This window comes from Methylobacterium adhaesivum, from assembly GCF_022179065.1.
In the GTDB taxonomy this organism is placed as follows: domain Bacteria; phylum Pseudomonadota; class Alphaproteobacteria; order Rhizobiales; family Beijerinckiaceae; genus Methylobacterium; species Methylobacterium adhaesivum.
Map to the genome: position 1 here is coordinate 54,438 of NZ_BPQD01000039.1, position 56,308 is coordinate 110,745.

At 69.2% G+C, this 56,308-nt stretch carries 53 protein-coding genes (2 of these 53 only partly in view); 29 read left to right on the forward strand and 24 right to left on the reverse strand.

Features of this window, described 5'->3' with window-relative positions; translation table 11 throughout:
* Nucleotides 1-293 carry the 5' end (the start) of a hypothetical protein gene (locus tag MFF01_RS19780; protein WP_238227962.1) on the reverse strand. Its footprint begins 979 nt before the window's first position, so 293 of the gene's 1,272 nt are visible here — the first part of the coding sequence; the start codon lies at nt 291-293; its stop codon lies beyond the left edge, outside the window.
* Nucleotides 294-531: 238 nt separating this feature from the next.
* The gene (gene cobF, locus MFF01_RS19785; protein WP_238227963.1) at nt 532-1,284 is read right to left on the reverse strand and encodes a precorrin-6A synthase (deacetylating); all 753 of its coding nucleotides are present in this window, start codon (nt 1,282-1,284) and stop codon (nt 532-534) included.
* A 99-nt stretch (nt 1,285-1,383) separates the two neighbouring features.
* Between cobF and MFF01_RS19790 the strand changes: the two genes are divergently transcribed.
* The 9 genes from MFF01_RS19790 (at nt 1,384) to trmFO (ending at nt 13,740) form a co-directional block, all read left to right on the forward strand.
* Nucleotides 1,384-1,782 (forward strand): hypothetical protein, encoded by a 399-nt coding sequence (locus tag MFF01_RS19790; protein ID WP_238227964.1) that lies wholly within the window; start codon nt 1,384-1,386, stop codon nt 1,780-1,782.
* 82 nt (nt 1,783-1,864) lie between these two features.
* Nucleotides 1,865-3,565, forward strand: a complete 1,701-nt coding sequence (locus tag MFF01_RS19795) for an efflux RND transporter periplasmic adaptor subunit (RefSeq protein ID WP_238227965.1) — start codon at nt 1,865-1,867, stop codon at nt 3,563-3,565.
* Between the two features lie 215 nt (nt 3,566-3,780).
* Nucleotides 3,781-6,909: an efflux RND transporter permease subunit gene (locus MFF01_RS19800; RefSeq protein ID WP_238227966.1), complete on the forward strand. Its 3,129-nt coding sequence runs from the start codon at nt 3,781-3,783 to the stop codon at nt 6,907-6,909.
* Nucleotides 6,910-6,924: 15 nt separating this feature from the next.
* The gene (gene copM, locus MFF01_RS19805) at nt 6,925-7,326 is read left to right on the forward strand and encodes a CopM family metallochaperone (protein WP_238227967.1); all 402 of its coding nucleotides are present in this window, start codon (nt 6,925-6,927) and stop codon (nt 7,324-7,326) included.
* 70 nt (nt 7,327-7,396) lie between these two features.
* On the forward strand, nt 7,397-7,915 hold the full coding sequence (locus tag MFF01_RS19810) for a (2Fe-2S)-binding protein (RefSeq protein ID WP_238227968.1): 519 nt from the start codon (nt 7,397-7,399) through the stop codon (nt 7,913-7,915).
* The gene (locus MFF01_RS19815) at nt 7,912-8,943 is read left to right on the forward strand and encodes an FAD binding domain-containing protein (RefSeq protein WP_238227969.1); all 1,032 of its coding nucleotides are present in this window, start codon (nt 7,912-7,914) and stop codon (nt 8,941-8,943) included. Before MFF01_RS19810 ends, MFF01_RS19815 begins: the two co-directional genes overlap by 4 nt.
* Before the next feature lie 2 nt (nt 8,944-8,945).
* Nucleotides 8,946-11,177, forward strand: a complete 2,232-nt coding sequence (locus tag MFF01_RS19820) for a xanthine dehydrogenase family protein molybdopterin-binding subunit (RefSeq protein WP_238227970.1) — start codon at nt 8,946-8,948, stop codon at nt 11,175-11,177.
* Nucleotides 11,178-11,289: 112 nt separating this feature from the next.
* Complete coding sequence (locus tag MFF01_RS19825; protein ID WP_238227971.1) at nt 11,290-12,264, forward strand: S1C family serine protease; 975 nt, start codon at nt 11,290-11,292, stop codon at nt 12,262-12,264.
* 45 nt (nt 12,265-12,309) lie between these two features.
* Entirely contained in the window at nt 12,310-13,740 is a 1,431-nt protein-coding gene (trmFO, locus tag MFF01_RS19830; RefSeq protein ID WP_238227972.1) for a methylenetetrahydrofolate--tRNA-(uracil(54)-C(5))-methyltransferase (FADH(2)-oxidizing) TrmFO, read from the forward strand.
* Between the two features lie 115 nt (nt 13,741-13,855).
* On the opposite strand, the gene MFF01_RS19835 is transcribed toward trmFO, so the two are convergent.
* Together MFF01_RS19835 and MFF01_RS19840 are read right to left on the reverse strand one after the other, a co-directional pair.
* Nucleotides 13,856-14,386 carry a GNAT family N-acetyltransferase gene (locus MFF01_RS19835; protein WP_238227973.1) on the reverse strand — a complete coding sequence of 177 codons (531 nt, stop codon included), beginning with the start codon at nt 14,384-14,386 and terminating at the stop codon, nt 13,856-13,858.
* A gap of 112 nt (nt 14,387-14,498) precedes the next feature.
* On the reverse strand, nt 14,499-16,193 hold the full coding sequence (locus MFF01_RS19840; protein ID WP_238228111.1) for an L-lactate permease: 1,695 nt from the start codon (nt 16,191-16,193) through the stop codon (nt 14,499-14,501).
* Nucleotides 16,194-16,486: 293 nt separating this feature from the next.
* Here MFF01_RS19840 and MFF01_RS19845 point away from each other — a divergent pair, with 293 nt between their 5' ends.
* Nucleotides 16,487-17,410 carry a manganese catalase family protein gene (locus tag MFF01_RS19845; protein WP_238227974.1) on the forward strand — a complete coding sequence of 308 codons (924 nt, stop codon included), beginning with the start codon at nt 16,487-16,489 and terminating at the stop codon, nt 17,408-17,410.
* A 62-nt stretch (nt 17,411-17,472) separates the two neighbouring features.
* On the opposite strand, the gene MFF01_RS19850 is transcribed toward MFF01_RS19845, so the two are convergent.
* The 6 genes from MFF01_RS19850 to yajC all read right to left on the reverse strand — a co-directional run bounded on the left by MFF01_RS19850 (nt 17,473) and on the right by yajC (nt 23,530).
* Nucleotides 17,473-18,864, reverse strand: coding sequence for an alginate export family protein (locus tag MFF01_RS19850; RefSeq protein ID WP_373319820.1), 1,392 nt, complete (start codon nt 18,862-18,864; stop codon nt 17,473-17,475).
* A 328-nt stretch (nt 18,865-19,192) separates the two neighbouring features.
* Nucleotides 19,193-20,074, reverse strand: a complete 882-nt coding sequence (locus MFF01_RS19855; RefSeq protein ID WP_238227975.1) for a phytoene/squalene synthase family protein — start codon at nt 20,072-20,074, stop codon at nt 19,193-19,195.
* Nucleotides 20,071-20,457, reverse strand: a complete 387-nt coding sequence (locus MFF01_RS19860; RefSeq protein ID WP_238227976.1) for an Mth938-like domain-containing protein — start codon at nt 20,455-20,457, stop codon at nt 20,071-20,073. The genes MFF01_RS19855 and MFF01_RS19860 overlap by 4 nt, the downstream gene beginning before the upstream one ends.
* A 2-nt stretch (nt 20,458-20,459) precedes the next feature.
* Nucleotides 20,460-21,407 carry a protein translocase subunit SecF gene (gene secF, locus MFF01_RS19865; RefSeq protein WP_238227977.1) on the reverse strand — a complete coding sequence of 316 codons (948 nt, stop codon included), beginning with the start codon at nt 21,405-21,407 and terminating at the stop codon, nt 20,460-20,462.
* A gap of 43 nt (nt 21,408-21,450) precedes the next feature.
* On the reverse strand, nt 21,451-23,058 hold the full coding sequence (gene secD / locus MFF01_RS19870; RefSeq protein ID WP_238227978.1) for a protein translocase subunit SecD: 1,608 nt from the start codon (nt 23,056-23,058) through the stop codon (nt 21,451-21,453).
* Nucleotides 23,059-23,194: 136 nt separating this feature from the next.
* Entirely contained in the window at nt 23,195-23,530 is a 336-nt protein-coding gene (yajC, locus tag MFF01_RS19875) for a preprotein translocase subunit YajC (protein ID WP_238227979.1), read from the reverse strand.
* 224 nt (nt 23,531-23,754) lie between these two features.
* Here yajC and MFF01_RS19880 point away from each other — a divergent pair, with 224 nt between their 5' ends.
* Complete coding sequence (locus MFF01_RS19880) at nt 23,755-24,636, forward strand: ATP-binding protein (protein ID WP_238227981.1); 882 nt, start codon at nt 23,755-23,757, stop codon at nt 24,634-24,636.
* 194 nt (nt 24,637-24,830) lie between these two features.
* A complete protein-coding gene (locus MFF01_RS19885; protein WP_238227983.1) occupies nt 24,831-26,456 on the forward strand; it encodes a hybrid sensor histidine kinase/response regulator in 1,626 nt (541 codons plus the stop codon).
* Between the two features lie 419 nt (nt 26,457-26,875).
* Here the strand turns inward: MFF01_RS19885 and MFF01_RS19890 are convergent, their stop codons facing one another.
* Nucleotides 26,876-28,111 carry an SIR2 family protein gene (locus tag MFF01_RS19890; RefSeq protein WP_238227986.1) on the reverse strand — a complete coding sequence of 412 codons (1,236 nt, stop codon included), beginning with the start codon at nt 28,109-28,111 and terminating at the stop codon, nt 26,876-26,878.
* A 493-nt stretch (nt 28,112-28,604) separates the two neighbouring features.
* Complete coding sequence (locus tag MFF01_RS19895; protein WP_238228113.1) at nt 28,605-29,012, reverse strand: DUF3597 domain-containing protein; 408 nt, start codon at nt 29,010-29,012, stop codon at nt 28,605-28,607.
* 326 nt (nt 29,013-29,338) lie between these two features.
* On the opposite strand from MFF01_RS19895, the gene MFF01_RS19900 reads away from it, so the two are divergent.
* From MFF01_RS19900 to MFF01_RS19920, 5 genes are all read left to right on the forward strand, one after another.
* The gene (locus MFF01_RS19900) at nt 29,339-30,352 is read left to right on the forward strand and encodes an ABC transporter substrate-binding protein (protein WP_373319821.1); all 1,014 of its coding nucleotides are present in this window, start codon (nt 29,339-29,341) and stop codon (nt 30,350-30,352) included.
* Nucleotides 30,353-30,358: 6 nt separating this feature from the next.
* Nucleotides 30,359-31,111 carry an ABC transporter permease gene (locus MFF01_RS19905; protein WP_238227988.1) on the forward strand — a complete coding sequence of 251 codons (753 nt, stop codon included), beginning with the start codon at nt 30,359-30,361 and terminating at the stop codon, nt 31,109-31,111.
* On the forward strand, nt 31,108-31,866 hold the full coding sequence (locus MFF01_RS19910) for an ABC transporter ATP-binding protein (RefSeq protein WP_238227990.1): 759 nt from the start codon (nt 31,108-31,110) through the stop codon (nt 31,864-31,866). Before MFF01_RS19905 ends, MFF01_RS19910 begins: the two co-directional genes overlap by 4 nt.
* Before the next feature lie 126 nt (nt 31,867-31,992).
* Entirely contained in the window at nt 31,993-32,205 is a 213-nt protein-coding gene (locus MFF01_RS19915; RefSeq protein ID WP_238227992.1) for a DUF2842 domain-containing protein, read from the forward strand.
* A gap of 92 nt (nt 32,206-32,297) precedes the next feature.
* The gene (locus tag MFF01_RS19920; RefSeq protein ID WP_238227994.1) at nt 32,298-32,672 is read left to right on the forward strand and encodes a hypothetical protein; all 375 of its coding nucleotides are present in this window, start codon (nt 32,298-32,300) and stop codon (nt 32,670-32,672) included.
* A gap of 50 nt (nt 32,673-32,722) precedes the next feature.
* Here MFF01_RS19920 and MFF01_RS19925 read toward each other — a convergent pair whose 3' ends face one another.
* A complete protein-coding gene (locus MFF01_RS19925; protein WP_238227995.1) occupies nt 32,723-33,772 on the reverse strand; it encodes a polysaccharide deacetylase family protein in 1,050 nt (349 codons plus the stop codon).
* A gap of 178 nt (nt 33,773-33,950) precedes the next feature.
* Here MFF01_RS19925 and MFF01_RS19930 point away from each other — a divergent pair, with 178 nt between their 5' ends.
* Entirely contained in the window at nt 33,951-35,132 is a 1,182-nt protein-coding gene (locus MFF01_RS19930) for a GNAT family N-acetyltransferase (protein ID WP_238227998.1), read from the forward strand.
* Nucleotides 35,133-35,186: 54 nt separating this feature from the next.
* Here the strand turns inward: MFF01_RS19930 and MFF01_RS19935 are convergent, their stop codons facing one another.
* On the reverse strand, nt 35,187-37,403 hold the full coding sequence (locus MFF01_RS19935; RefSeq protein WP_238228000.1) for a GumC family protein: 2,217 nt from the start codon (nt 37,401-37,403) through the stop codon (nt 35,187-35,189).
* Nucleotides 37,404-37,614: 211 nt separating this feature from the next.
* On the opposite strand from MFF01_RS19935, the gene MFF01_RS19940 reads away from it, so the two are divergent.
* The 4 genes from MFF01_RS19940 to MFF01_RS19955 all read left to right on the forward strand — a co-directional run bounded on the left by MFF01_RS19940 (nt 37,615) and on the right by MFF01_RS19955 (nt 42,575).
* The gene (locus MFF01_RS19940) at nt 37,615-38,187 is read left to right on the forward strand and encodes a polysaccharide biosynthesis/export family protein (RefSeq protein WP_238228001.1); all 573 of its coding nucleotides are present in this window, start codon (nt 37,615-37,617) and stop codon (nt 38,185-38,187) included.
* 302 nt (nt 38,188-38,489) lie between these two features.
* Complete coding sequence (locus MFF01_RS19945; RefSeq protein ID WP_238228002.1) at nt 38,490-39,677, forward strand: glycosyltransferase; 1,188 nt, start codon at nt 38,490-38,492, stop codon at nt 39,675-39,677.
* On the forward strand, nt 39,674-41,215 hold the full coding sequence (locus tag MFF01_RS19950) for an undecaprenyl-phosphate glucose phosphotransferase (protein ID WP_238228003.1): 1,542 nt from the start codon (nt 39,674-39,676) through the stop codon (nt 41,213-41,215). Before MFF01_RS19945 ends, MFF01_RS19950 begins: the two co-directional genes overlap by 4 nt.
* 64 nt (nt 41,216-41,279) lie before the next feature.
* Nucleotides 41,280-42,575 (forward strand): leucine-rich repeat-containing protein kinase family protein, encoded by a 1,296-nt coding sequence (locus MFF01_RS19955; RefSeq protein WP_238228004.1) that lies wholly within the window; start codon nt 41,280-41,282, stop codon nt 42,573-42,575.
* Nucleotides 42,576-42,636: 61 nt separating this feature from the next.
* On the opposite strand, the gene MFF01_RS19960 is transcribed toward MFF01_RS19955, so the two are convergent.
* From MFF01_RS19960 to pedA1, 9 genes are all read right to left on the reverse strand, one after another.
* The gene (locus tag MFF01_RS19960) at nt 42,637-42,996 is read right to left on the reverse strand and encodes a hypothetical protein (RefSeq protein ID WP_238228005.1); all 360 of its coding nucleotides are present in this window, start codon (nt 42,994-42,996) and stop codon (nt 42,637-42,639) included.
* A gap of 40 nt (nt 42,997-43,036) precedes the next feature.
* Nucleotides 43,037-43,435: a lanmodulin LanM gene (lanM, locus tag MFF01_RS19965; protein WP_238228006.1), complete on the reverse strand. Its 399-nt coding sequence runs from the start codon at nt 43,433-43,435 to the stop codon at nt 43,037-43,039.
* Nucleotides 43,436-43,680: 245 nt separating this feature from the next.
* Nucleotides 43,681-44,301 carry a hypothetical protein gene (locus MFF01_RS19970; RefSeq protein WP_238228007.1) on the reverse strand — a complete coding sequence of 207 codons (621 nt, stop codon included), beginning with the start codon at nt 44,299-44,301 and terminating at the stop codon, nt 43,681-43,683.
* Nucleotides 44,298-45,173 (reverse strand): lanthanide ABC transporter permease protein PedC, encoded by an 876-nt coding sequence (gene pedC / locus MFF01_RS19975; RefSeq protein WP_238228009.1) that lies wholly within the window; start codon nt 45,171-45,173, stop codon nt 44,298-44,300. Before pedC ends, MFF01_RS19970 begins: the two co-directional genes overlap by 4 nt.
* A complete protein-coding gene (pedB, locus tag MFF01_RS19980; RefSeq protein ID WP_373319822.1) occupies nt 45,170-45,928 on the reverse strand; it encodes a lanthanide ABC transporter ATP-binding protein PedB/LutE in 759 nt (252 codons plus the stop codon). The genes pedC and pedB overlap by 4 nt, the downstream gene beginning before the upstream one ends.
* Nucleotides 45,925-46,167 (reverse strand): hypothetical protein, encoded by a 243-nt coding sequence (locus tag MFF01_RS19985; RefSeq protein ID WP_238228011.1) that lies wholly within the window; start codon nt 46,165-46,167, stop codon nt 45,925-45,927. The genes pedB and MFF01_RS19985 overlap by 4 nt, the downstream gene beginning before the upstream one ends.
* An 11-nt stretch (nt 46,168-46,178) precedes the next feature.
* Nucleotides 46,179-46,613 carry a cupredoxin domain-containing protein gene (locus tag MFF01_RS19990; protein WP_373319823.1) on the reverse strand — a complete coding sequence of 145 codons (435 nt, stop codon included), beginning with the start codon at nt 46,611-46,613 and terminating at the stop codon, nt 46,179-46,181.
* 82 nt (nt 46,614-46,695) lie between these two features.
* Complete coding sequence (locus tag MFF01_RS19995; protein ID WP_238228013.1) at nt 46,696-47,697, reverse strand: YVTN family beta-propeller repeat protein; 1,002 nt, start codon at nt 47,695-47,697, stop codon at nt 46,696-46,698.
* 151 nt (nt 47,698-47,848) lie between these two features.
* Entirely contained in the window at nt 47,849-49,090 is a 1,242-nt protein-coding gene (gene pedA1, locus MFF01_RS20000; protein WP_238228015.1) for a lanthanide ABC transporter ABC transporter substrate-binding protein PedA1, read from the reverse strand.
* 223 nt (nt 49,091-49,313) lie between these two features.
* Here pedA1 and MFF01_RS20005 point away from each other — a divergent pair, with 223 nt between their 5' ends.
* The 7 genes from MFF01_RS20005 (at nt 49,314) to MFF01_RS20035 (ending at nt 55,010) form a co-directional block, all read left to right on the forward strand.
* The gene (locus MFF01_RS20005; RefSeq protein WP_238228017.1) at nt 49,314-49,844 is read left to right on the forward strand and encodes a DUF3280 domain-containing protein; all 531 of its coding nucleotides are present in this window, start codon (nt 49,314-49,316) and stop codon (nt 49,842-49,844) included.
* Nucleotides 49,845-49,967: 123 nt separating this feature from the next.
* Nucleotides 49,968-50,693, forward strand: coding sequence for a (5-formylfuran-3-yl)methyl phosphate synthase (locus tag MFF01_RS20010; RefSeq protein WP_238228118.1), 726 nt, complete (start codon nt 49,968-49,970; stop codon nt 50,691-50,693).
* Nucleotides 50,690-51,304, forward strand: coding sequence for an amino acid kinase family protein (locus MFF01_RS20015; RefSeq protein WP_238228019.1), 615 nt, complete (start codon nt 50,690-50,692; stop codon nt 51,302-51,304). The genes MFF01_RS20010 and MFF01_RS20015 overlap by 4 nt, the downstream gene beginning before the upstream one ends.
* Nucleotides 51,301-52,854: a DUF6513 domain-containing protein gene (locus MFF01_RS20020; protein WP_238228020.1), complete on the forward strand. Its 1,554-nt coding sequence runs from the start codon at nt 51,301-51,303 to the stop codon at nt 52,852-52,854. The genes MFF01_RS20015 and MFF01_RS20020 overlap by 4 nt, the downstream gene beginning before the upstream one ends.
* A gap of 4 nt (nt 52,855-52,858) precedes the next feature.
* On the forward strand, nt 52,859-53,455 hold the full coding sequence (locus MFF01_RS20025; RefSeq protein WP_238228022.1) for a DUF447 domain-containing protein: 597 nt from the start codon (nt 52,859-52,861) through the stop codon (nt 53,453-53,455).
* 32 nt (nt 53,456-53,487) lie between these two features.
* Nucleotides 53,488-54,024: an SRPBCC family protein gene (locus tag MFF01_RS20030; RefSeq protein ID WP_238228025.1), complete on the forward strand. Its 537-nt coding sequence runs from the start codon at nt 53,488-53,490 to the stop codon at nt 54,022-54,024.
* 5 nt (nt 54,025-54,029) lie between these two features.
* Nucleotides 54,030-55,010: a YncE family protein gene (locus tag MFF01_RS20035; RefSeq protein ID WP_373319827.1), complete on the forward strand. Its 981-nt coding sequence runs from the start codon at nt 54,030-54,032 to the stop codon at nt 55,008-55,010.
* Between the two features lie 78 nt (nt 55,011-55,088).
* Here MFF01_RS20035 and MFF01_RS20040 read toward each other — a convergent pair whose 3' ends face one another.
* Nucleotides 55,089-56,308, reverse strand: partial view of a murein hydrolase activator EnvC family protein gene (locus MFF01_RS20040; protein WP_238228027.1) — the 3' portion only. Its footprint extends 151 nt past the window's final position; 1,220 of the gene's 1,371 nt are visible here — the last part of the coding sequence; the start codon falls outside the window, past its right edge; the stop codon is at nt 55,089-55,091.

Genomic DNA, 56,308 nt, shown 5'->3' on the forward strand with positions numbered 1-56,308 from the left:
AGGCGCTCCGCCGTCCCCTCCCCCAGCTCACCGGCAAGGCGGATGTCGCGGCCGTGGGGGCCGAGGGCGACGCGAGCGGGCCCGGCGGGCGCATCCGGTGCCGGGCGCTCCTCCGACGGCTCGTGCACAGGCTCTTGCAGGGGCTCCGGCCAACGCGCGGACAGGGACGCGATGGCCGCGCCATCGCTGGGCCGGTCGAGACAGGCGAGGGCGGCGCCGAGAACGAGGCAGGCGCCGATCACCCGCCCGAGGCGCGTCCCACCCCATCCCGCCGTTCCCGCACGTACCGCCATGGGCCCCGCCCTCCGCGCATCGCCTCGATGCGCCCGGCCGATGATCGCCCCTGCTCGACCGCCGGAACATCCCCCGCCGACGAGGGAAACCGCCGCGGCGGCCGGCGCGCCGGCCCGGACAGACGGTTGCGCCTGCCGGCGCGGCTCCGAATGGATCGATTTGCCCTGGCGGGCCGGGGACGGGCGATTTCGTTCCGAAGACCGGGCGACTATGTCGCAGGGCGCCGCGTCGGGCACGTCAGGGCGCGCGCAGCAGATACGTGTCCATGATCCAGCCGTGGCGGGCGCGGGCCTCCGTCCGGGTCCGGCCGATGGCCTCGGCGACGTCGCCGAGGCGCCCGGACAGGACGATCTCGTCGGGCGTCCCAAGATAGGCGCCCCAGTAGATCGTCAGGTCCGGGTCGAGATGGTCGAAGCGCGGATGGCCGTCGAGCATCACCACCGTGGTGTCGGCGTCCGGCGGCAATCCGTCGGCGATCTGCCGGCCCGTGGTGATGTGGATGGGCGCGCCGATACGGTTGAGGGCGATGCGGTGGCTGGCGGCCAGGGCCTGGACGCTGCTGATGCCCGGAATCACGTCGTAGGTGAAGGGCACGCGGGCGCGCGCCACGATGCGCTCGATGATCCGCAGGGTGCTGTCGTAGAGGGCGGGATCACCCCAGACGAGGAAGGCGCCGCATTCGTCGGGGCCGAGTTCGCCCTCGATCATCGCCTCGTACAGGATGGCGCGGGCGGCGTGCCAGGCCTCCACCGTCGCCCCGTAATCGGACGGGTTGCGGTCGCGCTCGGGGTCCCGCGCCTCGACGAAGCGGTAGGGCCGCTCGGTGATGTAGCGTTCGCAGATCGCGTGGCGCAGGGCCACGAGGCTGGCCTTCTCCCCGCCCTTGTCGAGGACGAACACCACGTCGACGGTGTTGAGGGCGCGGATGGCCTGCACGGTGACGTGCTCGGGGTTGCCGGCCCCGATGCCGATGACGCGGATGGTTCGCACCGTTTGGAGTCCTTGGGGATCGCCGGAAGGTCGAGCCCGGATTAAGCGAGAACGCCCCGTCTGTCGCCCGCCCGTCATCCGTGCTAGGAGATGAGCGGCATGACCTGCGCGCGCACCATGGTATTCTGGCTCATGGCGGTGATCGTTCTGATCGTCGTCGGCGTCATGCCGTCCGGTGCGGAGGCCCATGCGGGCCACGCCCGGCATGGTGCGGCCGATGCCGTGCGCGTCCTCGTCGTGGTCGACACCACTCTCCGCGCCCCGGCGCTCGCCTCGCCCGCTCGGTCCAGTGTGGAGACGCGCCTGACCCGTACGTGCGACGGGACGTGCTGCCACATCCCGGGAACGCCCTGCTGCACGGGTGCTGCTCTGGCACCGAACGCCCAGGCCGCCCTGCCCCGCCGCCCGGCCGGTGCCCGCGCCCTCGCGCGCGCCCTCCCGGCCCGGACGGACGTCGTGCCGGAAGCCCTGCCCAAACCGCCCAGATCCGCCGCCTGACGCTGTCGCGCGTCCCCGCCGAGCCGCCCCCGCGCGCGGTTCGCCGGAACGCATTCCTGCTTCGTCGGCGAAAGACCGTTCCATGTCCCTCGTTCCCGCGGCCGCCCTGCGCGTGCTCGCCCTTGCGTGCCCCATCCTTTTCGTCGGCTCCGTTCACGCACACGAAGGCCACGACCACGGCGCCGAGCCCCCGCCTGCGCCGGTGGCGGCGGCGCCCCGCGCCGAGGCCGTCTCGCAGCGGTTCGAACTCGTGGCCGTGGTCGCGGGCGGCGACCTCGTCCTGTACCTCGACGGCTTCACCACCAACGTGCCCGTCACCGGCGCCGGCATCGCCGTGTCCATGGCGGGCCAGCCACGCCGCAAAGCCGTCGAGACGGCGCCCGGCACCTACCGCCTCCCCCTCCCCTGGCCGGCGGGGAGCACCCACAACGATCTCATGGTGGGGGTCAGCGCGGGGGGCGCCACGGACGTCCTGAGCCTCGACCTCGATCTGCCCGAGGGCAACCCGGACGCGGCGCCCGCCGCCACGGCGAGCACGGGCGAGGCGAACCCGACGCTGGCCGAACGCCTGGCGCGCCAGAATCCGCTGGCCACGGCGGCCGGCGGCTTCCTCCTCGGACTCGCCGCCGTCGTCTCCCTACGCGGACGCCGGACGGCGGCGATGGCCCTCGCGCTGCTCGCCGTCACCGCAACGCTGGTGTTCAGCGGCACCGCCCTCGCGCACGAGGGCCACGAGAGCGGCGGCAACGCCGCCGTGACCCTGCCCGCCGCCCTCGCGCCCGGTGCCCCCGAGCGCGCGCGCCGCCTGCCCGACGGCTCGGTGTTCGTGCCCAAATCCCTGCAGCGGCTGCTGGCGCTCCGCACCGATCTCACGGCCACGGGCAGCGTCGCCCGCGTCACGGAACTGCCCGGCCGGATCATCGCCGACCCGAACGCCAGCGGCGTGGTGCAATCCTCCGTCGGCGGCCGCCTCGCGCCGCCCGCCGGCGGTTTTCCCCGCCTCGGCACCCGGGTGCGACGCGGCGACGTGCTCGCCACGGTGACGCCGCCGGTCCAGGCCGTGGACGTCTCCGACATGCGCCAGCGCCAGGGCGAACTCGACCAGCAGATCGCCATCCTGGTGCGCCGGGTCGGCCGCTTCGAGCGCCTGTCCACCACGGGAGCCGTGGCCCAGACCCAGCTCGACGACGCCCGCTCGGAACTCGACGGCCTCAGGGACCGCCGCGCCGCCCTCGACGCCATCCGGCGCGAGCCCGAGGCCCTGATGGCCCCCGTGGACGGGGTCGTGGCCGAGACGGCGGCCGTCGCCGGCGCCATGGCGGCCCCCGGCACCGTCGTCTACCGCATCGTGGATCCGGGCAAGCTCTGGGTCGAGGCCTTGAGCTTTTCGGCCCTCGCCGAGGGCAGCGCCGCGACGGCACGTCTCGGCGACGGCACGAGCCTGACCCTCGCCTATCGCGGCGCCGGACTCGCCGACCGCAACCAGGCCGTCCCGGTTCAGTTCGCCGTCGTCGGAGACGCCGGCGCCCTGCGCCTCGGCCAGTTCGTGACGGTGCTGGCCCCGACGGGCGGCGCGCGCCAGGGCCTGCCCCTGCCGCGCGGCGGCCTCGTGCGCACGGAGGGCGGCAGCCTTGTCTACGAGCACGTCAGCGCCGAGCGCTTCGTCGCCCACGCCGTGCGGGCCGAGGCCCTCGACGCCGACCGGGTGGTGGTATCCGACGGACTGGCGCCCGGCCGCCGCGTCGTCGTCCAGGGCGCCGAACTCTTGGACCAGATCCGCTAGCCCGACCGCGACGGTCGCGATGGGATGCGGTCTTAGCGCGGGTCCCCTCTCCTGGAAGGAGAGGGACAGGGTGAGGTGTGGGACCTTTCCGGAGAGCACACACACCTCACCCCAGCCCTCTCCTTTCAGGAGAGGGAGCCGGTTGCGACCGACCGATCCCAGGCGATCGAACGAAATCCCCACGATCGAACCCATGCCCCGAGAGGCAACCTGAGATGTTCGAAGCCATCGTCGCGCAATCCCTGCGCAACCGCCTCCTCGTGCTGGCGCTGGCCGCTGCCCTGGTCCTCACCGGCGTGCTGGCCCTCACCCGCCTGCCCGTCGACGTGCTGCCCGACCTCAACCGCCCCACCGTGACGGTGATGACGGAGGCCGAGGGGCTCGCGCCGACCGAGGTCGAGCAACGCGTCACCTACCCCATCGAGACGCGGATGAACGGCCTGCCCGGCGTCACCCGCGTGCGTTCGGTCTCGGGAATCGGCCTGTCCATCGTCACCGTCGAGTTCGAATGGTCGGCCGACCTGTTCCGCGCCCGCCAGTTCGTGGCCGAGCGCCTGGCGCTCGCCCGCACCGAATTGCCCGCGACCGTCATGCCCCAGATGGGACCGGTCTCCTCGATCATGGGCGGCATCCTCCTCGTCGCCGTGACGGGCGAGACGGCCACCGCCATGCAGCTACGCGAGGCCGCCGACTTCACGATCCGGCCGCGCCTGCTGTCGATTCCCGGCGTCGCCCAGGTGATCCCCATCGGCGGCGAAGTGCGCCAGTTCCGGGTCGCCCCCAACCCCGCCGCCATGCGGGCGCTCGGCGTCACCCACGACGCCCTGGCGCGTGCGCTCGAAGGCTTCGGCTCCAATGCCGGCGGCGGCTTCACCGATGCCGGGGCCCGCGAGGTGCTGATCCGGGCGGTGGGCCGCACCACCCGCCTGGAGGACCTGAGCGGCCTCGTGGTGCCGACGCCCGGCGGCCCGGTCTACCTGCGGCAGGTGGCGGACGTCGCCTTCGCGCCCCGGCCGAAGCGCGGCGACGGCGGCTACATGGGGAAACCCGCCGTCATCGTCTCCGTGGAGAAGCAGCCCGGCATCGACACCGTGCGGCTGACGAAGACCGTGGAGGCGGCGCTGGCAGAACTCGCCCCGGCCCTGCCCAAGGGCATCACGGCCGAAAAAATCCTGTTCCGGCAGGCGGACTTCATCGAGACATCGCTCCGCAACGTCGTCACGGTGCTCCTCGAGGCCGTGGCCGTGGTGGCCGTGGTGCTGTTCGCATTCCTGATGAACGCGCGCACCACGCTCATCTCGCTCACCGCGATTCCCGTCTCGATCCTCGCCACGGCGGCAATCTTTTCCGCGCTCGGCCTGTCCATCAACACCATGACGCTGGGCGGCCTCGCCATCGCCATCGGCGAACTCGTGGACGACGCCGTGGTGGATGTGGAGAACATCCTGCGGCGCCTGCGCGAGAACCGGCACGCGGGCGCCCCGCGCTCGTCCTTCGCCGTGATCGTCGCGGCCTCGAACGAGGTCCGGTCCGGCATCGTCTACGCCACCGCCATCATCTGCCTCGTCTTCGTGCCGCTGTTCGCGCTCACCGGCATCGAGGGCCGGCTGTTCGCGCCGCTGGGCCAAGCCTACATCATCGCCATCCTGTCGAGCCTTGTCGTCTCTCTCACGCTGACACCCGCCCTCGCCTCCTGGCTGCTGCCCGGCTTACGCAGCCTGGAGGCGCCGGAGGGCCGGCTGATCCGCTGGCTCAAGGCCGGCAACGCGCACCTCGTCGGCTTCGCGTTCGGGCATCAGCGGCTCGTGATGATGGGTGCCGTCCTCGGTGTCGGTCTCGCGGCCTACGGCGCCGCCGGCCTGCCGCGCGCGTTCCTGCCGCCGTTCAACGAGGGCTCGTTCACCGTCAACCTCGCCTTCACGCCGGGCATTTCGCTGGCCGAATCGAGCCGGATCGGCGCCATCGCGGAGGGGCTCGTCATGGATATCCCGGAGGTGGACCGCGTCGGGCGCCGCACGGGCCGGGCCGAACTCGACGAGCACGCCGAGGGCGTCCACTCCTCCGACCTCGAGATCGGGCTCAGGCCCGGCGGGCGGCCGCGCGAACGCATCGTTGCCGACATCCGGGCGCGCCTCGGGGTGCTGCCGGTCTCGGTCAATGTCGGCCAGCCGATTTCGCACCGCCTCGACCACATGCTGTCGGGCGTGCGCGCCGAGATCGCCGTGAAGCTGTTCGGCGAGGATCTCGATACCGTGCGCCGCACCGCCGAGGAGCTGAAAGCGGAGTTCGAAACAATCCCCGGCGTTGCCGATCTTGCCATCGAGAAGCAGGTGCGCATCCCGCAGCTCGATGTCCGCGTCGACGGCGGTCGCGCCGCCCTCTACGGCATCGCCCCCAATGCCGTGGTGGAGGCCGTGAGCCGCCTCGCCAACGGCCGCGTGGTCTCGACCCTGGTGGACGGCCTGCGCCGCTTCGACGTGACCGTGCGCCTGCCCGAATCCGGCCGCTCGGTCACGGCCCTGCGCGATCTTCTCATCGAGACGCCCACGGGCTGGGTGCCCGCGCACGCCCTCGCCGACATCACCGAGCGCGACGGCCCCAACCAGATCCTTCGCGAGAACGGGCGCCGGCGCCTCGTCATCCAGGCCAACACCGAGCCGGGTGCGGACGGTTCGGCCGTGGCCGGCCAGATCGCGAAACTCCTGGCCCGGACGAAACTGCCCGAGGGCGTGAGTGCCAATCTCGAAGGCGCGTATCAGGCGCAAGGGGAGGCGACGCGGACCATCGGGCTCCTCAGCCTCGTGTCCCTCGCCCTCGTCTTCGCCCTCCTGGCGAGCCGCTACCGTTCGGGGGTGCTCGCCCTCATCGTCATGGGCAACGTGCCGCTCGCCCTCATCGGCAGCGTCGTGGCCCTCACCGTCGCGGGGCTTCCCCTGTCGGTGGCCTCGATGATCGGCTTCGTGACCCTCACCGGCATCGTCGCCCGCAACGGCATCCTGAAGATCAGTCACGCCCTCAATCTCGGGCTGACCGAGGGCCTTCCCTTCGGCCCGGCCCTGGTGCTGCGGGCGAGCCAGGAGCGCCTCGTACCGGTGCTGATGACGGCGCTCGCCGCCGGCATCGCCCTGGTGCCGCTGCTGATCGACGGCACGGCGCCCGGCAAGGAGATCCTCCACCCCGTCGCCGTCACGATCTTCGGCGGCCTGTTCAGCGCGACGCTGCTGGACGCCGTACTGACCCCGATCCTGCTCCTGCGCTTCGGCGGCCCGGCCTTCGCCCGGCTCGCCGCCCCGCCGGAGCCGGCCTCCTCGCCCACCGGGGCGCCAAGCCCCGCCCTGTTCTGACCCCGGAGTTCTTCGATGATCCTCAAGACCACCCTCGCCGCCGCCCTCGTCCTCCTCGCCCACGGCGCGGTCGCCGCCCCCGACCACGACCACGACCACGATCATCCGGGCCACGACCATGCCGGCCACGACCACCTGGCCCCTCAGAAGGGCGCCGAGGCCCCTTCCACCCGCGCCTTCCGCGAGGCCAACATGCGCATGCACGGCGACATGGAGATCGCCTATTCGGGCGACGTCGACCGCGACTTCGCCGCCGGCATGATCCCGCACCACCAGGGCGCCATCGCCATGGCGAAGGTGGCGCTACAGTATTCGAAGGACCCGGAAGTGCGGGCGCTCGCCGAGCGCATCGTCACGGCGCAGGATTCCGAGATCGCCCAGATGCAGGCGATTCTGACGCGCAAGGGAGCGAAGTAGGCGGCTGGTCGTCCCCCGCGCTGGCCCTATCTGGAGACGTTCCAGACAAGCCGCGCGGAGCCGCCCGAGCATGAGCTTTCCCATCACGCTGACCGTGAACGGCGTGTCCCGCAGCCTCGTCCTCGAGGATGCGCGGGTCACCCTCCTCGATGCCCTGCGCGAGCGCCTCGACCTCACCGGGTCGAAGAAGGGGTGCGACCGGGGCCAGTGCGGTGCCTGCACGGTCCTCCTCGACGGGGTGCGGATCAATGCCTGCCTGGCGTTGGCCGTGAGCCACGACGGCGCGTCCATCACCACCATCGAGGGCCTGGCGGACGGGGACGTGCTCCATCCCGTCCAGGCCGCCTTCGTCGCTCACGACGGCTATCAGTGCGGCTTCTGCACGCCCGGCCAGATCATGAGCGCCGTCGGCCTCATCCGGGAGGGCCAGGCGGGCGACGATCCCGAGCGGGTGCGCGAGGGCATGAGCGGGAATCTCTGCCGCTGCGGCGCCTATGCCGGCATCACCGAGGCCGTGCTGGCGGCCCAGGCGGCGATGAACGCCCCCGACGTCCTGCCCGGTGGCAACCTCAGCGAGGATGCGGCATGAACCGCTTCGATTACGTCCGGGCCGGCAGCGTCGCCGAGGCGGTGGCGGCCCACGGCGCCGGGGCCGCGTATCTCGCCTCCGGCACCAACCTCCTCGACCTCATGAAGGGCGGCGTGACCCGCCCCGAGCGCCTCATCGACATCTCGCGCATCGCCGGCCTTGATGCCGTCGAGACCCTGCCGGATGGCAGCGTCCGCATCGGTGCCCTGGTGCGCAACGCGACGCTGGCGCACGATCCGGCCTTCGCCAGAACCTATCCGGCCGTGGCCGAGGCCCTGCTGTCGGGCGCCTCGGCGCAGCTGCGCAACGCCGCCACCACCGCCGGTAACGTCCTCCAGCGCACCCGCTGCCAGTACTTTTACGACACGGCGAGCGCCTGCAACAAACGCGAGCCCGGCGCCGGGTGCGAGGCCATCGGCGGGGCGACGCGCACCCACGCGGTGCTGGGCTGGAGCGAGGCCTGCATCGCCACCCACCCATCCGATTTCTGCGTGCCGCTGGCTGCCCTCGGTGCAACCGTGGAGATCGAGGGCCCGGCCGGGCGCCGCGAGATCCCCCTGGCGGATTTCCACCGCCTGCCCGGCGACACCCCTGAGCGCGAGACCGAACTGGCGCCGGGCGAATTGATCGTGGCCGTCCGCCTCCCGCCGGACGCGAAGGCCTTCGCGGCCCATTCGCGCTACCTCAAGGTCCGCGAGCGCACCTCCTACGCCTTCGCCCTGGTCTCGGCGGCGGTGGGCCTCACCCTCGACGGCGACCGCATCGGGCAGGCCCGCATCGCGCTCGGCAGCGTCGCCCTGAAGCCCTGGCGGGCGCGGGAGGCGGAGAATCTGCTGACCGGGCAAAGCCCGAGCCCCGACCTGTTCGCGAAGGCCGCCGACGCGGCGCTGGCCGGAGCGAGACCGTCCGGCGACAACGCCGCCAAGATCGAACTCGCCCGCCGCATCGTCGTGCGGGCGCTCACCCTGGCGCAGGCCGGCACTCCGGCCCGCCTCCCCGCCTTGCCCGCCAGCCCCTTCGGAGCCTGACCATGAGCGAGCGCATGCGCCACGGCGCGTCCATCGGCCAGCCCCTCACCCGGCGCGACGGCCCCGCCAAGGTCACGGGCGCGGCCCGCTACAGCGCCGACTTCAAGCCGGACGGAATGCTCCATGCCGTCATGGCGGTGAGCACCATCGCGCGCGGCCGGGTCACCCATCTCGACGTGGCGGCGGCGAAAGCTCATCCCGGCGTCGTCGAAGTCATGACGCCGCAGAACGCGCCGGCGCTGGCCAAATCCCCGGACGAGAAGGACAATCCCTTCACCTTCCGCCTCGACCTCCTGCAGAATGCGGGGGTGCGCTACGCCAACCAACCCATCGCGGTGGTGATCGCCGAGACCCTGGAGGCCGCCACCGAAGGCGCCGCCCTGCTCAACCCCGGCTACGAAGCCGAGACGCCGGGCGTGGAACTGGGCGGAGGCGAGGTCTTCACGCCCGACAGTGTCGGGGCCGGCTCGCCGACGCAGGAAGGATCGGGCGACGTCGCCGCCGGGCTCGCCGCCGCCGACACCCGTCTCGACGTCACCTACGAGACGGCGGCGCAGTATCACAACGCGCTGGAACCCCACACCAGCGTGGCCGCCTGGGACGGCGACCGCCTGACCCTGCAGACGCCGACCCAGGCCCTGTGGATCGCCAAGGGGCGCATCGCCGAACTGTTCGGGATTCCGCCGGAGAATATCCACATCGTCAGTCACTATCTCGGCGGCGGCTTCGGCTCGAAGGGCTTCCTCGCCGCGCCGCAGATCCTCGGGATCATGGCGGCGAAACTCGTGGGCCGGCCGGTGAAGCTCGTGACCCGGCGCGAGCAGATGTTCGGCCCCGTCGGTCACCGTGCCGCGACCCGCCAGACCCTCAAGCTCGGTGCCAAGGCCGATGGCGGCCTCACGGCGCTGGATCACCACACCCTGACCCTGACGAGCCGGCACGACGAGTTCGTGGAAGCCTGCGGCCTCATCGCCCGCCACCTCTACGCGGCCGACGCCATCGCGACGACGCATGCCGTCTCCCGCGCCGATATCGGCACGCCCCTGTTCATGCGGGCACCCGGCGAGGCTCCGGGCAGCGTCGCGGTGGAATCGGCCCTCGACGAACTCGCCCTGAAGCTCGACATGGATCCCCTGGACCTGCGCCTCAGGAACTACGCCGAGGTCGAGCCGATCACCCACCGGCCGTTCTCGTCGAAGGCCCTGCGCGAGTGCTACGCGCAAGGCGCGGAGCGGTTCGGCTGGGCCAAGCGCCCGAAGCAGCCGCGCCAGATGCGCGACGAGACCGGTCTCCTCGTCGGCTGGGGCATGGGCACGGCCACGTATCCCGCCGGGATGATGCAGGGCGAGGCCCGCGCCACGATCCGGGCCGACGGCACGGCTTTGGTCGAGACCGCCGCTCAGGACATGGGCCAGGGCGCCTGGACGGTGCTCGCCCAGATCGCCGCCGACGGCCTCGGTCTCGGCCTCGACGCCGTGGACCTGCGCATCGGCGAGTCTGACCTGCCGAACGGTGGCCTCGCCGGCGGCTCCACCGGCACGGCCACTTCCGGCAGCGCCGTCCACGCGGCGACGCAAGCGGCCCTCGCCGAACTCGAGACGCTCGCGGTGAACGACCGCGCCTCGCCCCTCTACGGCGCCGGCAATGCCGGCACGGTGGCGGAGGGCGGGCGCCTCGCCCGCCGCGACGACCCGACCCGCGCGGAGAGTTTTTCGGACATCCTCGCCCGCGCCGGCAAGGCGTCCGTCGAGGCCAAGGGCACGGGGGCGGGCGAACCCGCCTCGCGAAAAGCCTACGCCATGCACGCGCACGGGGCGGTCTATGCCGAGGTGAAGGTCGATCCCGATTTCGGGCAGATTCGCGTAACGCGGCTGGTAGGCGCCTTCGCCGCCGGGCGCATCGTCAACCCGCGCCTCGTGCGCAGCCAGTATTACGGCGGCATGATCTGGGGCGTGTCGCTGGCGCTCCACGAGCACGCGGTGCTCGACACGCGCTCCGGCCGGGTGATGAACGGCAATCTCGCCGAGTACCACGTGCCAGTGAACGCCGACGTGCCGTCCCTGGAAGCGATCCTGGTGGAGGAGCACGATCCCCACGTGAACCCGCTGGGGATCAAGGGGGTCGGCGAGATCGGCATCACCGGTACGGCCGGCGCCATCGCCAACGCCGTTTGGCATGCCACGGGGGTGCGCGTGCGCGACTTCCCCATCACCCTCGACAAACTGCTGGGTTGAGGACAGGCTCGGGTTACGCCCTCCACGGGTTGGCGGACGCGAACCTGTTGAAAGGGTGGCCGGCGACCTATCTCCCGGTCTCTCCAACATGACGACGGCAGGAAAGACTCCCATGTCCACGCACGGTGACTGGAAGATCCCCACATCCGTGCAGCCCCGGGCCGCCGATTACGGTTTCGACCTCGCCGAGGCCCTCACCGCTATCGTCGCCCTCTCGACTCGCGTGCCCGACGAGGCCTTCACGGCCGAGACCCTCGGCACAGAACGGGCCGGCAACGGCGTCGTCATCGGCGACGACGGTCTCGTGGCCACCATCGGCTATCTCGTCACCGAGGCCGACAGCGTGTGGCTCACCACCCATGACGGCCGCTCCGTGCCCGGCCACGTGGTCGGCTACGATGCGGTGACCGGCTTCGGTCTCGTCCAGGCGCTGGGCCCCCTCGGCCTGCCGGCCCTGCCGCTGGGGCGCTCGGGCGGCGTGAAGGTCGGCGACCGTGCCATCGTGGCCGGCGTCGGCGGACGCCAGCGCAGCGTCGCCGTGGAGATCGTCGCCCGGCAGGAATTCGCCGGCTACTGGGAATACGTCCTCGACGAGGCCCTGTTCACCGCCCCCGCCCATCCGCAATGGGGGGGCGCCGCCCTCATCGGCCCCACCGGCGAACTCCTCGGCATCGGCTCGCTCCAGCTGCAACAGGGCACGGCCGAGGGGCCGCGCACCATCAACATGATCGTGCCCATCGACCTCCTGACCCCGATCCTCGACGACCTCGTCACCCGGGGCCGGGCCGACCGGGCGCCCCGGCCGTGGCTCGGCCTCTATGCCAGCGACACCGACGATGCCGTGGTGATCATGGGGCTCGCCGACGATGGCCCGGCGGAGGCCGCGGATCTCCGGCCCGGCGACATCGTCGCGGCGGTGGCGGGCGAGCCCGTGGCCGATCTGGCCGGCTTCTTCCGCCAGGTCTGGGCGTTGGGGGAGGCCGGTGTGCGCGTGCCCCTCACCATCCGGCGCGACGGCAAGACGATCAAGCTCGCGGTGACCTCGGCCAACCGCGAGCGCTTCCTCGTGTCGCCGCCCCTGCATTGACCCGGTTGCATTGATCCGGGCGCCACGGGGGTCTATCCCGAGGCGATGACCGACACCGCCTCTTCCTCGCCCATCCACATCGTCGGCGGCGGCCTCGCGGGCTCGGAAGCCGCCTGGCAGATCGCGCAAGCCGGCCATCCCGTGGTGCTCCACGAGATGCGCCCCGTGCGCGGCACCGAGGCGCATCACGGCCAGGATCTGGCCGAACTCGTCTGCTCGAACTCGTTCCGCTCGGACGATGCCAACGGCAATGCCGTGGGGTTGCTGCATCAGGAGATGCGCACGCTCGGCTCCTTGATCCTGAAGGCCGCCGACGCGCACCAGGTGCCGGCCGGCGGGGCGCTCGCCGTCGATCGCAACGGCTTTGCCGCCGCCGTCACCGCCGCCCTGGAGGCGCATCCGCAGGTTACGATTCTTCGCGAGGAGGTCGAGGGCCTGCCGCCGGAGGCGTGGGGCCGGACCATCATCGCCACGGGGCCGCTCACCGCGCCGTCCCTGGCACAGGCCATCCGTGACCTGACGGGAGCCGAGTCCCTGGCGTTCTTCGACGCCATCGCGCCCATCGTCCACCGCGACTCCATCGACATGGAGAAGGCGTGGTTCCAGTCGCGCTACGACAAGGTCGGCCCCGGCGGCACGGGCGCCGACTACATCAACTGCCCCCTCGACCGCGAGCAGTACGACCGGTTCATCCAGGCCCTCGTCGAGGGCGAGAAGATCGGCTTCAAGGAGTGGGAGGCCTCGACCCCCTATTTCGACGGCTGCCTGCCCATCGAGGTCATGGCCGAGCGCGGGCCAGAGACCCTGCGCCACGGCCCCATGAAGCCCGTGGGCCTGACGAACCCGCACGACCCGACGGTGAAGGCCTGCGCCATCGTGCAGCTGCGCCAGGACAATGCGCTGGGCACTCTCTACAACATGGTCGGGTTCCAGACGAAGCTCACCTATTCCGAGCAGGTGCGGGTGTTCCGCACGATCCCCGGCCTCGAGAACGCCGAGTTCGCGCGCCTCGGCGGGCTCCACCGCAACACCTACCTCGACAGCCCCCGCCTCCTCGACGCGACCCTGCGGCTGAAGGCGAGGCCGTCGCTCCGGTTCGCCGGCCAGATCACCGGCTGCGAGGGCTACGTCGAGAGCGCCGCCATCGGCCTCATGGCCGGCCGCTTCGCGGTGGCCGAGGCGCGGGGCCAGGCCTTGGCGCCCCTGCCCGCCACAACGGCCCTCGGGGCGCTGATCGGCCACATCACCGGCGGCCACATCGCGGCCGAGGATGCCGGCGCTCCGCGCTCGTTCCAGCCCATGAACGTCAATTTCGGCCTGTTCCCGCCCCTCGACCACGCCCCCAAGGGCGAAGCCGGCAAGCGCCTGCGCGGGCCGGAAAAGGCGGTGGCGAAGAAGAAGGCCCTGACCGACCGGGGCCGGGCGGATCTGGCGGCGTGGATTTCGGGCAACGCTGCGCAGGTCGCGGCGGAGTAGCGGGCTTAAGGAGTCGCCGGCAGGGAGGCATCGTCCCCGCTTCGATCGAGCAGAGATGACGGTCGAGGCGTACGGCGCCCGAGTACAGCCGCCCCTCTCCTCGATAACCCAGCGATCAAGCCGGCGGCGGCTCATACGCAAAAATCCGCCGGCCCGGCCGGTGGCCCTCGTCGCCCGTGTCGCGAAATCCGACCTTCAGGAGCAGGCCCACGGAGGCCACGTTCTCGGGGCGGCACTCGGCAACGAGAAAGCGGTGGGGGAAGCGCTGGCGCAGGAGATCGACGGCGGCGGTCACGGCCTCCGAACCGTAGCCCTGGCCGCGCGCGGCACCGCCGACCCAGTAGCCGAGCTCGACGGCGTGATCGCCGCGCAGGTGCAGGCCGACGATGGCCACGAGCGCGTTGTCGGCCCGCGTCCGGGCCCCGAGGAAGCAATCCTTGCGCACCTTGGCCGGACCGATGAGGCCGCGCGCCGCCGCCAGGGTGAAGGGACTGGGCAGGAAATCGATGGCGCCGGTGATGGCCGGATCGTCGGTGAGCGCCCGCACGGCCTCGGCATCCCCCGGCACCAGGGGGGCGAGGCGCAGACGACCGGTCTCCACGGGGGAGAGCTTGGCGAGGGAGTAGCGCGCGGCGAGCTTGAACATGGCAGCGCGATCCTACCCCATCCCCAGGGCGCGATGCGAACGGTTCGGTGCAAGAAAAAACCCGCCCCGGCGAACCGGGGCGGGCCATGTCATCGCCGTCGGGCGCTCACCCTCAGGGGTGAATCACCATGGCGTTGAACGGGTAGACGTAGGCCTGGAGCATCACGAGGCAGCCGACGAGGCAGGCGAGCACGATGGAGTGCCAGAACACGAAGCGCAGGATCTTGCCCTCCTGGCCGAAGTACCCCGTGGCCGTGGAGGCGACGACGATGGACTGGGCGTCGATCATCTTGCCCATGACGCCGCCGGACGAATTCGCCGAGGCCATGAGGATGCCCGACAGGCCGAGCTGCTCCGACGTGATCTTCTGGAGGCCGCCGAACAGGACGTTCGACGCGGTGTCGGAGCCCGTGAGCGCGACGCCGAGCCAACCGAGCAGCGTGCCGAAGAACGGGTAGAGGATGCCCGTGCCGGCGAACGCGAGGCCGAGGGTGGCGTCCACGCCAGCGTAGCGGGTGAGCACGCCGAGCGCCAGCATCGCCGAGATGGTGATGAGCGAGTAGCGCAGCACCCAGATGGTCTCGAGATAGGCCGTCACCAGGCGCCAGGGCGAGAACCGCATGAGCAGGCCGGAGATGATGGCCGCGAACAGCACGCCGGTGCCGGTGTAGGACATGTAGGTGAAGGCGAAGACGGCGGCTTCCGGATGGGCTTTCGCCACCACCGGCGGCACCTTCATGATGACGTTGTGCAGGCCCGGCACCTCGTACTTCCAGGTGAAGATCGGGTTGACGATGGCCTTGAACCAGCCCGTGCCCCAGATCGCGACGATCACCGAGAGGATGATCCACGGCACCCAGGCCATCATGATCTCGGAGGAGGAGGCCGTGCGGGCATAGGCGCCCGTGGGGGCCACCTTGGCGCCGCCGGCGGCGGTGACGAAGCCGAGCGACGGATCGTTGCCGCGAAGCGCCGGCGAGGTCCAGATCACGGCAGGACGCCAGACGCGCAGGAACAGCACCAGGGCGCCCATGGAAACGAGGGCGGCGCCGATGTCGACGATCCACGGGTTGACGTAGTTCGAGATGCCGAACTGGGCCAGCGCGAACGAGCCGCCGCAGACGAGGATGGCGGGCCAGATCTGCATCATGCCGCGGAAGCCCGCGAACACCCAGATGAGCCAGAAGGGCACCAACACCGAGAAGAACGGCAGCTGGCGGCCGATCATCGCGCCGAGGATGTAGGGGTCGTAGCCCGTCACCGAGGCGAGGCCCTGGATCGGAGCGCCGAGCGCGCCGTAGGCCACCGGGGCGGTGTTGGCGATGAGGGAGAGGCCCGAGGCGGCGAGCGGCGAGAAGCCGAGGCCGATGAGGATGGCGCCGGTGACGGCCACCGGGGTGCCGAAGCCGCCGGCCCCCTCGAAGAACGCGCCGAACGCGAAGGCGACGAGCAGGAGCTGCAGGCGCCGGTCGGTGGTGATGCCCGCCACGGATTGCTGCAGGGTGGCGAACCAGCCCTTCTCCACCGTCAGACGGTAGAGGAAGATCACGTTGAGAATAATCCAGCCGATGGGGAAGAGCCCCAGCGCCACGCCGTAGCCCGAGGCACGGGCGGCGAGATCGGCCGGCATGCCGAACAGGAACACCGCGACGCAGAAGGCCAGGACCAGGGAGAGGACGGCGGCGATGTGAGCCTTGACCTTGCCGCTGGCGATCATGCCGAGCAGCGCGATCACCGGCAGGGAGGCGGCGAGCGTCGAGAGCCAGGGGCTCCCGAACGGGTCGTAGACCTGATTCCAAGTGGTCACGGTGTTCACGGGTTTCGTCCTCCCAAGGTGTGGCTTCGATCTCCCGCCGAAGCCTTGGGATCGTTGCTAGCAGAGGCCCGGAGGCGGCTCAACGCGGGTTAATGATGTATTCAGAGACAGTTGCGGGTGGGACACCATTGGACGGCCGTGGGTACGAAACCGCGCCCCGGCGTCCCCGCCCTCATTGTTCCTCTCAATCCAGCCCTGCGTGATCATGGCGCAACGGCGGAACATGCCCTGATGCCTCCGGTTCCCTCGACACGCCCTCCGGGGCTCCGGACGGAGAAAAACCTATGTTTATGCGCGTCGACAAGCTGCAGGCCGAGCTTCCCGCGCCGAAGCGGAAAGATCCCAACGCCGCCGCAGCCCTCCAGGAACTTTTGGGCGGAAAGTACGGCGAGATGTCAACTCTGGGCAATTACATGTTCCAGAGCTTCAACTTCCGCAGCAAATCGAAGCTGCGCCCATTCTATAGCCTCGTTGCCGCGATCACGGCCGAGGAACTCGGGCACGTCGAGCTTGTGAGCAACGGCGTCGCCATGCTCAACAACGGCCCCGACAACGACGGCGACAAGACGGATGGCGGCGACATCTCGGGCGCACCGTTCGAGGATATGAAGGACATTCGTCTGGCGGCAGCATTCCTGTCGAATGGCGGCGGCGTGACGCCCGTCAATTCCAACGGCGCCTCGTGGAACAACGATTTCATCACCACCACGGGCAATGTGGTGGTCGATCTCCTGCACAACTTCCACCTCGAATGCGGCGCCCGCCTGCACAAGCTGCGGGTCTATGAGACGCTAACCGATCCGACGGGCCGCGAGGTCTGCGGCTACCTGCTCGTGCGCGGCTCGGTCCACGCCCACGCCTACGCGCTCGCGCTCAAGAAGATCACCGGCGTCGAGCTCGAAAAATTCCTGCCGACTCCGAACATCAACCTCGACAAGATTCCGGAGTGCCAGAAGTACCTGCAGGAGGGCTCGCACCGCCGGCTCTACACCTTCAGCCCGGACGACTACAAAGAGATGTCGGGCATCTGGGGCAACGGCGAAGTGGCGCTCCCGGGCGACCCGCCGGGCGAGCTCACCGTCGTGGAGGGCATGCCGGACGGCGGCAAGATCCACCAGCTCACGGGCGTCCCCTCCGCCTTCACCCCGGACTACGCCCCGGAAGAGATGTTCGAGATCGCCAAGAAGCTGACGCTCAAGGCGCGCTGAGGCGGTGCTTCGGGGGCGGCGCCCATCTCGGCGCCGCCCTTTCACGTCCGCCATCGCGCAGGTCAGAAAAAGAACGTCGTGGTGAGGGAGCCGTAGACCGTGTCGCCGGTCCGAGGCGCGTTGGGGGCGTTGCGCAGGACATCGCCCTTGAGGAGATAGGCGACGCCGACATCGACGAGGATCGAGCCGGGCACGAGCCAGTGACGGACACGCCCCTCGATCTGCTGGCCCGCGTAGGTGCCGGATTGGCCAGTGCGGTCGCGAATACCCGTAGCGGCGAAGCTGTCGGTCGCGCTCTCCAGCCAGAGGCCGCGATAGCTCACGAACACATCGAGATCCGCCGATGGGACGAACTCCAGGCGAATGCCCGGCGAGATGAGGTTCGCACGCTGCACCGCGCCGAAGAGGCTCGTTGGGCCGTAGTCGAAGCGCCGCGCGCCGTAGAGCGTGTCGAAGCGGGTGTTCCGATTGGGGTTGCGGTCGTCGCCGCTGGCGTGATCGTATTCGAGTGAAATCCGCGGCGCCCAGGGCGCGTTGAAGGTATAGCCCGCCTCGGCATGGACGAAGTAGGCCGAGACCGGCACGTCGGTGACGTCGGTCACCGCCGTCGAGTTGCGGGCGGTGCCGGTCTGGTAGATCGCCTCGAACTCGTGATCGAACTGCCCCACCTTCGGTGCACGGAAGAGGCGGAAGCCCGGCGTGAACAGGCGCCGGTCCCGGGTCTGGATGCCTTCGAGCTGCGAGCCGCTGTCGCGTTCGAGCAGGCCGAAGCCGTACGCCTCCAGGATTCCACCCAGCACGCCCGTCTTGGTGACGATGCCGCCGAACAGCTGGGTATCGAGGCCCTCGTGGTCCCATTCGACGCTGTTGCTCAGGAGGCCCGGACGGTCGAAGGGCTCTCGGGTGTGCGGCAGGGTGTAGAAGAGGTTCAGCGCGTCCTTCTCGGCATTCCGCCAGTCGTAGGTGATCCCCGTGAAGGCATTGATGGTGTTGCGGAACTGGTTGCGGGCGATGAGCCGGCGCGAGCCGACGTTCTGCGTGAAGCGCCCTGCCGTGACCGTACTCACCGTCCCGGCTCCCGCCGCATCGCCGAGGTCGAACCCGAGATAGGCTTGACCGAGCTCGAGGGCGTTCACCTCGGTGGTGGCGATGGAGTTCGAACCGCGCCGCTGGAAATAGGCGCGGCTGTCGAACAGTTCTCCGCCGATCCTGACCGGGCCGGTGTCGTATTCGGCAAACAGCGTCGTCTGCAGGGAGAACAGATCGTTGCTGGCAGGCGCGGGGCTCGGCCGGAACTGCCCGCCGAGGGCCTCGTAGCGCGGCCGCACCGTACCGGAAATCTTCCATCCCTGCGGTTTGCCGAGGGCCTCATACAGCGCGAAGTATGGCGTGGTCCGGAACGACTGAGCCGAGGCGGTGGATGGAAAGAGGCCTGCCAGCAGGACCGCGCACAAGAGCGGATGCCTCGTCCGAACAACGGCAGAAGGCAGAAACCGGGCGGATCCCAGCCCGTCCCGATCGCAACCCAAATAATCCGCAACACGCGATAAATATTTCACATCGTCCTCTGAATTGCCAAGTCAAGACTTGGTAACAAAGCAACGATATGCACTCAACCGGGGAACAACCCAGCACTTTAAAAAAGCAAAGCCTTCTTCCTTCGCAGGGTCTTGCGAAACACGATTGCCGAGACTGGATCGATCCGGGGCATATCGCTCGGGGACAGCAGCGCAGTCGCCGGAGGCTCACCACTTCCGGCCTTCCTTGCGGACGGGAAGCGCCTCAAGCGCCCCGCCGCGACGCCCGCCACAATCGCCACAGCCGCCGCCAGCGTGGGATCTCGATGAGCGTGTTCAGCGGATCGTACCCCGGGCGCTCCATGGCGGCGAGGTAGGGCTCCACCAGGGCCACGGGCAGGAAGGCGGCCCGCGCCGCCGGTGCGATGGTGCCGCGCGCCGCCGCGTAGGCCGCGAGGTGGCGGCGCGCCAGGGCCCGCAGGTCGGCGCAGGCGCGCACGAGTCCGGGGCCGCCGCGGCCCGTCACCACGTCCTCGCGGGTGACGCCGTAGGTCTTCAGGATATCGGCCGGGAGATAGACCTGTCCGCCGCGCGCGTGCCACGGCAAGGAGCGCAGCAGGCCGGTGATGCCATAGGCCACGCCCGCATGGCCGGCGGCCGCCGCCCCGCCGGGCTCGGCGCCCTCCGCGAGGACGAGGCCGCCCAGCCGGATGAGGGCGGAGGCCGTCTCGCCGCAATAGCCCTCGAGATCGTTCACCCGCGGCATCGGATCGTCGTAGAGGTCGAACACGCGGGCGTCGATGAGATCGACGAAGGGCTGGCGCCCGAGCTTACGCTTGACGATGGCGTCGTCCAGCGCCGCCGCCACGGGGTTGGCCTTCACGTCACCGCGCGCCTCGCCCTGGAGGGCGTCGCGCCACCATTGCAGGCGGATCTCGCCGGCCATGGGATTCGAGGCGGCCTCGCGGGTGCGGGCGATGGTGAGGCTGAAGGCGATGAGGGCGAAGAGGTGGGGCCGGAACGCCGCCGGGGCGAACAGCGTGGCGAAGTAGCGGTCGGGATCACCCGCCTTCACCAGGGCCTCGCAATGCCCAAACGCGAAGTCGAGGCCGCCCGCCGTGCCGGCTTGAGTGTCCGTGTCGGTCATGCAACCGCCACCAGGGCTGCGGCGACCTTGCGGTTCTCAGCCATCAGGATGTTGTAGGTCCGTGCCGCCGCCCCGGTCTGCATCACGTCGAGGCCGATGCCGGCCTCCTTCAGCCAGCGCCGCAGGGCATCGGGCACGGGCGCGATGTCGAGGCCGGTGCCGATGAGAAGAAGCTCGACGGCCGCGCCCTCGGCGACCACCGGGCGCAGGGCGTTGCGGTCGATGGCCCCCGCCTCCACGGGGTCCCAGGCACGGATGCCCGACGGCAGGATCAGGATCGAGCCGCGATGCGACATCTCGGCGAAGCGGAAGCCGCCGTTGCCGTAGGCGTCGATGAGGTGGCGGCCGGGAACGAAGCCGTCGTGGAGGCTGCCGGCGGCCATCGCTACTCCGCTGCCTGGGGCACGCGCCCGCCCGCCGGACGACCCTGCGCCTTCACCCCGGAGAGCATGAGGCCGAGATAGATCAGCACCGGCGTCGAGACGAAGATCGCCGAGTAGGTGCAGATGACCACGCCGGCCAGCATCACGATGGCGAAGCCCTTGATCGCCTCGCCGCCGAACAACACCAGGGCGAGCAGCGACAGGAACGCGGAGGTCGCCGTCATCACCGTACGCGACATGGTGGAGTTGATGGAGAGGTTGAGGAGCTCGACGGTGGGAATCGTCTTGTAGCGCCGCATGAGTTCACGCGTCCGGTCGAACACCACCACGGTCTCGTTGAGCGAATAGCCCACGATGGTCAGGATCGCGGCGATCGAGGTCATGTTGAACTCGATGCGGGAGATCACGAAGATGCCGATGGTGAGCACGATGTCGTGGAGCGTGCCCACGATGGCGCCGAGCGCCAGTTCGCGCTCGAAGCGGAACCACAGGTAGAACAACACGGCGAGCACGGAAAGCACCACGCCGATGGTGCCCGACTGCACGAGTTCGCCCGAGACGCGCGGCCCCACGGTCTCGGTGCGGCGGAACTCGTAGTCGGCGTCGAAGGCGCCGTGCGCCTTCTGCATCACCGCCGTCTGGCCCTGCTCGCCGGGCTGAAGCGGGAAGCGGACCAGAATCGTGCCCTGGCCGCCGAGTTCCTGCACCTCGGTCTCGCCGAAGCCGAAGCCGTTGGCCGTATGGCGAACGGCCCCGACATCGGCCGTGCCGGATTTCGCCTGCAGCTCGACGAGGGTGCCGCCCTTGAAGTCGATGCCGAAGTTGAGCCCGACCGTGAGGAACAGGATCACGGTCGCCACCGACATCAGCGCCGAGAGCGGAAAGCTGAACCGCCGGAAGCGCATGAAGTCGAAGTGCGATTCGTCGGGCCAGAGGCGGAGCAGACGCATGATCGGTCTCGGATTCGTTTCAGGGCCGGGCGGGCGTTCGTCTTTAGAACGGCAGCGCCTTCGGCCGGGCGATAGTGTACCACAGGGCGATCATCATGCGGGTCAGCGTCACGGCGGTGATGACGGTGGTGAGGATGCCGAGGATGAACACCACGGCGAAGCCCTTCACCGGGCCGGAACCGAGGAAGAACAGGATCAGGGCGGCGATCGCCATGGTCGAGTTCGAATCGATGATGGTGGCGAACGCCTTGTCGAAGCCGGCCTGGAGGGCCGAGACGATGGAGCGGCCCGCCCGCACCTCCTCGCGCACGCGCTCGTAGATGAGCACGTTGGAATCCACCGCCGTGCCGATGGTGAGCACGATGCCGGCGATGCCAGGCAGGGTCATGGTGGCTTCGAGCACCGACATCAGGCCTAGGATGAGGCCGACGTGGACGATGAGGGCGATGTTGGCGAAGAAGCCGAACACCCCATAGGTGGCGAACATGAAGACGATGACGAGCGCACCCGCGACGAGGGTCGCGAGCTTGCCGGCCTGGATCGAATCGCGGCCGAGACCGGGGCCGACGACGCGGCGCTCGACCACGGTGAACTTCGCCGGGAGCGCACCGGCGCGGAGCAGCACCGAGAGGTCGTTGGCCTGCGCCACGGTGAAGTTGCCGGTGATCTGCCCCGAACCGCCGGTGATCGGCGTGTTGATGCGTGGCGCCGAAACCACCTCGTTGTCGAGGACGATGGCCATGCGGCGGCCGACATTCTCGGCCGTGGCCTGTCCGAAACGCTGGGCGCCCTTCAGGTTGAACTTGAAGCTGACCATCGGCTCCTGGGTCTGATGGTCGAAGGCCGGCTGGGCGTCGGTGAGTTCGCCGCCATCGGCCATGACCCGGCGCTCGACGGGTACCTTGGCGCCCTTCTCGTCCTTGGAGGGCAGCAAATCGACGTCGCCGGTCGGCGAGTCGGCGAGCATGCGGAATTCGAGCTTGGCGGTACTGCCGAGGATCTTCTCGAGGCGTTCGGGGTTCTGCTCGCCCGGCACCTGGATCAGGATGCGGTCGGCGCCCTGCTGCTGGATCGACGGCTCGGTGGTGCCCGTCGAATCGAGGCGGCGGCGGATGACCTCGATGCCCTGGCTCACGGCGCGGCGGGTGCGCTCGGTGATGCCCGCATCGGTGAGCGCGAGGCGGATGGCGCCGTCGGGCGTCTCGGTGATGTCGAGGGTGCGGCCGGCGCCCTGGCCGACGAGGGGGTTGGAGATGGGCTGGGCCAGTTCGCGCAGCTTCGGCAGCACCTTGTCGCGGGCCGCCGCGTCGGGAATGCGCACCTGCACGCCGCGTGGCAGGAGCTGGATGCCCCCCTCGGCGCGCACGTTCTCCTGCTGCAGGACGCGGCGGACGTCGTCGCGCAGGGCCTTGGCCTGCGAGGCCACGAGCTCGTTCTGGTCGACCTCCAGAAGCAGCTGCGAGCCGCCCTGCAAGTCGAGGCCCAGCACGATGGCGCGCTGCGGCACGATCCAGCTCGGGAACCAGCCCGGCAGCGAGGCCATGAAGCCCCGGCGCTGCTCGGGCGAGAAGAAGCTCGGCACGGCGAGGCTCAGGCCGACGAGGATGAGGGCCAGGGTCGTGACGATCTTGGTTCTCGAAAAGCGCAGCATCCGCCGGTCCCGTTTTCTTGATTGCGGGGCCGACGTTGACGCCGGCCTCCTTCAGAGTGCCTCACGAAACGCCCAACCCGGACGGTGCTCGCCTCGAGGCCGACGGCAGTTTCGTGAGAGACACTCAGGCTTGGTCTCAGGCGGCCTTGACCGGTGCGCCCTTGACCCGGACCTCCGAGATCATGGCCCGCACGACCTTGACGCGGACGTTCGGGGCGATCTCGACCTCGATCTCGGACGCCTCGTCGGCGACCTTGGTGACGCGGCCGACGATGCCGCCCGTGGTGACGACCGTGTCGTCCCGGCGCACGTTCTTGACCATGGCCTGATGCTCCTTCACGCGGCGCTGCTGCGGACGGAGGATCAGGAAGTACATGATGACGAAGATGAGGACGAACGGCACCACCTGCAAGGCGATGTCCGCGCCGCCGGCGGCCGCGGTGGCCCCTTGCGCGAAGGCTGGGGTGATCAAGCGCGTGTCTCCTCAAGGATCCGGCCCGGACCGCCGGGACCCTCGGGCGAGGCGGCGTGCGGGCATGTCAAAAAGCGCGCGGACTATAGCCACGGCCTAAGTGAAAGCAACGGCGTGGGCCTGGGACGAAACGGTCCGGGGCGCAAGCCCCCTCCCCCCGCGCCGCTGATTTTCCGGAGGATTTGGCCTAGACCGGCCCGGCGCCCGCCCGGAGACACCCCTTTATGACCGCCATGCCCACCGACCCGGCCCTGCACGCCCTCCTGCCCGTGCTGGAGCGCATCGCCGCCGCCCTGGAGCGGGCCGCGCCCCCCGCCCATCCGGCGGTGGACGTGACGAAGGCGGACGCCTTCCTGTGGGGGCCTGAGCGACGGCTGATCCCGGTGCCGCGGGTCAACCGCGTCGAGATCGGCCTGCTGACCGGCATCGACCGCGCCCGCGACACCCTTGCCCAGAACACGCGGCGCTTCGCCGCCGGCCTCCCGGCCAACAACGCCCTGCTGTGGGGCGCACGCGGCATGGGCAAGTCGTCTCTGGTCAAGGCCGTGCAGGCCGAGATCAACGCCGCGCCGGGCGACGCCCTCCCGTTGAAGCTCGTGGAGATCCACCGCGAGGACATCGAGGCCCTGCCCGACCTCATGGCGACCCTGCGGGGCGACGCGCATCGCTGGATCGTGTTCTGCGACGATCTCTCGTTCGACGGGGACGACACCTCGTACAAGTCCCTGAAGACAGCGCTCGACGGCGGCATCGAGGGCCGGCCCGACAACGTGCTGTTCTACGCCACCTCCAACCGCCGCCATCTGCTCGCCCGCGACATGGTCGAGAACGAGCGCTCCACGGCCATCAACCCCGGCGAGGCCGTGGAGGAGAAGGTGTCGCTGTCCGACCGCTTCGGCCTGTGGCTCGGCTTCCACAAATGCTCCCAGGACGAGTACCTCGCCATGGTCCGCGCCTATGTCGCCCATCATGGCCTTGCGGCCGATCCCGACACCGTGCGGGCCGAGGCCCTGGAATGGGCCACCACCCGGGGCTCGCGCTCGGGGCGCACGGCGTTCCAGTACATTCAGGATCTGGCCGGGCGGCTGGGGCAACGGCTGGGTTGAGAAGCCGCCCGGTCGGCGCATCATCCCGGAGGTCTGCCGGTGTGTCGGGCGTCGGCCGAACGAGGTGCGACGCTGAGGCCGCCGTCATCGGGTCAACTTTTGTTCAGTCGTCACGCCCGGCAGATTAACATAGACGAGGGACATGTTGGGAATGCCTTAAGGCTCCGGCGATCCGTCGAATTCCGGAGACTGTTTTGCCGACTTCGCCCGAAAAACCCAAGACCTACGGCCCGAAGACACCGGTCAGTGGAAGCGGCCCCTCGGGCGTGGTCGACCAGCATCACGACATCTTCTTCGCGGCCGTCGAGACGACGCGGATGCCGATGATCGTCACGGACCCGCATCAAGCGGACAACCCGATCATCTTCGTCAACCGCGCCTTCGAGCGCATGACGGGTTACACCCGTGACGAACTCATCGGCACGAATTGCCGCTTCCTGCAGGGGCCGGAGACGGACCGCGAGGTGGTCACCGAACTGCGCCTGGCCATCGCGGAGCAGCGCGAGTTCTCGACGGAGATCATCAACTACCGCAGGGACGGTTCTTCGTTCTGGAACGCGCTGTTCGTCTCCCCGGTGTTCAACCGCTCCGGCGACCTCGTCTACTTCTTCGGCTCGCAGCTCGACGTCTCGCGTCGGCGCGACGCCGAGGAATCCCTGCACCAGGCTCAGAAGATGGAGAGCCTCGGCCAGCTCACCGGCGGCATCGCCCACGACTTCAACAACCTGCTGCAGGTGATCTCCGGCCACAACGAGGTCATGCTCGCGCTCATCGACCACCCGACGATCGATGTCGCGCGGATGCGCCGCGCCGGCGAGGCGGTGCGCGACGCCTCCGAGCGCGCCGCCAAGCTGACCCACCAGCTCCTCGCCTTCTCGCGCAAGCAGCGTCTCGAGGGGCGGCTGCTCAACCTCAACGGTCTCGTGCAGAGCATGAGCGAGATGGCCGAGCGGACGCTGGGCGACCACGTCACCCTGCGCCAGGACCTGTCGCCTGACCTCTGGAACACCCGCATCGACCCGACCCAGGCCGAGGTCGCCCTCCTCAACGTGATGCTGAACGCCCGCGACGCCATGCCGGGCGGCGGCACCGTCACGGTGAAGACCGAGAACCTCCTCGTCGAGGACGAGGACGCGGCCCTGTTCAAGACGGTCGGCCCCGGCGCCTACGTGGTGGTCTCCGTCACCGACACCGGCAGCGGCATGGTGCCCGAGATCCTGAACCGGGTCATGGAGCCGTTCTTCACCACCAAGGGCGAGGGCAAGGGGACCGGCCTCGGACTGGCGATGGTCTACGGCTTCGCCAAGCAGTCGGGCGGCTCGGTGAAGATCTACTCCGAGGTCGGCCACGGCACCACCGTGCGCCTGCTGTTCCCGGCGAGCGACCAGAAGATCGAGGAGGAGCGCAAGGCCTCCCAGCGCGCCGCCGACCGCCACGGAACCGAGACGGTGCTGGTGGTGGACGACCGCCCGGACGTGGCCGAGACGGCGGGGATCATCCTGGAGGATTTCGGCTACAAGGTCATCGTGGCCGACGGCCCTCGGGCCGCCATCGAGTTCCTCGACGGCGAGCGGCGCATCGACCTCCTGTTCACCGACCTCATCATGCCCGGCGGCATGAACGGCGTGATGCTGGCCCGCGCCGCACGGGAGCGCCAGCCGAAGATCAAGGTGCTGCTGACCACGGGCTACGCCGAGGCTTCGCTCGAACGCACCGATGCGGGCGGCGTCGAGTTCGAGATGATCAACAAGCCCTACAAGCGTCTGGAGCTCGCCCGGCGCGTCCGGCGCGTCATCGATGGACCGACCGGGGTCGGCTGATACCGATTCGATTGATCACGTCGGGTCGAACGGGCGGGACGGGCTGAGCAGGCCCCCCACGGCTCTGCGCGCAGTCAAAGCACCCGAGATTAACGATCGGCATCCCAACAGCTGCTCACGACCCTTTGGCGACCCTTGGAAGGTCCGCTTCGAGGTAGCTCGATGGGGATGATATACGACCGGGTCGGGTGGATTTCTGCCGGGCCGCTCCTGAGCAAATGTTTCGGAAAGCGGACGGTGCGCCGCGTCCGCTTCCGGCCATTCTCTGGATCTCACAAGGCCCACTGGCCGGCACACTACTGTGATTGAGTGTGCTTGCGAGCAGACCTTTCAGGTGCTCGTGTAACGCCGGACTACCTACGTCTTTCATCAAGCAATCCATCATAAGGATCGGATGGGAAATTTGTCTATCTAAAATCTCAACGAAGATGTGGAAGAAGCTTATTTATATTCCGGCAAGCCTCAAGAAAACCATTATACCATACAGCTAGTGGGTAATTGGGGTTGATTGAGTGCTCGACTTGATTATTTGACTTGAGGTCGGCGACATCTGGGGCCGCCTTATGTCCGGGCTCAGCCATCTCGAACGCATTCGCGGGGATGGTTCTAAATAGATTATAGGTCCAATTGTCGTGTCGAAATTGCAGAGGGTCCTGATCATTGCTAGCCCAGTCGACTACCAGTGTCGGCCGCCGACGGTTACTAATATCTGAGAATACAGCGTTGAGGTGAAGGTCGCCGAACCCATATCCAATAAACATCAGCGCGTCTGCTTCGTGTATGATCCTGTTTGCTTGCGCAAAATATGTTCTAAAAGGCTGCCGAAGAGTCTGATTTGTTTTACCATAGCCGGCAACGATGGGAGATATCGGATAATCTGTGCCTTCGGCGGTATCCTGGAGGTTCCTGCCAGACGCATGGACGGCGGCGTCTTTAGTCGGTATTTTTCTCCAGGTTATGCCGTGCATCGCAGAGGACGTCCCAGTCATCGCGAAATGAATTGATCCGTGCAGATGGTAGACAAAATCCCATTGACCCCGTGCAAAGACAGAACTCGCATCAAAGACTCCTGTCGCAGGATCAAATCCGGTGAACAAGTTTGGATCTGCTTGTTCAAAAACATTGTCATAATTAAGCGTCATAATTCCCACATCAAACTCCTTCCGAAGTACTGACAAGAAATTATTAACCTCTGCAATTTCACGCGATTTAATGCTAGGTAGATTTGAGCATTTGTCGATAAACGAATCGACAAGCTCATCTATAAGTGCTGACGTCAAAGATTTAATTATGTCAGAGTCAACTGCTCTTTTCGCACCGGACACCAGAACGTCGGGTAAATCGACCGGACTGAGCAGAGCATTGGAGCCACGTACGTGACTCGGATCGCCAAAATACGGGCTTAGAAGATTAAGCTGATACAGAACCTCCTCGAAGTTGGTCCAGTTTCTCAATGCTGGCTTCGGTGACGCCTTATAATAAGCGTCGATCTCATTGCGACAATATCTATATAAATTTGAAGTTGGATCCGATGCAAGCGGATACAAGGCGGCGGCCCGGGCGTCTAGTATCCGATCAACATCCGATACGGAAGGTAAGCCGAAATCGAGCGATGCCCCAGCGCCCACGACAATAAGAAGCTTTCTTTTACTCATTATTATGGGATCCTCGGGCGCCAAGTAAAGCAGTCATTGAGAGCTTCGAATCAAGAGCCGTCATACTTGTCATCTCGACTCAGATTGGGCGCGATTGTCCATAGCGAGATATAAACCGACGGTCCGCTCATTGTCATGCAGCCAAGTTCGGCTGTCTACCCCGAGCCGAAGTTGCCGGAAATCCGGCATACGGCCGCATTGGAGAAGCGCAAAATGCGATTGAGGCGGCTGGGTTGGGTCGCAATCGGAAGGTCCGCTTCTAGGCGCGACGCCCGGTTCCGCTCTCCACCCTATGCAGATACCCACACAGAGACGCAAAAGCCTTCGCCCACGAACGGCAGAGCATCCACGCGGCGCGAACTGTCCGAGCTTGTGTTCGGCAGGGACAGAACAACCGGTCCGATCCTCCAACAGCAAAAGGCCCGGCCGCCACACGGGCAACCGGGCCTCTTCTACGGGACAGGCGCTGCGGCGCCCCGAACGTTCCGAAAAATCAGTCCTTCAGGTCGGCCGGGACCTTGCCGCCGTTCTCTTCGAGCTTCTTGATCACCTGCTTGTGCAGCCAGACGTTCATCGTGGCCGAGTCCTCCTTGTCGCCGGTGTAGTGCAGCTCGTCGGCGAGCTGCTTGCGGGCGGTGAGGCTCGAATCGAGATCGAGGAGCTTCATCAGATCCACGATGGAGGTGCGCCAGTTCAGGGTCTGGCCGTTCTTGGCGGCCATGCCGTTGAGCACCTGCTCGACATCGACGGGGCCGGACGTCGAAGCACCGCCGCCGGCCGGAGTCGCAGCGGGCGTGTCGGAACCACCCGTGGAGGCCGGGGCGTCGGCGGGCTTGGCCTGGGCGTCGCCACCGCCGAAGGGGTGGAGGATCTTGCTGACGATGCTGCCGAGGAGGCTCATGGTGGTCATCCCGATTCTGGTATCATCGGCCCGGTGGCCGCATCGCGGGGATAACGGAAGCCGACCGCTCCCGTTCCCGTGACCGAAGTCTCGGACGCCCGGACCGAAGCCTTCGCATCGTCGGACGGACGGCAGCCTTTCCGTTCTCCGTGGGCGCCTGGACGCGGACGAATACGCCAAACTTCGGATCGTCGGCCCGGAGTCCCGAGCAAATTCTTGCGCGGGCGCCGATGCCGTGCCACTGCCCGGTCGATTCGCGCGGCGGCGCCTCGGCGCCCCCCATGCCCTCGGCTGCCCTCGCCGTCGCCCCAGACCGGACCTGATCGATGCGCCTCCTGCCCGTTCTCGCGATGCTGCTGTCCCTCACGGGCGCCGCCTCGGCCCAGAGCCCCGCCGCCGCGGTCCCCGTGCGCATCGGCGTGATCCCGGTCATCGGCGCGGCTCCCGTCTTCGTCGCCAACGGCGAGGGCTGGCTGAAGGAAGCGGGCCTCAGCCCGACCTTCACCACCTTCGAATCCGGACCGAACATGATCCAGGCGCTGGCGTCCGGCACCATCGACGTCTACGTGGCCGGCGTCGCGCCGCTGGCCGTCGCCCGCACCAAGGGCATCGACGTCCGCGTGGTCGCCGCCACCGCCATCGAGGAGATGGTGTTCGTGGCAGGTCCCAAGCTCGCCCCCTACTTCGCGAACGGCGCCGACAAGGCGCAGGCGTTTCGGGCGTTCAAGGCCAAGGAGGGCCGCTCCGCGCGCCTTGCCACCCAGCCGCCGGGCTCGGTGCCCAACACTACCCTGCAGCATTGGCTGTGGCAGGTGGCCAAAGCCGACAAGGCCGATGTCGAGGTGGTCGCCATGGGCATCGACGCCACCCAGCAGGCGATGCTGGCCGGGGCCGTCGACGGCGCCTCCATCCGCGAGCCGGCCCTCACCATCGTCCAGCAGCGCAACCCGGCGATCACGCTCGTCGCCACGGGGGCTGAGATGTTCCCCAACCAGCCGGGCACCGTGGTCGGCGTGTTCGGTGCCTTCGCCGACAAGAACCCGGCGGCCGTCGAGGGCCTGGTGAAGGCCGTGGTGAAGGCGACGGACCTGCTCAAGTCCGATCCGGCGCGGGCGGCCAAGCCCGTGGAGGCGGCCCTCGGCAAGGGCATCACCGATCTCGCCACTATCCAGAAGGCCCTCACCTCCCCGGCGGCGAAGTTCACCGCGGACCCCCGCGCCATCGTGGCGGCGACGAAAGCGATGCAGGCCTATCAGGTCTCCATCGGCACCCTCGACAAGGACGTGCCCCTGGACGGCCTGTTCGATCCGCGCCCCTACGAGGCGGCCATCGCCCGCTAACCCGCGATGACCGCGTTCCGCTCCACGGCGCTCGCCGCCCTCGGGCTCGCCGCCTTCCTGGTGTTCTGGGAAGCGATGCCGCGCCTCGGCCTCATCAACCCGGCCTTCCTGCCGCCGCCGAGCACGATTCCCGCCGCCTTCCTGCGGGAGATCGAACTCGGGGTCTGGGGCGAGGCCGTGTGGTCGAGCCTGAGCCACTACGTCGTCGGCCTCGTCGCCGGAGCCGGGGCCGGCATCGGGCTTGGCCTCCTCAGCGGCATGTTCTCCGGCTTCGAGGCGTTCACCGCCTGGATCGTGCGGTTGCTGCGCCCGATCCCCGGCCTCGCCTGGGTGCCCTTCGCCATCATCTGGTTCGGGGTGCAGCCCTCGGCCGCCGTGTTCATCATCGCCATCGGGGTGTTCTGGATCGTGTTCTTCGCGACGCAGGGCGCCGTGCGGGGGGTCGACCGCGACCTCGTCGAGGTCGCGCGGGCCTTCGGCTTCCGCTCGCCCTGGGCGCGCCTCACCAAGATCCTGCTGCCGGCCGCCACCCCCGGCATCCTCGTGGGCCTGCGCACGGCCCTCGGTCAGGCGTGGATGGCCGTGGTCGCCGCCGAGATCTTCGGGGTGCCGGGCGTCGGCGCGCGCATGATGCAGGCCTCCAGCCTCCTCTCCACCGACATCGTGGTGGTCTACATGCTCACCATGGCCGGCCTCTACGGCCTGTTCGACACCGGCTTCGTTGCCCTCCAGGGTTGGCTCCTGCGGTGGCGCGCGTGAGCACGCCCATCATCGCCATCAAAGGCCTGAGCCTCGCCTACGAGCGCGACGGGGTGCGCAACACGATCCTGGCCGACCTCGACCTCACCATCGCGCGAGGCGAGTTCCTCGTCATCGTCGGCGAATCCGGGGTCGGCAAGTCCACGGTGCTGCGGGTGCTCATCGGGCTCGCCGAGCCGAGCGCCGGCACCGTGCGCGTCGAGCCCCGCCCCGACTGCCGCACGCCCATGGCGCTGGTGTTCCAGGACGCCCGCCTGCTGCCCTGGCGCCGGGTGCTCGCCAACGTCGCCTTCGGCCTCGAGGGCAGCGGCCTCACCCGCGCCCAGCGCCTTGCCAAGGCGCGCGAGATGCTGACGCTGGTGGGCCTCGCCGATCTCGGCCACCGCTGGCCGCACCAGCTCTCGGGCGGCCAGCGCCAGCGCGTCGCCATCGCCCGGGCGCTCGCCGTGGATCCCGACGTGCTCCTCATGGACGAGCCGTTCTCGGCGCTGGACAGCTTCACCCGCGAAGGTCTGCAGGACGAGTTGCAGCGCATCCAGGCCACCACGGGAAAGACCATCCTGTTCGTGACCCACGACATCGACGAGGCGGTGACCCTGGCCGACCGGGTCGTGGTCCTGGCCGGCGCCCCCGGCCGGGTCGCGGCCGAACTCGCCGTCACCGTGCCCCGTCCCCGCCGCCGCCGCGACGGCGCGTTGGCGGAGGCCGCCCGGCAGTTGCGGGCCGAATTGTCGGGCCGCTCGGCCGAACTGTGACGGCGCGTCCCGGCATGCGCCGTCCCATCCCCGCCGCGCACCGGCGCATTGCGCCGCGCGTGCGCCGGGCCTAACCCCGCTCCGGGCGGCCGGCTTTGCCCCCTGCGCGACCCGAGGAGAAGGCCGATGCGCCGCCGCACCCGCTCCCTAATCGGCACCGTCACGATGCTGGCCTTCGTGATCGTCTACGCGCCCCTCGCCATGGCGCTCGCCGACAGCCGGATCTCGCAGACCCCGGCCCCCGTGCAGGCGGTGCTCTACGCGATCCTCGGCATCGCCTGGATCATCCCCCTGATGCCGCTCATCCGCTGGATGCAGCGCCCCGACCCGGACGCGTGAATTCCGCACGCCGGGTTTTCGCCGTACTCGGCGGGCAGAGACGGTTCCACTCCCGACAGTTCCGCTCGTGTCGAAGGTCGATGCCCCGCACCATGCCCCTCCGCCCGACCCTCGTCCTCCTCGCCCTCCTCGCGCCCGCCCTCGCCGCTGCACAGGGCACTCCGCGCTCCGTGGGCGAGTGCGAACGCCTGAAGAACGACCTCGCCTACAACCAGTGCCTGGCGATGTTCGGGCCGGCCGCCAAGAACATCGCGGGAGGCATCGCCGAAGGCGCGGCGTCCGCCTCGGCCTCCGTGGCGACGGCGCTCGCCGCCATCCCGCCCGGCATCGCGGCCGCCCTGCCGTCCACCGTGCAGGAGACCGGCCGGCGCGGTCGGCGCGGACGCTACGGCCGTCATGGCCGCCAGAGCGCCAGCTTCGACACCGGCGGCGGTGCGCGGTCGTACCGCCGCCACCGCCGGCGTTGAGACCGGATCAAGGCCCCGGCGTATCTAATTGATAAAACTCAAATATTATTTCAGTCGACGTTGATCCTTCGTCCTCGGTTCCAGGCGAGGAACGGCACGCCGGAGAGTAGGCCCGCGAGGGCCGCCGCGCTTTGATGGCATCCGTTCACCGAAACCCGCGGCAGGGCCTGCAGATGGTCCACATGACCGGGAAACAGGTGGCCCGGACGCGTCGTCACCGCCGTGACGAAGCCGAGCTCCCGCGCAAGCGCGAATTCCCGAGGCCCGGCGGAGGTCGGATCGCCGACGGGATAGGATAGGTGCCGCACGGGGCGGTCGAGTTCGTAGGCGAGGCGGTCGCGTCCCACCTCGACCTCCCGGCGCAGCGTCGCCGCAGCGTGCTTGGCGAGCATCGGGTGACTCACCGTATGGGCGCCGAACGTCACCGCCGGGTCGCGGGCGAGGTCGCGGAGATCGTCCCAGCCGAGGCAGAGTTCGGATGCCAGGGCCCCGGCTGGAAAACCGGCCTGCCGGCACAACGCCGCGATGGCCGCCAGGAGGCGCTCCTCCGGCCCGGCGCGCAGGGCGCGATAGACCGCCTCGAACGCCGCCAGCTTCTGTGCGGCGCCGACAGCCGGAAGATCGAGATCCGTACCGGGGAGCCGCACCCGATCGAGGCGCGCGATGGCCCGCTCCAGTTCGAGCCACCACAGGCGCCCGTGCCCATCGGCGAAGTCGCTCGTTACGAACAGATTCCAGGGGACGCCGTGACGGCGCAGGACCGGTGCGGCGTGCTCGACATTGTCGCGATAGCCGTCGTCGAAGGTGAGGACGGCGAACGGCGCGCGGTCCGTCCCCGCGAGCCGTTCCGGCACCGCGTCCAGACCGATCACCTCGAACCCGCGCCGGGCGAGGTCGACGAGCACCCGATCCAGGAAGGCTGGCGTGATGGCGAGCAGCCGATTGGGCGCATAGGCGCCGGGCGGCTCGGGGCGGACATGGTGGAAGGTGAGGATCACGCCCCGCCCCCGCGTCAGGGGGGCGAGCCAGCGGTCGGCGCCCGTCGCGGCGATGGCCCGGAACCCGGCCTCGAACAACTGGTGGCGGCGGGCTGTGGACATCGGACCTCCGGGCGCAGGCCCGCGAGACTGCCGCGGCAACCGGCAAGGTTCCGTTACCCACACCGACAGGACAGCCGCCCCGCTTCATCCGCCGTTTAAGGGTCGAGCCCCCCAATGCGCACCGGCCGAGCGGGAGGCGACAGCGATGACGGGCGGTGTACAGGCCGACGGAGGGGAGATGATCCGGGACACGGCGCACGGTACCCCGACAGCGGAGATCTTCTCCGATCTGGCCTCCGTCGAGGCCCTGTGGCGGGGCTTGGAAGCCGATCCGGCCGCCCTCGCCACTCCGTATCAGCGCTTCGACTGGGTTGCGGCCTACATCCGATCGGAGCCGGACACCGCCCTGCGGATCTTCGTGCTGCGCGACGCCGCCGGGCGGCCCGAAGCCGTGATCCCCTGCCATGTCAGGCGCGAGCACGGTCTGTGCGTCGCGCGGGTCGTCGGCGCCAAGCACGCCAATTTCCACATGCCCCTCTTCGCCGCGCGGACGGCGGCGGCCCTGCGGCCGAAGGATCTGATGGAGCGGCTCCGGATCGCTGGCCGGAGCGAGGGGATCGCCGCCTACGCCTTCACGCATCAGCCCTTCTTGTGGGAGGGAACGGCCAATCCCCTCGGCCTTCGGGCCGATCCCTCGCCGAGCGATGCCTACGGCCTCCACCTCGATTCCGACCCCGAAGCCACCGTCAAGCACGTGTTCAGCGCCGATGCCCGCAAGAAGCTGCGCGCCAAGGAGAAGAAGCTCGTCGAGGCGTTCGGCCCGGTGGCCTACCGGGTCGCACGGACGGATGCGGAGGTCACGGCCTACCTCGCGGCGTTCTACACGCAGAAGGCCGCGCGCTTTGCCGCCCTCGGCATCGTCGATCCCTATGCCGACGCGCCGATACGGGACTTCATCGCGGCCGGCGCCCGCCGGGACGGCCGGTCCGGCGAGGCGGCCATCGAGGTCGCGGCCCTGGTCGGTCTCGAGGGCGGACGGGTGTTCGCGGTCTTCGCCGGTGCCGTCGACGCGAATCGCTACAGCGGCATGATGACGTCGTTCGACCAGGACCCGGCGGTGAGCCGCTCGAGCCCCGGGGACATCCTGCTGCAGTATCTCGTCTGGGATCAGGCGGCCCGTGGCCGCCGCGCCCTCGACCTCGGCGTCGGCGAGGCGCGCTACAAGACCAACACCTGCGATGAGACCATCGCCCTCGGCGAGGTGACGATTCCCGTGACCCTCCCGGGGCGGATCTTCGCCCTCAAGACCGTTGGCGCCGCCCGGATCAAGCGTCGGATCAAGCGGAATCCGCGCCTGTCGGCCTTGGTCCGCCGCCTACGCGACTGGCAGAGGGCCGTCCTCGGACGGAACCGCCACTGATGGATCGCCGCCGGCCCCGAGCGCAACGGTGGCGCGGGCGTTCGTGAGGCGGGGTCAGGCGGCCGAACGGCGCAGGGCGAAGTCCGATCCGAACGCGAGCCCGGACAGTCCGGCCACGGCCCGGTCCCTGGCGACGAGGATCCGCCGGGCCCCGGACGATTGCGCGAGGGTGTAGAGCTGGACGAGTTCGGCATCGTCCGCCTCTTGGTTGGAGGCGATCACCACCGTGTCCATGACGCCGCCTATGGTCTCCACGAGGGCCTGGACGACCCCATCATCGTCCTGGCGCAGGCGGCACAGCACCCAGTCGTACGCCTGGACCAGGGCGTCGAGGGTGGCGTCCAAATCTTCCGTTTGCTCGACGAGGAGTTCGCCGTCGAGGTGGCCGCGTTGAACCCGGTCCACGCGGGAGCCCGGGACCCGCTGGATCACATCGAGGAAATCCGCCTCTCCGGCCACGAGATCCGTGAGGCCGACACCCTCGGGGCCGCAGGCGGGACCGTTCAGATCGAGGACGATGGTGCGGGCGTCGGCCGCAAGGGCCTCCGCCAGGATGTCGATCAGGGTCTCGGAATCGCCGTCGATGGCGGAGTCACGGGTTTCCATGAACAGGACCCGGCGGCCGGCGCCATCGGGCGCGTCCTCGCTCAGGCGAGCCAGAAGGCCGTCGAGGGCGAACCGGCCGGGCACCGGAGCCGTGGCGGCGGGGATTTCGGGGCGTGTCGCGGTCACAAGACCGGGCAAGGCCGACACCGGGGCCGGCGCTGGGTCCGGCATGGCAGCGAGCACGGGATCTGACGGGGCCTGGGCCTCGTCGGTGGCGGCTTCCCCATCCGGCCCCTTGTGCCGAACCTCGTCCGGATCCATGAGGAGGTGGCGGGCGACGACGCCGCCCATGGACAGAAGCAGGGCCAGGACCACCGCCAGCGCGACGATCGGGACCTTCTTGGGGAAGGACGGCGTCTCGGGCACCACGGCGCGCGACACGATACGGGCATCGGCCGGTGTCGCGCTCTCGGCGTCGCGGGCCGAGGCCTCGCGGTAGCGGGAGAGGTAGGATTCGAGCTGCTCGCGCTGAACCTTGGCTTCGCGCTCCAGGGCCCGCAGCTGCACCTCGCTCGCGTTGCCCTGCGAGACGACGTCGCGCTGGGCATCCACGGCCGCGCTCAGGCTCTCGACGCGGGTCTCGGCGATCCGCGCGTCGTTCTCCATGGTCCGCACCACGCGCTCGGCGGTGGCCTTGATCTGGGCATCGAGGTCGGCGATCTGGGCCGTCAACTCCTTGATCCGGGGATGGGCCGGCAGGAGCGTGCGGGCCTCGAGGGCGAGTTGCCCGCGCAGGGTGATGCGCTGCTCCACCATGCGGCGAATGATGTCGTTGTTGGCGACATCCCGGATCTCGAAGACGCGGCCGTCCTTGATCATCTCCTTGATCAGCTTCACCCGGCCGGTCAGGTCCGCCTTGGCGGTGCGGGCCTGGGAGAGCTGCGTCGAGAGTTCGCCGAGCTGCTGCGCGCTCAGGGGCTGGTTGGCCGTGCCGCTGCCGATCAATCCGTTGCGGGCGCGGTACGTCTCCACCTTCGCCTCGGCTTCGGCGACGCGAGTCCGCAAGGTCTCGATGTTGCCGCCGAGCCAGGTCGAGGCGTAGCGCGCGGTGTCCGTCTTGGCCGCCTCCAGGGAGGCGATGTAGAGTTCGGCGATGGTATTGGAGGCCTGGGCCGCAAGATCGGGATCCTTCGACCGGAACTCCACGGACAGGATGCGCGACTTGCCCGCCGAGTAGACGAGGAGCCGGTCGAAATAGGCTTCGAGCACACGGTCCTCGGGGGCCCGCTCCAACGGATTCGCGGTAAGTCCGATCATCATCAGGAGGCGGCGCACGGGGCCGATATCGGCCACGGCCGGATCGAACTCGGCATTTCCCACGAGCTTGAGCCGCCGGATCGCCTCGCGGGCGAGGTCGCGGGACATCACCACCTGGACCTGGCTGGCCACGGCCTGCTCGTCGATGGGCGCCACCTGCTCGCCTCGCTCCTGGGTCGAGCGCGCGAACGCGGCCTCCCGGCTCTCGAGGAGGATCTTCGCCTCTCCGGTGTAGCGTGGCGACACCACCTGCACGAACGCGAGGGCCCCCAATCCCGCCACCACCGTCGGGACGGCGATCCAGCGCCAGGACCGGCGCAGGAGACGGGCGAGTTGCGTGAGACCGAGACCGCCATCCCCCTTGGGCTGACCCAACGGATCGGCGGAAATCAGCGATGAACGAGGCATGGGTGCAATCTTTTACGCTCGTGCAAGGCAGTGGCCTTGAGCCAGCCCTCATCGCAAAACAGCACCACGTTAAGGTTGACCGACAGTTAAGACGACGGAATTCGCGTTCGGCTTCCAGATTCGGAACGGATCGGCAGCGGCCGGATCAGCTTTTCTTAACCATATGGCGCCTAGATCGAGACCATAATTCATGGTCATGGCGGCATTGGTGATGAACCGACGCACACTTCTACTCGCCCTCTCGTCCAGCCTTGCGCTGGGCGGGTGCTTGCGTCCGGACTTCCGGACGGAGCAGCTCGATGCCACCACGACGGGTTCGATCGGTGCACGCTACACCCTCTCGGCGGGCGACCGCCTGCGGGTCATCGTCTTCGGGCAGGACAACCTGTCCAACATCTACGCCGTCGATGGCGACGGCAGCATCGCAATGCCGCTCATCGGCCTCGTCAAGGTCGGCGGCCAATCCACGGCCCAGGCGGCCCGCACCGTCGAGGCCAAGCTCGCGGCAGGTTTCGTGCGCGAGCCGCACGTCACCGTCGAGGTCGATGCCTACCGGCCGTTCTATATCCTGGGCGAGGTCACGACCTCGGGACAGTACCCCTACGTTAACGGAATGGCCGTCGAAACGGCCGTGGCCATCGCGGCCGGTTTCGGCCCACGGGCCGCGCGGGACTACGCGGTTCTGACGCGCGAAGGCCGGAACGGGCTCGTCTCCGGCATTGTGCCGATGACCTATCCGGTTCGCCCCGGCGACACCATCGTGATCAAGGAGCGGTTCTTCTAAGACTGTCTTCGCGCGATCGAAGCGTGAAAACACATAAGTTCCGCGCGACGCTTCTCGCGATACCCGAGAGACAATCGCCGGAACGGCCCAGAAGCGGCAGCCTCAGGCCTTGCTAACCGCGATGCGAAGATGCGCGGCGCGCAGACGACACCTTTAACGCTCCGCATACTGCGCGGTGCCGATACTCCCCGCAACAGCACGTCGCCGACGGCGTCGTTTGCAAGCGGGAGTCAATCTTGAGCGCGTCCGCCGTTTCCGTTCGATCTCCCGCCGGCGCCGCGCCTCCGGATGCCCTCCCGACGGTGCATCGCATTCTCCACGTGTTCCGTGCGCCCGTCGGCGGTCTGTTCCGCCACGTCGTCGACCTGGCGCGGCTCCAGGCGGCGGCCGGGCATCAGGTCGGCATCGTCTGCGACGCGAGCACCGGCGGTGAACGCGCCGCCCAGGCGCTGGCGCAGCTCGCTCCCTGCCTCGCCCTCGGGGTTCTGCGGGTTCCGATGAACCGGAATCCCCACCCTTCGGATCTCGCCGCCCTGCGAGCGCTTATGGTGCAGGCTCGGACTGTGGGGGCCACCGTGCTGCATGGCCACGGCGCCAAGGGCGGCGTCTACGCTCGGACGGCAGTGATCGCGGGGACCTCTCCCATCCGGGCCTATACGCCCCACGGCGGCAGCTACAACTATAAGCCGGGCACCCTGCGACACCGTTTCTACATGGGGATCGAGCGGCTTCTGGCCCTGCGCACCGATGTGTTCTTGTTCGAGAGCGAATACGTCGCCGCCCGCCATCGTGCCTATGCGGGGACGGCCCGGCTCGCCCGCATCGTCCATAACGGGATCTGCGAGTCCGAATTTCAGCCGGTCCCGCTGGCGGACGCCCCCTACGATCTGCTCTATATCGGCGAGCTGCGCGACGCGAAGGGCGTGCCATACCTCCTCGAAGCTCTGGGGCGCCTGCGCCGGGAGGGCCGCAACCTGCGCCTGCTGATGGTGGGCTCCGGGCCCGATGCCGATCTCCTGGCCGCCCGGGTCCGGACCATGGGGCTCGCGGGAGCCGTGGCCTTCGAGCCGCCCCAACCCATCCGCTCGGTTCTCTCGCGCGCGCGGGTGATGGTGGTGCCGTCCCTGGCCGAATCGCTGCCCTACGTTGTGCTCGAAGCGGCCGCGGCCCAGCATCCCCTGGTTTCGACGAATGTCGGCGGCATCCCGGAGATCTTCGGGACTTTTGCGCCCCGTCTCGTGCCGCCGCGCGATGCGGGCGCCCTGAAGGACGGCATCGTTCGCGTGCTCGACGAGGCTCCCGAGGCCCGCGCGGCACTGTTCGCCGATCTCGGCGCCTCCGTGAAGGCCCGCTTCTCCATGCAGCGCATGGGCGCCGACGTCCTGTCGGGTTACGCCGCGGCGCTCCGGGACCGGCCCAGGGCGGGGGCCCATACCTCCGCCGTCACCGTTTCCACGATCTCGACCGAAGTCCGGAAGCCCGTCCAATGAGCGCCTTCGACGTTCGTGACCTTTTGGAAGCCGCCTCTCGACCTGCGCCCGCGTCCAATGGGCGGTCTGCACTCCCCCGGGACGCGATGGCTTCTCCGCCAGCCGAGGCCATCGCCCGGCCGACCTCGGCTTCAGCGTTCTCACCCGTCGTGCTGGCGGGGTGCGTGCGGCTGGCTGAACTCGCCCTCGTGAGCGTCACCGGGCTCATCGTGCACGGGCTCCAGCTCTCGGAGGTGGTGCCCTTCGGCCTGCCTTATGCCGCCGCCATCGTGGGCATCGCCACCGCCGCGGTGATCCTGTTCCAGGCCGCCGGGCTGTACCGCATGAGCGCCCTGCGCGGCTTCGTGAAACCGGCGCTGCGCCTCCTGGCGATGTGGACCCTCGCGTTCCTCATCGCGGCCACCGTGATGGTCTTCGCCAAGGTCGCCGATCACTACTCGCGGGTTTGGCTCGGCACCGTCTTCGTGGCGGGCCTCGGGCTTCTGCTGACGGGCCGCTTCGTGCTGTCGCGGATCATCGGCGCCCAGATGCGGGAGGGCCGCTTCGACCGGCGCACGGCCATCGTCGGCGGTGGCCCCATCGCCGAGGACCTCATCCGCGCCCTCGACGCCGAGACCGAGTCCGGCATCCGCATCGTCGGCGTGTTCGACGATCGCGGCGACCGGCGCTCCGACGCCGTCGTGGCCGGATACCCCAAGCTCGGCACCGTCGACGACCTCGTCGCCTACGCCCGCACCACCCGCCTCGACCTCATCGTCTTCACCATCCCCATCGCGGCCGAGGACCGCATCCTCCAGATGCTCGCCAAGCTCTGGGTGCTGCCCATCGACATCCGCCTCTCGGCCCAGGCCTCGAAGCTGCGCCTGCGCCCGCGCGCCTATTCCTATCTCGGCTCCGTGCCCGTGCTCGACGTGTTCGACCGGCCCATGGCCGATTGGGACATCATCGCAAAAAGCCTGTTCGATCGCCTCGTCGGCCTCGCCATGCTGCTGGCCTTGAGCCCCGTGATGCTCGCCGTGGCGGCCGCCGTCGCCCTGACCTCCCCCGGCCCGATCCTGTTCCGGCAGAAGCGCTACGGCTTCAACAACGAGCTCATCGAAGTCTATAAGTTCCGATCAATGTTCGTGGATCAGGGCGATGCCACCGCGTCGAAGCTCGTGACCCGGGGCGATCCGCGAGTGACGCCGGTGGGCCGCTTCATCCGCCGGACGTCCCTCGACGAACTGCCGCAGCTGTTCAACGTCATCAAGGGCGAGCTGTCCCTCGTCGGCCCCCGCCCACACGCGCTCCAGGCCAAGGCCGCCAACACCCTCTACGATCAGGTGGTGGACGGCTACTTCGCCCGCCACAAGGTCAAGCCCGGCATCACCGGCTGGGCGCAGGTCAACGGTTGGCGGGGCGAGACCGACACGAGCGACAAGATCCGCCGCCGCGTCGAGCACGACCTGCACTACATCGAGAATTGGTCCGTCCTGTTCGACATCCGGATCATGCTCGCGACCCCCCTATCCCTCATCCGCACCCAGAACGCCTATTGATCCCCAGGGCCGGATCGACGACGCCACCTTTGAGGCGGCCGATCCGGCCCTGGGATACGACGGCATGACGACGAACGCGGGCACGGCCCGGCAACTCGCGGCCCTGGGGCGTGGCAACCTCGCCGGCACCCGCGAACTGCGCCTCGCGGGTGGCCTGGCGGAATTCCCGCGCGATCTCTTCGGCCTCGCCGACAGCCTGGAGATCCTCGACCTCGGCGCCGGATCCCTCACGCACCTGCCGCAGGATCTCGGACGCCTGCGCAAGCTGCGGGTGCTGTTCTGCTCCGGCAACCCGTTCGACCGGCTGCCCCCCGCCCTCGGCGACTGCCCGCACCTGAGCCAGATCGGCTTTCGCGGCTGCGGCCTGACGGAGGTGCCGGGCGAGGCCCTGCCGCCGGCCCTGCGCTGGCTCACCCTGACGGACAACCGGATCGCGGCACTGCCGGACGCCCTCGGGCGGCGGCCACAGCTGCAGAAGCTCATGCTCTCGGGCAACCGGCTCACCGCCCTGCCCGCGAGCCTGGCGGAAGCAGGTCGCCTCGAACTGCTCAGGCTCTCGGCCAACGGGTTCGACGCCCTGCCCGCCTGGCTCGCGGCTCTGCCGGCCCTGGCTTGGCCGACCTGGGCGGGCAATCCGTCGGAGGGTCTTCGTCCTTCGCCGCGAGACCGGACGATCCCATGGTCCGACCTCGCCCTCGGCGAGCGCCTCGGGGAAGGCGCGTCGGGAGAGGTGTTCGCCGCCCTGTGGCGCGGGGACCGGTCGGAACAGGCCGTCGCCGTGAAACTGTTCAAGAACGCCATGACCAGCGACGGCCTGCCCGAACGCGAGATGGAAGCCTGCCTCGCGGCCGGCGCACACCCGAACCTCGTGGGCGGCCTCGGCCGCCTCGGCGACCACCCCGGCGGCACCCAGGGCCTCGTCATGCCGCTCCTGCCCGGCGATTGGCGGGTGTTGGCCGGGCCGCCGAGTTTGGAGAGCTGCAGCCGCGACGTCTACGCACCCGGCCTCAATCTCGACGCCGAGACGGTTCGCCGCATCGCCCGGACCATCGCCGCCGCCGCCGTCCACCTTCACGCGAGCGGCCTTCTGCACGGCGACCTCTACGCCCACAACATCCTGTGGGACGGCACCACGGGCGAAGCGACCTTGAGCGATTTCGGTGCGGCCTGCCGCTTGCCGCATGCCGCCGGAGCGGACCTCCAACGCCTCGAAGTGCGGGCCTGGGGGATCCTCCTCAGCGAATTGCTGGCCCGCTGCCTCGATCCCCTGCCGGACCTCGCTGCCCTGGCACGGGCCTGCACCCAGCCCGAGGTGGCGCGCCGCCCCCTCATGTCCGACGTCCTCGCCGCTCTCCCCTGAACGCGAACGAGGGCCGCCTCCGGGGGAGACGGCCCTCGTGGGCGGGAAACGACGGCTGCGCTTACGGCAGGGCGCCGGCCTTTTCCTTGGCCTGGGTCATGGTGTCCTCGCAGGCCTTGGTATTGCCGGCCTCGTCCTGGGCCCGCGCCTTCTTGATCAGGTCGCGCGCCTCGGCGACTCCCGCGGCGCTCGCCTTCGTCGAAGGGTCGCTCGGCTTGCCCGCCGGGGGCTTGTCGAGGGCCTTGGCCGAGTTCGAGGTCGTCGGACCGCCGGGCGGCTCCTTACCGGTGACCTGTTCCGCACCGACGCTGTCGAGGCGCCGCTCGATGGTGGCGATCTGTTCGGTACAGGAGGAGGCGAGCACAGGCCCGGTGGCACCGAGCATCACGAGGGCGGCCGACAGAACGATGCGAAGTCGCATGAACGGTTTTCCTTGGGGATTGGCCGCCCCGTGGGACGGCTTACTGCATCAACGTCGCAAGAGAAGCGCCGGCAGGCGACGCAAGTTCCTTCGCATCGATGGTGCCCTCGGCATCCGGGTCGGCGGCCTTGAAGCGCGCGGCGACGACGGCGAGGTATTCCTTCTTGTCGAGGGTGCCGTCACCGTCCGGGTCGGCGGCCTTCAGCTCGGCGGCGGTGAGGCGGCCGTTCAGCTCCTTGGCGTCCAGCGTACCGTCCTTGTCCGGGTCGAGCATGTCGAAATGCTTCGACGCGGCGGCCTGAGCCTCCTTGAGGTCGATGGTGCCGTCCTTGTCCGGATCGAACGCCGTGACGGTGGCGGGAGCGGCGAAGGCGGGAGCAGCGACGCCGAGGCCGAGGGTGGCGGCCAGGAGGATGGCGGCGGACAGACGGAAAGCCATGATATAATTCTCCTTGAGGTCAAGACGGAGAACGCAACCGTTCTCCGAGGCGGAGGGCGGACCACACTTCGGGAACACCTGAAGCCAGTCGCGCCGTCTCGCCCGATTGCCTAATCGGCCCGGGAGAATCTGGCAAGTACGTTTACGGACATTCCTATCACATGTGGAGCGACAATTTCCGGCGCCTGGAGGTGTGGCTCTGCGAACACGGACGTGCGCGCCCCAGGGAACGCGCCGCCCGGCTTTCAGAGACGGGCCTGGATCCGGCGGGCGATCTCGCCAAGACGTTGTTCGAGGAGCGTCGGAACCTCGCAGACATAGGTCAGGGACTGACTGCGCTCCTGGAAGATGCGCCGATCCCAGGCGAACTTCGTCTCGAGCTCGGAGGCTTCCTTAGGCATGTCGCGGGCATCCTGAGCGCTTGGTCCGTCCTTGGTGGCGCTGATCTTGTCGGCTTCGTCGCGGATGCGCTCGGCCATGCGGCGCTGGCCCTGGGCATAGCGCCCGATGCCGGCCACGACCTTGTTGCGCTCGCCATTGATCACCTCGAATACGCCGGCGAACACCCGCGTCAGGCGCTTGTCCTTCTCAGGCCCCGCGGCCTGCGCGAAGGCGTCGAGGAGCGGATCGACGTCGTCGAGCGGCGTGCGGCGCGAGGCGATCTTCTGGGCGAGCTGCGCCGCCTCGAAATCGTCTCCCCAGGCGCCGGCCTCGGCGAGGTCCGGCCCGGTCCAGACGGTGCCGGGGCTCAAGGTCGAGACCTTTCGCTGGACGCAGGGCCAGTCGGGATCGCCCTTGGGCTGGGCGAGGGCGGGGCTGGCCAGCAGGCCGAGGCCCAGAAGCGTAAGGCTACACAAGCGGATCATGCGGAATCTCCGGCCGGGCCGCCACGCCGGGCCATGATGCCCCGGCCGGGATCGTAGGCCACGACGGCGAGGGTGAAAAAGGCGAGGGTGGTGCCGACGACGACGGCGCAGGCGAGCGGCGCGAACTGCCCGTAGAGGGCGAAGCGCACGAGCTGCACCGCATGCGTGAAGGGGTTGGCCATGCAGATGAGGTAGAGCGTCTCGGACGATTCGCGGATGCGCCAGAGTGGGTAGAGGGCCGACGAGGCGAAGAACATCGGGAAGATCACGAAGTTCATCACGCTGGCGAAGTTCTCGAGCTGCTTGACCATGGACGACAGAAGAAGGCCGATGGAGCCGAGCATGAGGCCGGCGGCGATGAAGGCCGGCAGGGCTGCGACGTAGCCGATGGCCGGGATGTCGAGCTCCCAGAACCAAGCGATGGCCAGGAACGCGTAGGCCTGCACCACCGAGACCGTCACCCCGGCGATGAGCTTGGCGAGCAGCAGCAGCCAGCGCGGATAGGGGCTGGTGAGCAGCACCTTCATCGAGCCGACCTCGCGGTCGTAGACCATCGAGAGAGACGATTGCATGCCGTTGAACAGCTGGATCATCACGGCGAGGCCCGGCACCACGTAGACCTCGTAGAGCACGTAGGTCTGGTAGGGCGGCTCGATGGAGACGCCGAGGGTGTTGCGGAAGCCCGCCGCGAAGATGAACAGCCACACGAGGGGCCGCACCAGGGCGGAGAAGAACCGCTCCTTCTGATTGAAGAACCGCAGCAGCTCGCGCCGGACGATACCGCCGAGGCAGATGAGGTAGCCGACCGCATCGAGGCGCCCGAGATGCGCCACGGGCCTGTCGCCGGGGACGGGAGCGAGGGTGTTGCTCATGCGGCCTGCCTCGCGGGTTCGGCGACGAGGCGGCGGAAGGCGGCCTCCAGGGTTTCGGTGCCCTGCGCGATGGAGCCGGCGGTGCCGCGCGCCACGATGCGACCCCGGTGCAGGACCACCGCCGCGTCGCCCGCCTCGATCTCCTCGAAGATGTGAGTCGCCCACAGGACCGACAGCCCCTCCTCCCGCACCAGGGCGCGCACGATCGCGACGATGTCGGCCCGCGATTCGAGGTCGAGGCCGACCGTGGGCTCATCGAGGAGGAGCAGGCGCGGGCCATGGATCAGGGACCGGGCGATCTCGATCCGCCGGGACTGACCGCCCGACAGGGTGCGGACCTTGTCGTCGCGCCGATCCGCGAGGCCGACGCGGACGAGCAACGTCGCGATCCGCTCCTTGGCCGCCCGGCGGGTCATGCCGTGCAGACTCGCGTGATAGAGGAGGTTCTGCGCCACCGTCAGGTCGGTATCGAGGGTGCGGGCCTGGAACACCACCCCGAGGCGGGCCAGCGCCCGGCTCGGCTCCCGGTCGAGGGCATGGCCGAGGATCGAGACCCGGCCGTCCTGGTTCGCGTAGAGCCGGGTGATCACCGAGAACAGCGTCGTCTTGCCCGCTCCGTTGGGGCCGAGCAGGGCGGTGAACGCCCCGCGTGCCACGGTGAGGGACACGTCCGACAGGGCCGCCCGCGTGCCAAAGCGGTGGCTCACGTTGGCGACGTCGAGGGCGGCGCCCTCGCTCACGGGGGCGCGGCTCAAGGCTTCAACGCCCGGCGTGCATCGCCGACGGCATCGAGGCACTCATCGAACTCGCCCTCCCCCTGCTCGCGCTCGGCGACGCGAAGCGCCTTTTTGAGCTTTCCCAGAAGAGGTTCGGCCGGGGTCTTGTCGAGTTCCATCCGGATCATGCCGATCCCGTCCGCACAGGCGGCCTTGTCGTCGGCCAGCGCCGGACCGGCGATCAGCAACGCCGCGAGGGCGAGGGAGGGGACGCGCATCCGGGACCTGCCTACTTCACGATGAACTTGCCGGTCATGCCCTTGGCCTCGAGGCCATGGACCGACCAGGGATACTCGCCCGGCTTGATCGCCACGAACTCGATGGCGATCTCGCCCGGATCGTCGAATTCCAGATGGTCCGGTGGGCCGCTGCCGTGGATCTCGAGGTGCTGGATGACGATCTGGTTGAACCAGATGTTGCGGAAGAACTCGGTGGCGTAGAACTTGTACTCCTGCCGGCCCTTGGCGACGATGCGCAGGCGGTAGGCCTTGCCGGATTCGAGTTCGATCTCGCGGTTTTCGACCACGAAATCGTTGCCCTCCTCGTTACCGAGGACGAGGTCGGGCAGGTTCGACCGCTTCTTCGTGAGGTCGAGGGCCAGCGCCGGCCCGGCCATCGTCCAGGCGGCGAGCCCGAGGGCTGCCGCGCACATCGCTCGTTTCATCACGTCCGCCAATCCTTTCATTTGCCGTCCAGGAGCCTTCGGCACGCCGCCGCGCATCGGGCGGGCGATCCCCGCAAAAAGATCAGTTCGGCGAGACCGCCACGCCCCAGGGCAGCAGCCCCACGGGAATGCTCTTGACCACTTTCTCGGCCGCGACGTCGACCACCGAGATGTCGTTGGACGAGCCATTGGTGGAGAACAGCAGCTTCTGGTCCGGCGTGAAGGCGAGCTGCCAGACGCGCTGACCGACGGGCAGGTACTTCTCGACCGCGTAGGTCTTGGCATCGACGACGGCGATGCGGTTGGCGGGGCCCAGCGCCACGAACGCCTTCGTGCCGTCCTTGGTGATGCGGATGCCCACGGGCTGGATCGCCTCGTCGTTCACGCTCGGGATCTTGAACGTGATCTTCTTCACCACACGGCGCGCTGCGACATCGATGACGCTCACCGTGCCGCCGACTTCAGCCGACACCCAGAGGAACTTGCCGTCGGCCGTGAACTCGGCGAACCGGGGGCGGGCATCCACCAGCACGTTGTCGATCACCTGGAAGGTCGTGGTGTCGATGAAGTGGGCCATGTTGGTGGTCTCGGAGGTGTTGACGAGGACCTTCCCGTCCGGGGACAGGCCCATCCCCTCCGGCTCGACCCCGACGGGCACCTCGGCCATGACCTTGTTCTTCTCGACGTCGATGACCGTGACCTGGCTGTCGTCCTCGTTGGCGACGTAGAGCAGGTTGCCCTCGGGGCCGAGGATGAACTGCTCCGGGTCCGGCCCGGACCGGAGCGAGCGAACGACCTTGCCGGTGCTGGTATCGAGGACGTCGATCCGGTCGTCGTCGCTGGCGCAGACGAAGAGCTCCTTGCCGTCCTTGCTCGTGGTGACGCCGCGCGGGCGGCGACCGACCTTCCAGGTGCCGGTGACCGCCATGGTCTCGCTGTCGATGACGCTGACGGAATTGCCCTTCTCGTTGGTCACGTAGACCGTGTAGGCGCTTGCCGACCCGGTGCCGGCCAGGGTCGTGGCGGCGAGGAGCGCCCATGCCACGACCGATCCCGACGCGTTCGCCCTGAAGCCGCGGCTCATCCTGTGTCCTCCTCGGGCCCACCGCTGTCTCGCGCGCGGTTGGGTCTGGTGTCTTATTATAGTGCAGCCCCGTCTCACAGGGAGCGCCGGATCGCAAGCCGCGCAGTCACGCGTTGCCGCAGCCCCGGCGGGTCATGAAGCTCCCGGTCGATCAGGGAAATTTGCAGGTGGTCTCGGGCAGGTCGATCCCGAGGGTATCCAGCGGCGTGCGCTGGTGCGTGAAGCCCTGCTCGGGCGCGACCGAGACCATGGCTTTGGGCTGCACCACGATCACCGGCTGGCGCAGCTGGTGGTCCCATGGGCGGTAGGTCAGGGATACGCCCTTGTAGGCCGGCAGACTGAAGGCCGGATCGGCGAAATAGGGGGCGAGCACCGTGGGGTCGGCGGTCTTCTTCTGCGTCGCCGCCTCGCCGATGGAGCGCACGGCCGCCCAGGCCTGATAGTCGAGGGGCCGCATGAGGCGCCCGGCCTGACGCCGGAACCGGTTCTGCGCCTGGGCCGCGCCCCAGGTCTCCAGGGTCGGGTGCCAGGTGGTGGCGATGAGCCCTTGCGTACCGGCCACGGGACGCGGATCGACGGTGCGGAACGGAACGTAGTCACCCCAGTCGTTCGCCTCGTCGGCCACGATGGCGAGGTCGTAATCGACGCCCCGGGTGAACACCATCGCCTCGGACCGGGTCGGGGTGTCGCCCCGCGCCTTGGCCAGCGGCCCGAAGGTCCAGGGTTTTTCGGCCGTGATCTTGAGGTTGAACTTGCGCGCGGAGTTCTTGAACGCCTCGGCGTAGAGACGATCGTTGTCCTGCGGGCCGGTGATGAGGAACATCTTGCGCCAGCGCATCAGGGTGAAGAACTGCGCCAGGGCATCCGTCTGCATCGCCCGGCTGGGGATGACGTGGAACACGTTTTTCCGGCAATCGGCGCCCCGCAGGCGGTCGTCGGGGGCGGCGGCGTTGAAGACCGTGACGCCCTCCCCCTTCACCGCGTCGGCGACCGCCAGCACCTCGTCGGCGGGAAGCGCCAGGACGAGGAACTTGAGGCCCCGGCCCGCCAGTTCCCGGGCGGAATCGACGGCGCTCTTCGTCCCGTCGAGGGCGATCTCGTCGAGGGCATAGGTCTGCTTGGTGAAGCGGCCCGTCGTGTTGTTGTCCTTGATCGCCATGCGGGCGCCGGCGACCGCCTCGTCCTCGGGCGCCGCCTCGGCGTCGTAGGACGAAGGCGCGGGCTCGGGCCGATAGAGAAACCCGATGCGGGTCTCCGTCGCGGCCGGCACGGGCGCGGGCCCGGCTTCCTCCGCCGAGCGCGCCGGTTCCTGCGCGGCAGCCGGAGGGGACCACGGCCCGCACAGACCGAGGAGGAGAACGGGGATGAGGGGAAAGCGTGTGGAAGCGTGCATGCGGCCGGCACGCTAGCAACATTGCCCGTCCCGGCTCAATCGACGTTTGATAAGGATATCATAAGCATTCGCCACGAGCGCGCCCCCCTCGCGCTGGAAGCGCCCGGCGGGATGCGGCGCCATGCCGGGATCGCCACGCATTCCCCGGCGTTGCCTGCCGAGGAACCGGGCCTCATGGTGCCGAAAGGTCCGGGCCGGCGCCCGATCCGAGACGAGGGAGTTCATGACGTCACCGATCCCCTTCCCCCGTGCCGGACGCGTTTGCGCGAGTCTCGCCCTCCTCCTCGCCCTCGCGGCGCCCGCGCGGGCCGCGCCCGAAACGGCGGCGATCTTCGGGATCGAACTGTTCGATCCGGGCGTGGTCGGGGGCCGCAAGGCGCGGCCGGACGAGACCCGGCGCCTCGGCCTCGTCACCGACGAATTGCGCAAGGCGCTGGGCGAGGCCGTGGAGCCCGTCGACGTCGCCCCCCAGGCCGCCGAGATCGCCAAGCAGGCGCCCCTCTACAAGTGTGACGGCTGCGCGGCCGCCATCGCCAAGGCCCTCGGGGCGAACCTCGCCGTCAGCGGCTACGTCGAGAAGGGCTCCAACCAGATCTTCAACCTCACGGTCACCATCACGGAGGCCGCCACCGGCAAGGTCGTGCGCGGGGGCCGGGTGGTGATCCGCGCCGACACCGACGACACCTGGGCGCATGCCATGCGCTGGGTGGTGAAGAACCGCCTGCTGGCCGAGCCCCTGCCGAACCGCTCGTGACGGCGCCGGTTTTTTGGTAGGGCCACTTTGCGTTTGGGCCACGCGGGTCCACGTGATCAGCAGCGGGACGCCGTCGGGCGTCGATGCCCCATCCGAGTCCGAGCGAGTCCGAAAACTGTCGTGTTGACGCCCTCCCCCTTCGATCCTGCCTCCGGCGAAGCCGCTCCGCGCCTCCTCGTGAGCGTGCGCGATGCCGACGAGGCGCTGGCCGCCGCCCTCGCGGGCGCGGACCTCGTCGATGCCAAGGACCCGGAGCGCGGGGCGCTCGGCGCCCTCCCCGTTGAGATCGTGCGGGGTCTCGTGGCGCAGATCGGCGGCCGTGCCGTCACCAGCGCCGTAGCGGGAGAACCGGCGGATGGAACCGCTCTGGCCGCGTGCGTCGCCGCCATGGCGGCCACGGGCGTGGATTACGTGAAGGTCGCCGTGCAGGCCGGCTTCCCCGACGCGGCCTTGGCCGAGGCGGCGTCGGCGGCCCCCGGCCGGCTCATCGGCGTGCTGTTCGCCGAAGGCGCGCCGGACACCAACCTGATGCCGCGCCTGGCGTCGGCCGGGTTCATCGGCGCCATGATCGACACGGCGACGAAGGACGGGCGCCGCCTGCCCGACCTCCTGCCGGCCCCGGCGCTCGCGGCCTTCACCCGGGCCTGCCGCGAACACGGCCTCGTCTCGGGCCTCGCCGGCTCCCTCGCTCTCGCCGACATCGCGCCCCTCTCCGTCCTCGGGGCCCATTATCTCGGTTTCCGAGGCGGCCTGTGCCGCGACAGCGACCGCACGAACGGCCTCGATCCGGTCCGGGTCGCGCTGGCCGTCAAAACCCTTCGTGCCAGCGCCCGGCGGAACGCCGCATGATCGCAAACCTCACGGTGGTGAAGGTCGGCGGCAGCCTCGTGTCGGAGGCGGCTCGCCTGCGCGCCGTTCTGGCCGACCTCGCGGCGGGCGATGACGGCCCCTGCGTGGTGGTTCCGGGCGGCGGCCCCTTCGCCGACGCGGTGCGCGCCTCCCAGGCTACCCTCGGCTTCGACGACGCCCTCGCCCATCGCCTCGCCCTCGACGCCATGGGGCGCATGGCCGAGGTCTTCTGCGCCCTCGAACCGCGCCTGCGCATCGCCGCGTCCTGGGATGCGGGATCGGCGATCCTCGCCCAAGGGGGCATTCCGGTCTGGGACCCCGTCGACCTCAAACAGGGCCACCCCGGAATTCCCGAGACCTGGGCCGTGACCTCCGACAGCCTCGCCCTGTGGCTCGCCACGCAGTGGCGCGCGCGGCGCTGCCTCCTCGTCAAATCCATCGACCGCCCGGCCGGTGCCGGGCTGCCGGATCTCGCGCACCTCGGCCTCGTCGACGCGGCCTTTGCCGATTTCGCCGGGCGCTATCCCGGCACCATCGAGATCCGGGGCCCCGGCGCGGCCGGCACCAGTTTTGCCGGCACCGGCGCAGCAGGCACGAGGGCCGCCGCATGACCGCCCCCGAACACCTCGTCTTCATTACCGGCCGCATGGCCAAGGCACGCCTTGAGAAGGTCGCCGCCACCCTGCCGGCCGAGCGCTTCACCTGGAGCATCGCCGATGCCGGCGTGAAGGTCGCCGCCCTGATGACGGAGGAGATCATCCGGCGCCGGGTGACGATTCCCGAAGGCGCCACCCGCATCGTCCTGCCGGGCCGTTGCCGGGCGAACCCCGAGGCCCTGGCCCGGCATTTCGGCCTGCCGGTGGAGCGCGGCCCCGACGAGATCGTCGATCTGCCGGCCTATCTCGGCCTCGCGGGACGCACGGTGGACCTGTCGCGCCACGACCTCAGGATCTTCTCCGAGATCGTCGATGCCTCGAAGATGACTCCGGACCAGATCCTGGCGAAGGGCCTCGATCTCGCCCGGCGCGGCGCCGACGTCATCGACCTCGGCGGCCTGCCCGACACGGATTTCCCGCATCTCGAGGAGTGCGTGCGCCTCCTGAAGGGGGCGGGCCTGAAGGTCAGCGTCGATTCGTTCTCGCTGGATGAACTCACCCGTGGTGCCAAGGCGGGGGCCGACTACCTTCTCAGTCTCAACGAGGACACCCTCGACCTCGCCTTCGAGACCGACGCCGTGCCGGTCCTCGTGCCCGTGCGGCCCGACGACCTCGCCTCCCTCGACCGCGCCATCGAGCGGATGGAGAAGGCCGGCCGACCCTACATGGCCGACCCGATCCTGGAGCCGATCCATTTCGGCTTCGTCGAGTCCATCACCCGCTATCACGAGACGCGCCGGCGCTGGCCGGAGATCGAGATGATGATGGGCACCGGCAACCTCACGGAACTCACGGAGGCCGACAGCCTCGGGGTGACGGCTTTGCTCGTCGGGATGTGCTCGGAACTCGCCATCCGCAACGTCCTCATCGTTCAGGTCTCGAACCACACCCGCCGCACGGTGGAGGAGCACGACGCCGCCCGCCGGGTGATGTACGCCGCCAAGGCGGATTCGGCCCTCCCCAAGGGATACGGGCGCTCCCTCCTGGCGCTTCACGACAAGCGCCCCTATGTGCAGACCCCGGACGAGATCGCGGCCCAGGCGGCCGAGGTGAAGGACCCGAACTACCGCATCGCGGTCGCCGAGGACGGCATCCACGTGTTCAACCGTGACATCCATTCCGTCGGCACTGACGCCATGGCGTTCTTCCCCCGCCTCGATGTGGTTGAGGACGGCGCCCACGCCTTCTATCTCGGCGGCGAACTGACCAAGGCCGAGACCGCGTGGCGCCTCGGCAAGCGCTACGTGCAAGACGAAGCCCTGGTTTGGGGCGCGGCCGCCGATGCCGAGATCGAGGACACCACCGCGTTCAAGAAAGCCGGCCACACCAAGCATTCCGGGCCGAACGGGATGAGCCGCGACACCACGGCGCCGGACGCCGATGCGGGCCGGCCGGAGATCGTGGCGCCGGGCGAAGCCTCCGCCGCCGACACCGTCTCGGACACGCCCTCGGACGCGGGCGCCCGCATCGTCTGCGGCAAGCTCGTTCCGGCCGGGAAGGCGTGAGTCCGTGCCGCTGATCCTCGAGACCATCGTCACCACGACGTCGCCTGACGGCGAGCTGCACCTCGTGCCGTTCGGCCTGATTCAGGACGGGGCCGACTGGGTGCTGGCCCCGTTCCGGCCGTCGCCGACGATCCTGAACTTGGAAGCTAATCCGGTCTTCGCGGCGTCGAGCCCGAGCGACATCCGGGTCATCGCCGGCGCCGTCACGGGCCGGCGCGACTGGGCGACCCTGCCCTGTGACCGGATTCCCGGCCGGCGCCTCGCCGACAGCTTCGGCCACGCCGAATTCGAGGTGACGGACGTGGAACCGGACGCGACCCGCCCGCGCTATCGCGGACGCCTGGTCCATTCCGCCGCCCATATCCCGTTCTTCGGCTACAACCGGGCGCAGGCGGCGGTGCTGGAGGCAGCGATCCTCTCCACCCGCCTCCACATGCTGGACCCCGAAAAAATTCTGACCGAGATGCGCTACCACGCCATCGCGATCATCAAGACCGCCGGGCCCGCCGAGCGCGAGGCCTGGGACTGGATCGAGGACAAGGTCGCCGCCGCCCTGGGGCGCAGCGATCGCATCCTCGATGAGCCCACCGCAGCACCGTAGAATCGTGCGTTCCTGAGGAGACGAGAATTCCGATGAAGTTCCTGGCACTCACCACGGCGGCGGCCTTCGCCCTCGTCTCGTTCGGCGCTCAGGCGCACGGCCCCACCCGCAAGAAGGTCGAGGAGACCGTCGAGATCAACGCTGCGCCCGACAAGGTCTGGGCGGTGATCGGCAACTTCCAGGACATGAGCTGGCTTCCCCCCGTCGAGAAGACCGAGGGCAAGGGCGGCAACGAGGTCAAGGCCACCCGCACCCTGACGCTCAAGGGCGGCGCCACCGTCGACGAGGAGCTGTACAAGTACTCCGCCGAGAAGATGAGCTATTCGTACCGGATCACCAAGGTCGACGTGAAGACCCTGCCGGTGAACGATTACTCCTCGACCCTCAAGGTCGAGGATGCCGGCGGCGGCAAGTCCAAGGTCGTCTGGGACGGCGCGTTCTATCGCGGCTACATGAACAACGATCCGCCGCCCGAGCTGAACGACGAGGCGTCCCAGAAGGCCGTGCGCGGCCTCTACCGCACGGGCCTCGACGCCCTGAAGGCCAAGATCGAGAAGAGCGGTTCTTGAGCGACATCCGCTCTCGGAATGCATCACGGAAGGGCCGGCTTCGCGCCGGCCCTCTCCTCCTCGCCCTGGCGCTGACCGCCGCCCCTGCCCGCGCCGAAGACGCCCGCGCAGAAGTGGCCCTGATCACGGCCCAGGGCGCCAACACCCTGGCCATCGTCGACCTCGACGCCGGCGCCGTGGTGGGACAGGTCGCCATCGATGGTGCGCCGGCCGGCATCGCGCTCTCGCCCGACCGCAAGACCGCCTACGTCACCCGCCCCGAGGGGCCGGGCCTCGCCGTGGTGGATCTCGCCACCCGCACGGTCACCGCCACCCTCGCCCTGCCGGGCGGCCCCCTCGGCATCGCCGTGAACCCGAAGACCGGCCTCGTCTACGTGGCCGACTGGTACGGCAGCCGGGTGTTCGTGGTGCCCGCCGACGGCTCGCGTCTCGAGACCGAGTTCCAGGTCGGCGCCTCGCCGTCGGGCATCGCCGTGACGCCGGACGGTGCCACCATCCTGGTGGCCAATCGCGAGGGCGATTCGGTCTCGGTGGTCGACGCCGCCACCCTGGCCGTGACGCGCACGATTCCCGTGGGCCGGCATCCGTTCGGCATCACCCTCGATGCAGCCGGGGCGCGCGCCTACACCGCCAACGTCACGTCGAACGACGTTTCGGTCCTCGACATCGCCGCCGGCTCCGAGATCGGCCGGGTGACCACGGGCGAGCGGCCCTACGTGGTGGCGCTGGCAGGCGCCCGCGGCTTCGTTACCGACCAGTACGGGGGCACGGTGAGCGTGTTCAACCTCCAGACCCTCACGAGTGTCGCCACCGTCGAAGTCGGCGACCATCCCGAGGGGATCGCCGCGACCCGCGACGGAACCGCCCTCGTGGTGGCGAACTGGGGCTCAAACACCCTGAGCCTCCTCGACGCCACCACCCTCAAGGTGACGAAGGAGATTCCCGTCCCCGACGGTCCGCGCGCCTTCGGCGACTTCTTGCGGTGACGCCGATCCCCGAACGAAGAACGCCGGCTCCTCGTGGGAGCCGCCGTTCTTCGTTTCAGGGTCCTGGCGCCGGGTGCTTCAGTTGCTCGCGAGGTGCGGCATCGGATCGACGGGGGTCGCGCCCTTGCGGATCTCGAAGTGGAGCTGGGGCGAGGTCACGTTGCCCGAGGCACCGGACTTCGCGATGGTCTGGCCGCGCTTCACCTTCTCGCCGGGGCGCACGTCGAGTTCGCCGTTATGCGCATAGGCCGAGACGTAGCCGTTGGAATGGCGCACGAGGACGAGCTTGCCGTAGCCCTTCACGTCGGAGCCGGCATAGGCCACAGTGCCGTCCTCGGCCGCCTTCACCGCCGTGCCCTCGGGCACCGAGATGTTGATGCCCTCGTTGCCCGACGAGCCGTAGCCCGAGATCACCCGGCCCTTGGCCGGCCAGCGGAACGAAGTGTCGGGCGCCACCGAGCCGGTGCTGGCGGGTTCGGCCTTCGGCGCCTCCACGGCGGCGACCTTCACCGGCGCCTTGGCCGCCTCCTTGGCGGCTTCCTTCGCCGCAGCCTCGGCGGCCTTGGCCTCGGCGACCTGCTTCGCGGCAGCCTTGGCGGCTTCGAGCTTGGCCGTCTTGGCCTCGGCCTCGGCAGCCTTCTTCGCGGCATCCTTGGCCGCCTCGGCCTTCAGCTTGGCGGGATCCGCCTTCACCTCGGGCTTCGGTTCGGCCTTGGCCTCCTTGATCTCGATCTTGCGGACGGGCTTCTCGTCGCCCTTGGCGACCGCTTGGCCGGGACGCGGGTGCGCCTTCCGGGAATCGGCGAGCTTGGCGTCGGCTGCCGCCTTCGCGGCCTCGGCCTTGCGGGTCTCGACGAGCTTCTTCGCCTCGGCGAGCTTCCGGGCATCCGCGGCCTTGGCCTCGGCAGCCTTCTTCGCAGCGTCCTTACTGGCTTCGACGGCGCGGCGGGCTTCGGCGAGCTTCTCCGCTTCAGCTTCCTTGCGGGAAGCGAGCGCCGCGGCCTCGGCGGCCTTGCGCTCGGCGGCACGATCGACCTTGGGGGCCGGCGCGGCCGGCACGCTGCGCGTGGTCATGGCACGGCCCGCATCCGGGTTCATGCCCGACACCATACCGGAGACCGGTTCCGTGGACGCGACGCGGCTCACCGGAACGGGGGTCGCTGGCGGCGCGGCGGCCATGGGGCGGGGCGACATCGCCACTCCGGGCGCGCCCAGCGCCTGGGATTGGATCCGGCTCGTCCGCACCACCGGAGCCGGCGTGAGCTCCCCGCCAGAAATGCTTCCCGTGGCGGTCGGCT

What these genes read in the sequence shown, in the direction of transcription:
- secF (WP_238227977.1), bottom strand. Translation starts at nt 21,407, where the DNA reads ATGCGTCTGCTCCGCCTCTGGCCCGACGAATCGCACTTCGACTTCATG.
- MFF01_RS20015 (WP_238228019.1), top strand. Translation starts at nt 50,690, where the DNA reads ATGATCGCAAACCTCACGGTGGTGAAGGTCGGCGGCAGCCTCGTGTCG.
- MFF01_RS19825 (WP_238227971.1), top strand. Translation starts at nt 11,290, where the DNA reads ATGTCCACGCACGGTGACTGGAAGATCCCCACATCCGTGCAGCCCCGG.
- MFF01_RS19925 (WP_238227995.1), bottom strand. Translation starts at nt 33,772, where the DNA reads ATGTCCACAGCCCGCCGCCACCAGTTGTTCGAGGCCGGGTTCCGGGCC.
- MFF01_RS19985 (WP_238228011.1), bottom strand. Translation starts at nt 46,167, where the DNA reads ATGCGCGTCCCCTCCCTCGCCCTCGCGGCGTTGCTGATCGCCGGTCCG.
- MFF01_RS19835 (WP_238227973.1), bottom strand. Translation starts at nt 14,386, where the DNA reads ATGTTCAAGCTCGCCGCGCGCTACTCCCTCGCCAAGCTCTCCCCCGTG.
- MFF01_RS19860 (WP_238227976.1), bottom strand. Translation starts at nt 20,457, where the DNA reads ATGGCCGCCGGCAGCCTCCACGACGGCTTCGTTCCCGGCCGCCACCTC.
- MFF01_RS19855 (WP_238227975.1), bottom strand. Translation starts at nt 20,074, where the DNA reads ATGACCGACACGGACACTCAAGCCGGCACGGCGGGCGGCCTCGACTTC.
- MFF01_RS19940 (WP_238228001.1), top strand. Translation starts at nt 37,615, where the DNA reads ATGAACCGACGCACACTTCTACTCGCCCTCTCGTCCAGCCTTGCGCTG.
- MFF01_RS19990 (WP_373319823.1), bottom strand. Translation starts at nt 46,613, where the DNA reads ATGAAACGAGCGATGTGCGCGGCAGCCCTCGGGCTCGCCGCCTGGACG.
- MFF01_RS19935 (WP_238228000.1), bottom strand. Translation starts at nt 37,403, where the DNA reads ATGCCTCGTTCATCGCTGATTTCCGCCGATCCGTTGGGTCAGCCCAAG.
- MFF01_RS20005 (WP_238228017.1), top strand. Translation starts at nt 49,314, where the DNA reads ATGACGTCACCGATCCCCTTCCCCCGTGCCGGACGCGTTTGCGCGAGT.
- MFF01_RS20030 (WP_238228025.1), top strand. Translation starts at nt 53,488, where the DNA reads ATGAAGTTCCTGGCACTCACCACGGCGGCGGCCTTCGCCCTCGTCTCG.
- MFF01_RS19915 (WP_238227992.1), top strand. Translation starts at nt 31,993, where the DNA reads ATGCGCCGCCGCACCCGCTCCCTAATCGGCACCGTCACGATGCTGGCC.
- MFF01_RS19820 (WP_238227970.1), top strand. Translation starts at nt 8,946, where the DNA reads ATGAGCGAGCGCATGCGCCACGGCGCGTCCATCGGCCAGCCCCTCACC.
- lanM (WP_238228006.1), bottom strand. Translation starts at nt 43,435, where the DNA reads ATGGCTTTCCGTCTGTCCGCCGCCATCCTCCTGGCCGCCACCCTCGGC.
- MFF01_RS19970 (WP_238228007.1), bottom strand. Translation starts at nt 44,301, where the DNA reads ATGATCCGCTTGTGTAGCCTTACGCTTCTGGGCCTCGGCCTGCTGGCC.
- MFF01_RS19795 (WP_238227965.1), top strand. Translation starts at nt 1,865, where the DNA reads ATGTCCCTCGTTCCCGCGGCCGCCCTGCGCGTGCTCGCCCTTGCGTGC.
- MFF01_RS19955 (WP_238228004.1), top strand. Translation starts at nt 41,280, where the DNA reads ATGACGACGAACGCGGGCACGGCCCGGCAACTCGCGGCCCTGGGGCGT.
- MFF01_RS19920 (WP_238227994.1), top strand. Translation starts at nt 32,298, where the DNA reads ATGCCCCTCCGCCCGACCCTCGTCCTCCTCGCCCTCCTCGCGCCCGCC.
- MFF01_RS19900 (WP_373319821.1), top strand. Translation starts at nt 29,339, where the DNA reads ATGCGCCTCCTGCCCGTTCTCGCGATGCTGCTGTCCCTCACGGGCGCC.
- MFF01_RS19995 (WP_238228013.1), bottom strand. Translation starts at nt 47,697, where the DNA reads ATGAGCCGCGGCTTCAGGGCGAACGCGTCGGGATCGGTCGTGGCATGG.
- MFF01_RS19880 (WP_238227981.1), top strand. Translation starts at nt 23,755, where the DNA reads ATGACCGCCATGCCCACCGACCCGGCCCTGCACGCCCTCCTGCCCGTG.
- MFF01_RS19790 (WP_238227964.1), top strand. Translation starts at nt 1,384, where the DNA reads ATGACCTGCGCGCGCACCATGGTATTCTGGCTCATGGCGGTGATCGTT.
- pedC (WP_238228009.1), bottom strand. Translation starts at nt 45,173, where the DNA reads ATGAGCAACACCCTCGCTCCCGTCCCCGGCGACAGGCCCGTGGCGCAT.
- MFF01_RS19800 (WP_238227966.1), top strand. Translation starts at nt 3,781, where the DNA reads ATGTTCGAAGCCATCGTCGCGCAATCCCTGCGCAACCGCCTCCTCGTG.
- pedA1 (WP_238228015.1), bottom strand. Translation starts at nt 49,090, where the DNA reads ATGCACGCTTCCACACGCTTTCCCCTCATCCCCGTTCTCCTCCTCGGT.
- MFF01_RS19950 (WP_238228003.1), top strand. Translation starts at nt 39,674, where the DNA reads ATGAGCGCCTTCGACGTTCGTGACCTTTTGGAAGCCGCCTCTCGACCT.
- MFF01_RS19810 (WP_238227968.1), top strand. Translation starts at nt 7,397, where the DNA reads ATGAGCTTTCCCATCACGCTGACCGTGAACGGCGTGTCCCGCAGCCTC.
- MFF01_RS19930 (WP_238227998.1), top strand. Translation starts at nt 33,951, where the DNA reads ATGATCCGGGACACGGCGCACGGTACCCCGACAGCGGAGATCTTCTCC.
- MFF01_RS19895 (WP_238228113.1), bottom strand. Translation starts at nt 29,012, where the DNA reads ATGAGCCTCCTCGGCAGCATCGTCAGCAAGATCCTCCACCCCTTCGGC.
- MFF01_RS20020 (WP_238228020.1), top strand. Translation starts at nt 51,301, where the DNA reads ATGACCGCCCCCGAACACCTCGTCTTCATTACCGGCCGCATGGCCAAG.
- copM (WP_238227967.1), top strand. Translation starts at nt 6,925, where the DNA reads ATGATCCTCAAGACCACCCTCGCCGCCGCCCTCGTCCTCCTCGCCCAC.
- MFF01_RS19905 (WP_238227988.1), top strand. Translation starts at nt 30,359, where the DNA reads ATGACCGCGTTCCGCTCCACGGCGCTCGCCGCCCTCGGGCTCGCCGCC.
- trmFO (WP_238227972.1), top strand. Translation starts at nt 12,310, where the DNA reads ATGACCGACACCGCCTCTTCCTCGCCCATCCACATCGTCGGCGGCGGC.
- MFF01_RS19960 (WP_238228005.1), bottom strand. Translation starts at nt 42,996, where the DNA reads ATGCGACTTCGCATCGTTCTGTCGGCCGCCCTCGTGATGCTCGGTGCC.
- secD (WP_238227978.1), bottom strand. Translation starts at nt 23,058, where the DNA reads ATGCTGCGCTTTTCGAGAACCAAGATCGTCACGACCCTGGCCCTCATC.
- MFF01_RS19845 (WP_238227974.1), top strand. Translation starts at nt 16,487, where the DNA reads ATGTTTATGCGCGTCGACAAGCTGCAGGCCGAGCTTCCCGCGCCGAAG.
- MFF01_RS19890 (WP_238227986.1), bottom strand. Translation starts at nt 28,111, where the DNA reads ATGAGTAAAAGAAAGCTTCTTATTGTCGTGGGCGCTGGGGCATCGCTC.
- MFF01_RS19815 (WP_238227969.1), top strand. Translation starts at nt 7,912, where the DNA reads ATGAACCGCTTCGATTACGTCCGGGCCGGCAGCGTCGCCGAGGCGGTG.